This window comes from Amycolatopsis australiensis, assembly GCF_900119165.1.
Classification (GTDB): Bacteria; Actinomycetota; Actinomycetes; order Mycobacteriales; family Pseudonocardiaceae; genus Amycolatopsis; species Amycolatopsis australiensis.
Map to the genome: position 1 here is coordinate 2,921,161 of NZ_FPJG01000006.1, position 54,434 is coordinate 2,975,594.

58 protein-coding genes (1 of these 58 running past the window's edge) are annotated in these 54,434 nt (G+C 73.0%); 21 read left to right on the forward strand and 37 right to left on the reverse strand.

The features are described from left to right. On the forward strand, positions 1-613 hold the 3' portion of the coding sequence (locus BT341_RS15395) for a class I SAM-dependent methyltransferase (protein WP_072476957.1). Its footprint begins 74 nt before the window's first position; the window shows 613 of its 687 coding nt (coding positions 75-687); its start codon lies beyond the left edge, outside the window; it ends in the stop codon at positions 611-613. 39 nt (positions 614-652) lie between these two features. Here the strand turns inward: BT341_RS15395 and BT341_RS15400 are convergent, their stop codons facing one another. Next, the gene (locus BT341_RS15400) at positions 653-1,510 is read right to left on the reverse strand and encodes an LLM class flavin-dependent oxidoreductase (protein WP_072476958.1); all 858 of its coding nucleotides are present in this window, start codon (positions 1,508-1,510) and stop codon (positions 653-655) included. Continuing rightward, positions 1,510-2,529 carry an aldo/keto reductase gene (locus BT341_RS15405; RefSeq protein WP_072476959.1) on the reverse strand — a complete coding sequence of 340 codons (1,020 nt, stop codon included), beginning with the start codon at positions 2,527-2,529 and terminating at the stop codon, positions 1,510-1,512. The genes BT341_RS15400 and BT341_RS15405 overlap by 1 nt, the downstream gene beginning before the upstream one ends. 93 nt (positions 2,530-2,622) lie before the next feature. Between BT341_RS15405 and BT341_RS15410 the strand changes: the two genes are divergently transcribed. Together BT341_RS15410 and BT341_RS15415 are read left to right on the forward strand one after the other, a co-directional pair. After that, positions 2,623-3,180: a TetR/AcrR family transcriptional regulator gene (locus tag BT341_RS15410; protein WP_072476960.1), complete on the forward strand. Its 558-nt coding sequence runs from the start codon at positions 2,623-2,625 to the stop codon at positions 3,178-3,180. Beyond that, a complete protein-coding gene (locus BT341_RS15415; protein ID WP_072476961.1) occupies positions 3,164-3,598 on the forward strand; it encodes a pyridoxamine 5'-phosphate oxidase family protein in 435 nt (144 codons plus the stop codon). The genes BT341_RS15410 and BT341_RS15415 overlap by 17 nt, the downstream gene beginning before the upstream one ends. Before the next feature lie 58 nt (positions 3,599-3,656). Here BT341_RS15415 and glmS read toward each other — a convergent pair whose 3' ends face one another. Further along, positions 3,657-5,480: a glutamine--fructose-6-phosphate transaminase (isomerizing) gene (gene glmS, locus BT341_RS15420; protein WP_072476962.1), complete on the reverse strand. Its 1,824-nt coding sequence runs from the start codon at positions 5,478-5,480 to the stop codon at positions 3,657-3,659. A gap of 23 nt (positions 5,481-5,503) precedes the next feature. Further along, entirely contained in the window at positions 5,504-5,770 is a 267-nt protein-coding gene (locus tag BT341_RS15425; RefSeq protein ID WP_072481971.1) for a hypothetical protein, read from the reverse strand. A 107-nt stretch (positions 5,771-5,877) separates the two neighbouring features. Here BT341_RS15425 and BT341_RS15430 point away from each other — a divergent pair, with 107 nt between their 5' ends. After that, positions 5,878-6,627, forward strand: a complete 750-nt coding sequence (locus tag BT341_RS15430; RefSeq protein ID WP_072476963.1) for a class I SAM-dependent DNA methyltransferase — start codon at positions 5,878-5,880, stop codon at positions 6,625-6,627. 306 nt (positions 6,628-6,933) lie between these two features. Here the strand turns inward: BT341_RS15430 and infA are convergent, their stop codons facing one another. Beyond that, a complete protein-coding gene (gene infA / locus BT341_RS15435; RefSeq protein ID WP_072476964.1) occupies positions 6,934-7,158 on the reverse strand; it encodes a translation initiation factor IF-1 in 225 nt (74 codons plus the stop codon). Continuing rightward, positions 7,148-7,930: a GNAT family N-acetyltransferase gene (locus BT341_RS15440; RefSeq protein WP_072476965.1), complete on the reverse strand. Its 783-nt coding sequence runs from the start codon at positions 7,928-7,930 to the stop codon at positions 7,148-7,150. The genes infA and BT341_RS15440 overlap by 11 nt, the downstream gene beginning before the upstream one ends. Positions 7,931-8,146: 216 nt before the next feature. On the opposite strand from BT341_RS15440, the gene BT341_RS15445 reads away from it, so the two are divergent. Then, the gene (locus BT341_RS15445) at positions 8,147-8,563 is read left to right on the forward strand and encodes a hypothetical protein (RefSeq protein ID WP_072476966.1); all 417 of its coding nucleotides are present in this window, start codon (positions 8,147-8,149) and stop codon (positions 8,561-8,563) included. A gap of 1 nt (position 8,564) precedes the next feature. Here the strand turns inward: BT341_RS15445 and BT341_RS15450 are convergent, their stop codons facing one another. From BT341_RS15450 to BT341_RS15495, 10 genes are all read right to left on the reverse strand, one after another. After that, positions 8,565-10,064: a phosphodiester glycosidase family protein gene (locus BT341_RS15450; protein WP_143168557.1), complete on the reverse strand. Its 1,500-nt coding sequence runs from the start codon at positions 10,062-10,064 to the stop codon at positions 8,565-8,567. Between the two features lie 99 nt (positions 10,065-10,163). Beyond that, the gene (locus BT341_RS15455; protein WP_072476967.1) at positions 10,164-10,805 is read right to left on the reverse strand and encodes a DUF3618 domain-containing protein; all 642 of its coding nucleotides are present in this window, start codon (positions 10,803-10,805) and stop codon (positions 10,164-10,166) included. After that, on the reverse strand, positions 10,802-11,230 hold the full coding sequence (locus tag BT341_RS15460) for a phage holin family protein (RefSeq protein ID WP_072476968.1): 429 nt from the start codon (positions 11,228-11,230) through the stop codon (positions 10,802-10,804). The genes BT341_RS15455 and BT341_RS15460 overlap by 4 nt, the downstream gene beginning before the upstream one ends. Beyond that, the gene (locus BT341_RS15465) at positions 11,230-12,072 is read right to left on the reverse strand and encodes a hypothetical protein (protein ID WP_072481973.1); all 843 of its coding nucleotides are present in this window, start codon (positions 12,070-12,072) and stop codon (positions 11,230-11,232) included. The genes BT341_RS15460 and BT341_RS15465 overlap by 1 nt, the downstream gene beginning before the upstream one ends. A 445-nt stretch (positions 12,073-12,517) precedes the next feature. After that, on the reverse strand, positions 12,518-14,500 hold the full coding sequence (locus BT341_RS15470; RefSeq protein WP_072476969.1) for an APC family permease: 1,983 nt from the start codon (positions 14,498-14,500) through the stop codon (positions 12,518-12,520). Positions 14,501-14,929: 429 nt separating this feature from the next. Beyond that, positions 14,930-15,214: a hypothetical protein gene (locus BT341_RS15475; protein WP_072481974.1), complete on the reverse strand. Its 285-nt coding sequence runs from the start codon at positions 15,212-15,214 to the stop codon at positions 14,930-14,932. Then, positions 15,211-15,774 (reverse strand): hypothetical protein, encoded by a 564-nt coding sequence (locus BT341_RS15480; RefSeq protein WP_072476970.1) that lies wholly within the window; start codon positions 15,772-15,774, stop codon positions 15,211-15,213. The genes BT341_RS15475 and BT341_RS15480 overlap by 4 nt, the downstream gene beginning before the upstream one ends. A 13-nt stretch (positions 15,775-15,787) precedes the next feature. Further along, a complete protein-coding gene (locus BT341_RS15485; protein WP_245805313.1) occupies positions 15,788-16,918 on the reverse strand; it encodes a zinc-dependent alcohol dehydrogenase in 1,131 nt (376 codons plus the stop codon). A 100-nt stretch (positions 16,919-17,018) separates the two neighbouring features. Next, the gene (locus tag BT341_RS15490) at positions 17,019-17,288 is read right to left on the reverse strand and encodes a hypothetical protein (protein ID WP_072476972.1); all 270 of its coding nucleotides are present in this window, start codon (positions 17,286-17,288) and stop codon (positions 17,019-17,021) included. A 62-nt stretch (positions 17,289-17,350) separates the two neighbouring features. Continuing rightward, positions 17,351-17,788: an Hsp20/alpha crystallin family protein gene (locus BT341_RS15495; RefSeq protein WP_072476973.1), complete on the reverse strand. Its 438-nt coding sequence runs from the start codon at positions 17,786-17,788 to the stop codon at positions 17,351-17,353. Between the two features lie 123 nt (positions 17,789-17,911). On the opposite strand from BT341_RS15495, the gene BT341_RS15500 reads away from it, so the two are divergent. The 4 genes from BT341_RS15500 to BT341_RS15515 are packed head-to-tail and all read left to right on the forward strand — an operon-like array spanning position 17,912 to position 20,760. Next, positions 17,912-18,688: a methyltransferase gene (locus BT341_RS15500; protein WP_072476974.1), complete on the forward strand. Its 777-nt coding sequence runs from the start codon at positions 17,912-17,914 to the stop codon at positions 18,686-18,688. 40 nt (positions 18,689-18,728) lie between these two features. Next, entirely contained in the window at positions 18,729-19,583 is an 855-nt protein-coding gene (locus BT341_RS15505) for a glucose 1-dehydrogenase (protein ID WP_072476975.1), read from the forward strand. 14 nt (positions 19,584-19,597) lie between these two features. Further along, entirely contained in the window at positions 19,598-20,050 is a 453-nt protein-coding gene (locus BT341_RS15510; RefSeq protein WP_072476976.1) for an OsmC family protein, read from the forward strand. Positions 20,051-20,055: 5 nt separating this feature from the next. Then, positions 20,056-20,760 carry an alpha/beta fold hydrolase gene (locus tag BT341_RS15515; protein WP_072476977.1) on the forward strand — a complete coding sequence of 235 codons (705 nt, stop codon included), beginning with the start codon at positions 20,056-20,058 and terminating at the stop codon, positions 20,758-20,760. On the opposite strand, the gene BT341_RS15520 is transcribed toward BT341_RS15515, so the two are convergent. The 4 genes from BT341_RS15520 to BT341_RS15535 all read right to left on the reverse strand — a co-directional run bounded on the left by BT341_RS15520 (position 20,757) and on the right by BT341_RS15535 (position 23,857). After that, complete coding sequence (locus tag BT341_RS15520) at positions 20,757-20,999, reverse strand: hypothetical protein (RefSeq protein ID WP_072476978.1); 243 nt, start codon at positions 20,997-20,999, stop codon at positions 20,757-20,759. The two genes, BT341_RS15515 and BT341_RS15520, sit on opposite strands and share 4 nt — an antisense overlap. After that, positions 20,996-21,223, reverse strand: coding sequence for a hypothetical protein (locus BT341_RS15525; protein WP_143168558.1), 228 nt, complete (start codon positions 21,221-21,223; stop codon positions 20,996-20,998). The genes BT341_RS15520 and BT341_RS15525 overlap by 4 nt, the downstream gene beginning before the upstream one ends. A gap of 5 nt (positions 21,224-21,228) precedes the next feature. Continuing rightward, entirely contained in the window at positions 21,229-23,001 is a 1,773-nt protein-coding gene (gene ctaD / locus BT341_RS15530) for an aa3-type cytochrome oxidase subunit I (RefSeq protein ID WP_072476980.1), read from the reverse strand. 271 nt (positions 23,002-23,272) lie between these two features. Then, positions 23,273-23,857: a TetR family transcriptional regulator gene (locus BT341_RS15535; protein ID WP_072476981.1), complete on the reverse strand. Its 585-nt coding sequence runs from the start codon at positions 23,855-23,857 to the stop codon at positions 23,273-23,275. Between the two features lie 93 nt (positions 23,858-23,950). Between BT341_RS15535 and BT341_RS15540 the strand changes: the two genes are divergently transcribed. Continuing rightward, positions 23,951-24,847 carry an SDR family oxidoreductase gene (locus BT341_RS15540; RefSeq protein WP_072476982.1) on the forward strand — a complete coding sequence of 299 codons (897 nt, stop codon included), beginning with the start codon at positions 23,951-23,953 and terminating at the stop codon, positions 24,845-24,847. Positions 24,848-25,037: 190 nt separating this feature from the next. Here the strand turns inward: BT341_RS15540 and BT341_RS15545 are convergent, their stop codons facing one another. Together BT341_RS15545 and BT341_RS45315 are read right to left on the reverse strand one after the other, a co-directional pair. After that, positions 25,038-26,696 (reverse strand): alpha/beta fold hydrolase, encoded by a 1,659-nt coding sequence (locus BT341_RS15545; RefSeq protein WP_245804988.1) that lies wholly within the window; start codon positions 26,694-26,696, stop codon positions 25,038-25,040. A gap of 126 nt (positions 26,697-26,822) precedes the next feature. Continuing rightward, complete coding sequence (locus BT341_RS45315) at positions 26,823-26,981, reverse strand: hypothetical protein (protein WP_177328814.1); 159 nt, start codon at positions 26,979-26,981, stop codon at positions 26,823-26,825. Positions 26,982-27,100: 119 nt separating this feature from the next. Between BT341_RS45315 and BT341_RS15550 the strand changes: the two genes are divergently transcribed. After that, complete coding sequence (locus tag BT341_RS15550; RefSeq protein WP_245804989.1) at positions 27,101-28,078, forward strand: zinc-binding dehydrogenase; 978 nt, start codon at positions 27,101-27,103, stop codon at positions 28,076-28,078. Between the two features lie 6 nt (positions 28,079-28,084). Here BT341_RS15550 and BT341_RS15555 read toward each other — a convergent pair whose 3' ends face one another. The 5 genes from BT341_RS15555 to BT341_RS15570 form a co-directional block, all read right to left on the reverse strand. Further along, positions 28,085-29,005: a PDR/VanB family oxidoreductase gene (locus BT341_RS15555; RefSeq protein ID WP_072476985.1), complete on the reverse strand. Its 921-nt coding sequence runs from the start codon at positions 29,003-29,005 to the stop codon at positions 28,085-28,087. Then, on the reverse strand, positions 29,005-29,163 hold the full coding sequence (locus tag BT341_RS44280) for a hypothetical protein (protein ID WP_143168559.1): 159 nt from the start codon (positions 29,161-29,163) through the stop codon (positions 29,005-29,007). Before BT341_RS44280 ends, BT341_RS15555 begins: the two co-directional genes overlap by 1 nt. Beyond that, positions 29,160-30,191: an aromatic ring-hydroxylating oxygenase subunit alpha gene (locus BT341_RS15560; RefSeq protein ID WP_072476986.1), complete on the reverse strand. Its 1,032-nt coding sequence runs from the start codon at positions 30,189-30,191 to the stop codon at positions 29,160-29,162. Before BT341_RS15560 ends, BT341_RS44280 begins: the two co-directional genes overlap by 4 nt. An 84-nt stretch (positions 30,192-30,275) precedes the next feature. Beyond that, on the reverse strand, positions 30,276-31,034 hold the full coding sequence (locus BT341_RS15565) for an IclR family transcriptional regulator (RefSeq protein WP_072476987.1): 759 nt from the start codon (positions 31,032-31,034) through the stop codon (positions 30,276-30,278). Positions 31,035-31,048: 14 nt separating this feature from the next. Next, positions 31,049-32,386 carry an MFS transporter gene (locus BT341_RS15570; protein WP_072476988.1) on the reverse strand — a complete coding sequence of 446 codons (1,338 nt, stop codon included), beginning with the start codon at positions 32,384-32,386 and terminating at the stop codon, positions 31,049-31,051. A gap of 116 nt (positions 32,387-32,502) precedes the next feature. Between BT341_RS15570 and BT341_RS15575 the strand changes: the two genes are divergently transcribed. Beyond that, on the forward strand, positions 32,503-32,823 hold the full coding sequence (locus tag BT341_RS15575; protein ID WP_072476989.1) for an ArsR/SmtB family transcription factor: 321 nt from the start codon (positions 32,503-32,505) through the stop codon (positions 32,821-32,823). Between the two features lie 343 nt (positions 32,824-33,166). On the opposite strand, the gene fabG is transcribed toward BT341_RS15575, so the two are convergent. From fabG to BT341_RS15595, 4 genes are read right to left on the reverse strand one after another with little or no spacing between them, the layout of a single operon-like run. Further along, positions 33,167-33,871: a 3-oxoacyl-ACP reductase FabG gene (gene fabG, locus BT341_RS15580; RefSeq protein ID WP_072476990.1), complete on the reverse strand. Its 705-nt coding sequence runs from the start codon at positions 33,869-33,871 to the stop codon at positions 33,167-33,169. 13 nt (positions 33,872-33,884) lie between these two features. Next, entirely contained in the window at positions 33,885-35,108 is a 1,224-nt protein-coding gene (locus tag BT341_RS15585; protein ID WP_177328815.1) for a beta-ketoacyl-[acyl-carrier-protein] synthase family protein, read from the reverse strand. Next, complete coding sequence (locus BT341_RS15590) at positions 35,105-35,347, reverse strand: phosphopantetheine-binding protein (RefSeq protein ID WP_072476991.1); 243 nt, start codon at positions 35,345-35,347, stop codon at positions 35,105-35,107. The genes BT341_RS15585 and BT341_RS15590 overlap by 4 nt, the downstream gene beginning before the upstream one ends. 32 nt (positions 35,348-35,379) lie before the next feature. Next, on the reverse strand, positions 35,380-36,381 hold the full coding sequence (locus BT341_RS15595) for a beta-ketoacyl-ACP synthase III (protein ID WP_245804990.1): 1,002 nt from the start codon (positions 36,379-36,381) through the stop codon (positions 35,380-35,382). 221 nt (positions 36,382-36,602) lie between these two features. On the opposite strand from BT341_RS15595, the gene BT341_RS15600 reads away from it, so the two are divergent. The 5 genes from BT341_RS15600 to BT341_RS15620 are packed head-to-tail and all read left to right on the forward strand — an operon-like array spanning position 36,603 to position 40,462. Beyond that, positions 36,603-37,619, forward strand: a complete 1,017-nt coding sequence (locus BT341_RS15600; RefSeq protein WP_218177734.1) for a ScbA/BarX family gamma-butyrolactone biosynthesis protein — start codon at positions 36,603-36,605, stop codon at positions 37,617-37,619. Then, a complete protein-coding gene (locus BT341_RS15605) occupies positions 37,616-38,323 on the forward strand; it encodes an HAD family hydrolase (protein ID WP_072476992.1) in 708 nt (235 codons plus the stop codon). The genes BT341_RS15600 and BT341_RS15605 overlap by 4 nt, the downstream gene beginning before the upstream one ends. A 16-nt stretch (positions 38,324-38,339) precedes the next feature. Continuing rightward, complete coding sequence (locus BT341_RS15610; protein ID WP_072476993.1) at positions 38,340-39,065, forward strand: thiamine pyrophosphate-dependent enzyme; 726 nt, start codon at positions 38,340-38,342, stop codon at positions 39,063-39,065. A 9-nt stretch (positions 39,066-39,074) separates the two neighbouring features. After that, positions 39,075-39,989 carry a transketolase family protein gene (locus tag BT341_RS15615; protein WP_245804991.1) on the forward strand — a complete coding sequence of 305 codons (915 nt, stop codon included), beginning with the start codon at positions 39,075-39,077 and terminating at the stop codon, positions 39,987-39,989. Between the two features lie 20 nt (positions 39,990-40,009). Continuing rightward, positions 40,010-40,462: a nuclear transport factor 2 family protein gene (locus BT341_RS15620; protein WP_072476994.1), complete on the forward strand. Its 453-nt coding sequence runs from the start codon at positions 40,010-40,012 to the stop codon at positions 40,460-40,462. Between the two features lie 402 nt (positions 40,463-40,864). Here BT341_RS15620 and BT341_RS15625 read toward each other — a convergent pair whose 3' ends face one another. Next, the gene (locus tag BT341_RS15625; protein WP_072476995.1) at positions 40,865-42,091 is read right to left on the reverse strand and encodes an MFS transporter; all 1,227 of its coding nucleotides are present in this window, start codon (positions 42,089-42,091) and stop codon (positions 40,865-40,867) included. Between the two features lie 38 nt (positions 42,092-42,129). Next, the gene (locus tag BT341_RS15630) at positions 42,130-43,020 is read right to left on the reverse strand and encodes an AfsR/SARP family transcriptional regulator (RefSeq protein WP_084742868.1); all 891 of its coding nucleotides are present in this window, start codon (positions 43,018-43,020) and stop codon (positions 42,130-42,132) included. A 428-nt stretch (positions 43,021-43,448) separates the two neighbouring features. On the opposite strand from BT341_RS15630, the gene BT341_RS15635 reads away from it, so the two are divergent. Both BT341_RS15635 and BT341_RS15640 read left to right on the forward strand, forming a co-directional pair. Continuing rightward, a complete protein-coding gene (locus BT341_RS15635) occupies positions 43,449-47,036 on the forward strand; it encodes a type I polyketide synthase (RefSeq protein ID WP_084742869.1) in 3,588 nt (1,195 codons plus the stop codon). A 294-nt stretch (positions 47,037-47,330) separates the two neighbouring features. Further along, entirely contained in the window at positions 47,331-47,969 is a 639-nt protein-coding gene (locus BT341_RS15640; RefSeq protein WP_072476998.1) for a TetR/AcrR family transcriptional regulator, read from the forward strand. Here the strand turns inward: BT341_RS15640 and BT341_RS15645 are convergent. Further along, positions 47,956-48,990: an epoxide hydrolase family protein gene (locus BT341_RS15645; RefSeq protein ID WP_072476999.1), complete on the reverse strand. Its 1,035-nt coding sequence runs from the start codon at positions 48,988-48,990 to the stop codon at positions 47,956-47,958. The genes BT341_RS15640 and BT341_RS15645 overlap by 14 nt on opposite strands. Positions 48,991-49,027: 37 nt before the next feature. Here BT341_RS15645 and BT341_RS15650 point away from each other — a divergent pair, with 37 nt between their 5' ends. Further along, a complete protein-coding gene (locus BT341_RS15650) occupies positions 49,028-49,588 on the forward strand; it encodes a helix-turn-helix domain-containing protein (protein WP_072477000.1) in 561 nt (186 codons plus the stop codon). A 7-nt stretch (positions 49,589-49,595) separates the two neighbouring features. Here BT341_RS15650 and BT341_RS15655 read toward each other — a convergent pair whose 3' ends face one another. Together BT341_RS15655 and BT341_RS15660 are read right to left on the reverse strand one after the other, a co-directional pair. Then, positions 49,596-50,255, reverse strand: coding sequence for a response regulator (locus BT341_RS15655; protein ID WP_072477001.1), 660 nt, complete (start codon positions 50,253-50,255; stop codon positions 49,596-49,598). Next, on the reverse strand, positions 50,252-51,406 hold the full coding sequence (locus BT341_RS15660; protein WP_072477002.1) for a sensor histidine kinase: 1,155 nt from the start codon (positions 51,404-51,406) through the stop codon (positions 50,252-50,254). The genes BT341_RS15655 and BT341_RS15660 overlap by 4 nt, the downstream gene beginning before the upstream one ends. A gap of 493 nt (positions 51,407-51,899) precedes the next feature. On the opposite strand from BT341_RS15660, the gene BT341_RS15665 reads away from it, so the two are divergent. Then, positions 51,900-52,160: a hypothetical protein gene (locus tag BT341_RS15665; protein ID WP_072477003.1), complete on the forward strand. Its 261-nt coding sequence runs from the start codon at positions 51,900-51,902 to the stop codon at positions 52,158-52,160. On the opposite strand, the gene BT341_RS15670 is transcribed toward BT341_RS15665, so the two are convergent. Continuing rightward, positions 52,130-54,433 carry an Orn/Lys/Arg family decarboxylase gene (locus BT341_RS15670; protein ID WP_072477004.1) on the reverse strand — a complete coding sequence of 768 codons (2,304 nt, stop codon included), beginning with the start codon at positions 54,431-54,433 and terminating at the stop codon, positions 52,130-52,132. The genes BT341_RS15665 and BT341_RS15670 overlap by 31 nt on opposite strands. Position 54,434: the final 1 nt, after the last annotated feature.

Consider the following 54,434-nt stretch of genomic DNA (forward strand, 5'->3'; position numbering starts at 1 on the left):
GGACGGGCTCTACGCCGACCGCGACCGGCCTGTCCCGTTCTTCGTGCCGCAGCCCGACGAAAACCTCGACGCCTGGCTCCGCGACGGCCGCCTCCGCGGCGGCCGCGCGCTGGAGCTGGGCTGCGGGCCGGGCCGCAACGCCCGCCGGCTCGCCGAAGCCGGCTACGAGGTGGACGCGGTCGACGTGTCGCCCGCCGCCATCGCCTGGGCGCGCGAACGTGCTCCCGGTGTCCGCTTCCACCTCGCCGACATCTTCGCCGTGGACCTCCCGCACGAGCGGTACGACCTGATCTACGACTCCGGCTGCCTGCACCACCTCGCCCCGCACCGGCGGATCAGCTACCTGGCCCTGCTGGACCGCCACCTCGCGCCCGGCGGTCACTTCGGCCTGGTGTGCTTCGCCGCGGGAACCGGCGACCCGGACGCGGGCACCGAGATCCCGGACGCGCAGCTCTACCGCGACGGCAGCCTGCACGGCGGGCTCGCCTACACCGCGGACGAGCTGCGCCGCCTCTTCGCCGCCTACACCGAAGCCGAACTGCGGCCGATGCGGGAGGACACCGGCCTGTTCGGCAAGCCGTTCCTGCTCGCCGGCCTCTTCCGGCGGGACTAGGAACCGGCGTTGATCACCGGGCCGGAGCCGGCAAGGAGCTCAGCGGATCAGCTCGTCGGCGACCCACCGCGCGACGCCGTCGGGGTACGGGCTCGGCAGGTTCAGGACGACGTGGCCGAATCCGGCGCCGGTCGCCTCTCCGATCTTCTCCCTGGTGGCCGCCGGCTTGCCGTAGTCGACGGGCAGGACGATCGAGCGGGTGATCTCCGTCGGGTCGCGCCCGATCTCTTCACAGTAGCGGTCGAGCAGCCTGCTGCGGCCGGCCAGGTCGTCGATGTCGCCGCCGCCGGGGATGTTCCACTGGTCGGCGTGCTCGGCGACCACCCGCAGGGTCGCGCTCGCCCGGCCGCCGATCATGATCGGCGGGTGCGGCCGCTGGACCGGTTTCGGGTTCCCGAAGGCACCTTTCAGTTGGACGTACTCGCCGTCGAAGTCGAACGGCTCGTCCTCGGTCCACAAGCGACGGATCACGGTGCACGCCTCGGCGAGCGCGGCCACGGCGTCGTCCTGGGTGTGGTACGGCAGGCCGTGGGCGTCGTACTCGCGGCGGGCCGCCGGGTGGCTGGGCCGCGATCCGGCGCCGATGCCGAAGTCGAGCCGTCCGCCGGACACGATGTCCACGGTGGTCGCGATCTTCGCCAGCATCGCCGGTGGCCGGAAGCGGTTGCTGGTCACCATCAGGCCGAGCCGGAGCCGCGCGGTCTCCGCGGCCAGCGCCGAAAGCAGCGTCCAGCCTTCGAGGGCCGGGCCGTCCGGGTCGCCCGCGATCGGCATGAGGTGGTCGAACAGCCAGGCGTGTTCGAGTTCCGGGACGGCGTCGGCCTCCTGCCAGACGCGCCGGATCTCGTCGTAGCCCACCTGCATGGGCGCGGTCATGATGCCGAAGCCGGGTGCCATCAACGCCTCCGGAGCGCGGGGTCGAGCAGGGCGGGGGGAGTGTCGAACTTCTCGTGCGCGGCCAGGTCGGTGCCGGGCGCGACGACGGCGTCGATCTCGTCGAGCACGTCGGCGGGCAGCACGGTGTCGGCGGCTTCGAGCTGCGACCGCAGGTGCCCGAGCGTGCGCGGGCCGATGAGCGCGCTCGTCACGCCGGGGTGCGCGGTGACGAACCCGATGGCGAGCTGGATGAGCGTCAGCCCGGCCTGCTCGGCGATCTTGACCAGCTTCTCGACGGCGTCGAGCCGCGCCCGGTTGGCCGGGTCGGTGAGGTCGAAGCGCTGGGGCAAGGTCTGTGCGCGGTGGGTCGTGATCTCCCGGCCCGCGCGGACCGCGCCCGACAACCAGCCCGAGGCCAGCGGGCTCCAGGCCAGCACGCCGAGGCCGTACTCCTGCGTCACCGGCAGCACGCCGGCCTCGACGCCGCGTTGCAGGATCGAGTAGCTGGGCTGCTCGGTGACGTACCGGCCCAGGTGGTGCTCGCGGGCGGCCCACTGCGCCTGGACGATCCGGTAGGCGGGGAACGTCGAGGAGCCGAAGTACCGGATCTTGCCCGCGCGCTGCAGGTCGGTCAGCGCGGAAAGCGTTTCCTCGTCGCTGGTGCGCGGGTCCCAGCGGTGCATCTGGTAGAGGTCGACGTGGTCGACGCCGAGGCGGCGCAGGCTGTCGTCGAGCGCGGTGACCAGCCAGCGGCGCGAAGTGCCCTGGTGGTTGCGCTCGTCGCCCATCGGGATGGCCGCCTTGGTGGCCAGCACGAGGTCGTCGCGCCGTCCGGCGATCGCCTTGCCGACCATGACCTCCGATTCGCCCTGGCCGTACATGTCGGCGGTGTCGATCAGGTTGACGCCGGCTTCGAGCGCGGCGTCGACGATGGCGGTGGCCTCGTCCTGGGTGGTGCGCCCGATGGCGCCGAAGTTCATCGCGCCGAGCGCGAGGGTGCTGACCTGGACGCCGGTGCGCCCCAGGGTGCGGTACTGCATTTCAGGGTCCTCCGTGACATGATGAGCAAACGGAACGTTGCTCCGCTCACGATACGGAGCAATGTTCCGTTTAGCAACCCCCGGGAGGAAGTGGTGGGCAAACCCAAGCGCGCCGACGCGCGGCGCAACGAGAAGACGCTGCTGGACGCGGCGGCCGCGGTCTTCGTCGCGTCGGGGGTCGACGCGCCGGTGCGCGACATCGCGGCGAAGGCCGGCGTCGGCATGGGCACGATCTACCGCCACTTCCCGACGCGGGCGGACCTGATCGTCGCCGTCTACCGGCACCAGGTGGAGGCGTGCGCGGAGGCCGGGCCGCAGCTGCTGGCGTCGGCGGAGTCCCCGCGCGCGGCGCTGGCGCGGTGGATCGACCTGTTCGTCGACTTCCTGGTGACCAAGCACGGGCTCGCCGGGGTCCTGCAGGGCGACGGCTTCGACTCGCTGCACGCGTACTTCCTGGACCGGCTGGTCCCGGTGTGCGCGCAGCTGCTCGAAGCCGCCGGGCTGACCGCGCGGGTCCGTCCCCTGGAGCTGATGCGGGGAGTGGGGAACCTGTGCGTCGGCGCGGAGGACAACCCGGACTACGACGCGCGCCGCCTGGTCGGCCTGCTCATCGCGGGGCTGACATCATGGCGGGATGACGGCGTGGCGTGATTTCGCAGCGGCGGAGCCGGAGTTCGCCGGGCGCGTACGGGCGTTGTTCGACGCGCACCGGCACAAGACGATCGCGACCCTGCGTGCCGACGGTTCGCCGCGGATCTCCGGCATCGAGACGACGTTCGCGGACGGCGAGCTGACGTTCGGCTCGATGCCGGGGGCCCGCAAAGGCGCGGACCTGCTGCGCGACCCGCGGTTCGCGCTGCACGGCGCGACGGTCGACCCGGTCGAAGGCGCCGAAGCGGACTGGCCGGGCGAGGCGAAGATCGCGGGCCGCGCGGTGCCGGTGGACGGCGAGAGCTTCCGCGCGGACATCACCGAGGTGGTCCACACGCACCTGAACCCGGCGGCGACGCTGCTGGTCGTGGAGTGGTGGACGCCGGGGGCGGGCCTCCGGAGGGTGGAGCGGGAGTGACGCGCCCCAAGGCTTGGCGGCCCGCGACCCCCCGAGCTCGGCGGCCCGTGAACCTTCCTCACTCCACGGTGACCGACTTGGCGAGGTTGCGCGGCTTGTCGATGTCGTAGCCGAGCGTCAGCGCCGCGTGGTAGGCGAGCAGCTGCAGCGGGATCGTCAGCAGGATCGGGTCCAGCTCCGGCTCGGTCCGCGGCACCACGATCCGCGGGACGTCCAGCTCGCCGAAGTCGACGTCTTCGTGGGTGATCGCCAGCACCGCGCCGCCGCGGGCCCTGATCTGCTGGACCGCCGCCAGGTTGCGGTCGGCGAGCTCGTCGGCGGGCACGACCGCCACCGTCGGCAGCGACTCGTCGATCAGGGCCAGCGGGCCGTGCTTGAGCTCCGACGTCTGGTACGCCTCGGCGTGGCGGTAGGAGATCTCCTTGAACTTCTGCGCGCCCTCGCGGGCCACCGGGTAGCCGCGGACCCGGCCGATGAAGAACAGGCTGTTCGCGGCGGCCGCGGCCTTCGCGTGCTCGGCGATCAGCGGCTCGGTGTCCAGGACGGCCTTGATCTGCCCCGGCAGGGCGCGGATCGCGGCGATGATCCGCTGACCGTCCGCATTGGACAGATCGCGGACCCGCCCGAGCGCCAGGGCGATCATGGCGAAGCCGACGGCCATGTTGGTCAGCGCCTTGGTGGAGGCGACCGCGATCTCCGGACCCGCGTGCAGGTAGACGCCGCCGTCGCAGGCGCGGGCGATGGTCGAGCCGACGACGTTGACCAGCCCGGCGACCCGGCCGCCCTTGCGCTTGATCTCCTCGACGGCGAACGCGGTGTCGATCGTCTCGCCGGACTGGCTGACCGCGATGTAGAGCGTGTCCGCTTCGATGATCGGGTTGCGGTAGCGGAACTCCGACGCGGCTTCGGCGTCGGCCGGGATCCGCGCCAGCTCCTCGATCATCGTCGCGCCGATCTGGCCGACGTAGTACGCCGAGCCGCAGCCGAGGATCTTCACGCGGCTGAACCCGCGCAGCTCCCGCGGCGTCAGGTTGAGCCCGTCGAGGCGGGCGACGCCGAACCGGTCGTCCAGCCGGCCGCGGATCATCCGCTCGACGGACTCCGGCTGCTCCTGGATCTCCTTGGCCATGTAGTGCGGGAAGCCGCCGAGGTCGAGGTCCTCGGCCGCGATGCCGATCTCGGTGGCGGGCTTCGTCGTGTCGCTCTCGTCGACGGTGAAGGTCCGGTAGCCGGTCGCGAAGACCGTCGCGAACTCGCCGTCGTCGAGGTGTGCGACCTGCGAGGTGTGCCGGACGAGCGCGGCGAGGTCGCTGGCGACGAACATTTCCCGCTCACCGACGCCGATGATCAGCGGCGAGCCGTTGCGCGCGATGACCAGGCGATCCGGGTGCGCGCTGTCGGTCACGGCGATCGCGTACGTGCCGGTGATCCGCGACACCGCCTCGACGACGGCGTCTTCGAGGGTGGCGGCGTCCGCGCGGGCGATCAGGTGAGCGAGCACCTCGGTGTCGGTCTCGGAGGTCAGGGTGACCCCGGCGTCGGCGAGCTGGGCGCGCAACGCGTCGGCGTTGTCGATGATCCCGTTGTGGACGACGCAGATGCGGCCGTCCTCGGACGTGTGCGGGTGCGCGTTGTCTTCCGACGCGGGCCCGTGCGTGGCCCACCGCGTGTGCCCGATGCCGGCCTTGCCGGTGAGGCGCTTGGGCAGCGCCGCGGCGAGGTTGCGGACCCGGCCGACGACGCGGTGCACCTGCGGGGTGCCCTTCGCACCGAGGACGGCGATGCCCGCGGAGTCGTAGCCGCGGTACTCCAGCCGGGTCAGGCCCTCGAGGAGGATGGGAGCGGCGTTCTGGCCGCCGATGTAACCGACGATTCCGCACATGGCGAACCTGCTTTCAGGGCGTTTCAGCCGTAGACGATGCGACGCAGCTGGCGCTCGGACAGCACGGGCGCGGCGACGAGCCTGCCCCGCAGCTCCGCGGCGATCAGCGGGAAGATCTCGGGGTTCTTCCGGCCCTCGGCCTGCAGCTCGCGGTGCCGCTGCCGGACGTACTCCTCGGCCGGGGTCCGGTAGAAGGCGAGCACGTCGTCGACCACGCGGGCGGCCACGCCCGGCGGCAGGCCGGTGGACGCGGCCACCCGCTCGACGATGTCTTCCACGCCGGCCATCATGCCCTGCACGGGCCCCGAAACCCAAATTCTTGCCCGGAATCGGGCAAGAATGGGTGGTGACGGATATTCGGTGGACAGTGTCGCCGGTCACACCCGAGGGTGGGGACGTGCGTCAAGAAGACATCTGGGACGTCGAAGCGGCCGAGCGGTACGACACGCCGGGCCGCGGCGTGTTCGCGCCGGAGGTGCTGGAACCGGTGGTGGACCGCCTCGCCGAGCTGGCCGGCGGCGGCCGGGTCCTCGAATTCGCGATCGGCACCGGCCGCGTGGCCGTCCCGCTGGCCGCGCGCGGGGTGTCCGTCACGGGCATCGAGCTGTCCCGGCCGATGATCGGGCAGCTGCGGAAGAAGGCGGCGATCCCGGTGGTGGCCGGCGACATGGCGACGGCGACCGCGCCGGGCCGGTTTTCGCTGGTCTACCTGGTGTACAACACGATCGGGAACCTGCTGACGCAGGAGGAGCAGATCGAGTGCTTCCGCAACGCGGCCCGTCACCTGGATCCGGGCGGCCGGTTCGTGATCGAGCTGGGCGTCCCCGAGCTGCGGCGGCTGCCGCCGGGCCAGGAAGCCCTGGTGTTCACCGCCGAGCCGGGGTACGTCGGGGTGGACACGTACGACCCGGTGCGCCAGCACCTGGTGTCCCACCACTTCACGTTCGGGGAGGGCCGCCAGGCGCGGGTGAGCCGGTGCCCGCAGCGCTACATCTGGCCGGCGGAACTCGACCTGATGGGCCGCCTGGCGGGGTTCGAGCTGGAGTCCCGGCACGCGGACTGGACGGGCGCGGAGTTCACGACGGAGTCACCCTCGCACGTGTCGGTCTACCGGCTGCCGGCGGAATCCGCGGCGCGGATCGGCTAGGCTCCCGGGCAAGCGGGTGCCGCGTCGGAACGATCGCCCGGCTTCGCGACCGAAGTCCGCACCAGCCGGTTCGCACTGCTCCGGCTGGGCACAGGCACGCTGAGCCTGCTGCAACTGGGCGCGGCGGCCGAGCGCGAAACCACTCGCCTGCGCGCGTTCGTCCAGGTGGAACTGCCGGCCGACGACATCGACGAGCTGCACGCCGAGTTCGTCGCCCGAGGTGTGCCGGCCGGTCGCGCTCGCACCTGCCGCGGGTTCGTGCGGCAGTGGCCGGGGCGCGGTCCGGACCGCGCCCCGGCCCCGCGGCTACGTCCGGTACCGGAACAGGATCCGCCCGCGGCCGAGGTCGTACGGGCTCAGCTCCACCAGCACCCGGTCGTACGGGAGGATCTTGATGTAGTTCTTGCGGATCTTCCCGCTGATGTGGGCCAGCACCTGGTGCCCGTTCGGCAGCTCCACCTTGAAGGTGGCGTTGCGCAGGCACTCGACCACCGTGCCCTCGACTTCGATGCCCCCTGTCTTATTCGCCATGGAACACCAGCTCCAGGGCGCTGCTCATCCGGCGGGCGCCGCCGATTCCGCCGAACAACGCCGTTGCCGCCGGGTTGGCTTCGTTCACCTCGGCCGTCGCCGCCGGGATGCCCGACTCGTGCAGCGCGCCCAGCGCGTGGGCCAGCAGCGCGCGGGCGATGCCGCGGCGCCGGTGTCCGGCGCGGACCGCGATCAGCCCGATCCGCGGCAGCCGGGTCGCCTGCACCACCCGGATCAGGCCGACGTACCGGCCCGCTTCGGCCGCCACCGTGTACAGCGCCGGGTCCACGATCGTGTCGCCGGCCGCGCGGGGGCGGACCTCCGCCGGCATCTCCTGCCAGCCGACGCTCGCCTCGACCTCGGCGCGGATCACGCGGTCCAGTGCGCGCAGCGGACCCTCGTCCGCGGGCCCGATGGTCACGTCCGGCGGGACGGCGAGCCCGGCGACCCGCGGGCCGGTGGGCACGACGTAGTCCCATTCCCGGCGCCGGGTCGTGAAGCCGGCCCGCTGCCACCCGGCCGTCAGCTCGCGGTCCACTTCGTCGACGACCGTGTACAGCGGGGACGGGAGGTCCGCCAGCATCGCGTCGGCGAGCCGGTCGAAGACCGGCCGGTGCCAGGCGTCGATGCTGAGGAAGGTCCGCCCGTCGGGCCGCGGCGAGGCTTCGCCGCGGCCGATCACCCGGTCGTCGGCCAGCGCGTGCCAGTGGCGCTGGGCGACCCGCGCGATCACCACCGCGGGATCGCCCGCGATGAAACGTGAAGTGTGCATGGAGTTCTCCTTCGGGAGTGCTCGAAGCGCTCCCGGCGGCCCTCCGTCAGCCGCCCGACCGTGACGACGAGGGGAGCACCCACATCGAAACAGCGTTCATGGTGCTCACCTCCCGGCGTCGAGTCACGGTCACCACGACCCTATCCGGCGGCGGCCGTCCCGCCCACCGGATTTCGCGGTGGCTACCCTGGCAGCCATGACGTCCCCGGAGGCCGCATGACCGTCGCCACCGCGATCACGTTCACCTGGCTGGGCATGGTGCTGGCCATCTCGTTCCTCGAAGCGCCGCTGAAGTTCCGCGCCCCCGGCGTCACGCTGCCGCTCGGGCTGGGCATCGGCCGGGTCGTGTTCGCCGCGCTCAACCGGGTCGAGGCCGGGTTCGCACTCGGGCTCGCCGCGTGCCTGGTCGCCGGGCCACGGGCGACGCTGCCGGTCGTCTTCGCGGCCGTCGCCGTCGTGGCGCTGGTCGTCCAGCTCGTCGCCGTGCGGCCGGCCCTGACCCGCCGTTCGGACCGCGTGCTGGCGGGCGAAGACGGCCCGCGCAGCCACGCCCACTTCGTCTACATCGGACTCGAGGTGCTCAAGGTGGCCGCGCTGCTGGCGTTCGGCATCGCGGTACTCGCCACGGCCTGACTCAGCGGGGCACGACGAGCACCGCGTCGCCGACCGGGCGCTCACCCGTCGCGTCCGAGGGCGAGCTGACCAGCTTGCCGCCGATCGCCATCGCCGTCGAGCCGCCGCCGTCGAGGTTGATCGCGGTCACCGCGCCCAGCCGCGCCATCAGCTGCGCGCCCTCCAGCAGGGAAAGCCCTTCGCTGAACCCCGGCTGACGGCCGTCGGCGGTCACGATCAGCAGGCGTCCCCGGCGGTCGAGGCCCACCATCGTGCGCGGGTTGCGCTTGACACCCCAGCCGTACACGAACGACGGGTCGCCGGGGTGCACGATGCCGTCCGCCGCCGCGTCCACCGCGACGCGGCCGTCGCGGACCAGCCACGGGCCGCCGTTGACCACGCCGGCGGGGTGGACCGGGCGGAATCCGTCGAACAGCCGCGTGCTGACCGCCAGTTTCCGGCCCGGCCGCGCGTGCTCGGTCAGCCACGCGGCGGCCGCGCCGACGCCCTGGACGGTGTGCCCGCCCGCCGGGACTTCGCCGCCGGCCGGACGCACCGCCGTGACGACGTCCCGGGCGTCCAGCACGGCTTCGACCCCGTCGCCGGCCGGGGTGGTGGTGCCCAGCTGCGGTGTGAACAGCACGAGCTCGTCCGGGTGGGTGCAGGTCGTGTCGTGCCGGGGCCGGTCGGTGGGGACGTCACCGGGTTCGCCGCAGTTGCGGATGATCCCCGGCTTGCGGTTGACGCCGTTCACCTCGCGGCCGCCGACGGTGACGACGGTCCGCGGCACGCCGATCGACGCCCGCTCGCCGAGCAGCAGGGCGGGCCGCGACGAAGTGGCTTCGCTCTGCAGCAGGCCCTGGTAGACGCCGGCGCCGGCCGGCTCGCCCGGGATGCCGTCCTTCGGGTCGATGACGAAGAAGCCACCGTTGGTGCCGACGAGCGCCCCGGCGGCGGCCGCGAGCGCCGACGTCGTGCGCCGCCCCGCCACCGAATCGCCGTGGGAGGCGACGACGCGTCCGGTGAACCGCCGCGGGTCGACGACGGCGACGCGGACGCGTTGCGGCCCTTGGGCTTCCGGTCCGTCCTGGCCGGTCCACTCGACGGTGCCGGTGAAGCCGTGCGCGGTCATGGCGCTCGCGGTGGCGGCGGCCTGCGCGCGGTCGGCGAAGGACCCGACGCGCACCCGCCAGCCGAGAGGTCCGCGCGGTGTGTCGGCGAAGGCGGGCCAGTCGACCTCTTCGGCGCGTGCGGCGAACCCCTTGGCCCGCAGGGAAGTCACCAGCGCGTCGGCGTGCTCGCGGGTCCCCAGCGCGGACGGCGGCGCGTCCGGGTCGGGGCTCGACCCGCCGGGTACCTGCGTGGTGACGGTCCAGGAGTTGTGGCCGGTGCCTTCGCCGGTGACGGTGGTGGAGACGGTCAGCCCCGGCGCGAGCACGTCCCCCGCGGCGGAGGCCGGGCAGCTCAGCGCGAGGGTGAGCGCGGCGGACAGGGCCAGGGCGAGCGGCATCCTCGTCTTCACGCCCAGCAAGCTACCCCGCCGGGATGGCCCGCGCGTGGGTTCCGGCTGAACTTCCGGGGCACGGCGCGGCCGGCACCGGCCGCGCCGCGCCCCGGGGGTTCACGACGAGCGCACGTTGTGCTGGGCTTCCTGCGCGCGGTCGGTGACCTCGCCGGTGGCCGACTGCGCCTCCTCCTTGACGGTGGACACGCTGTCCGCCGCCTCCGAGCGGACCGACTCGACGGCCTGCTGGACCGGCTCGCGCAGGTTCTCCTTGAGGTCGTCGGCCGCGTGCTTGGCCACCGGGGCCAGCTGCTCGCGCGCGAGGTCCGTCGCCTGGCCGGCCAGCCGGCGCTCCGGCTCGCTCGCCGGCAGCAGCGACGACACGAGCCAGCCCGCGCCGAAGGCGATCAGGCCGGCCGCCAGCGGGTTGCCCTGCGTGCCGCGGCGGATCTGCTGCGGGGCGTCGCTCACGGCGTCGGCCGCCGAGCTCACCTTGTCCTGCGCGGTCGAAGCCACCGAACCCACCTTGTCCTGTGCCGTGGACGCCACCGATCCCACCTTGTCGCCCGCCGTGGACGCGTGGTCCGCCGCCGTGCCCATCACCCGGTCCCGCGCGTTGCCGATCGCCGAGCGCAGCCTGCCGACACGGCGTTCCACGATGCGGCCCGGGCTCACCTTCTCGGTCAGCGCGTTGACGTCGGTGCTCAGGTTCCGTTGCGTGCCTTCGATTTCGCGGCGGAGCCGCTCGGGTTCGGTCATGGTCGTTCGCCTTTCAGTGCGTCCGGGACCTGCTGCAGGGTCTCGACGGTGCGTTCGGGTTTGGGGTTGACCCGGCGGAACTCCCGCCGCCCGGTGGCGTAGAGCACCGCGCCGGCGATCGCCCACACGACGGCGACGATGAGCGCGGCCCAGCCGCCGTCCATCACGTTTTCCAGGCCCTGCCACAGCGCGACCGAGAGGAACAGCAGGACCATGTAGCCGGCGAACCCGGCTCCGCCGAACATCCCGGCGCCCTTGGCCGCCTTGGTGGCTTCGGCCTTCGTCTCGGCCTTGGCCAGCTCCACCTCCTGCCGCACCAGGGTGGAGAGGTCCTTCATGACGTTGGACATCAGCTCGCCGACCGAGGAGCCGGCGACGTCGACGGGCTGCTCCGCCGGCGAGGCGGACCCGGGTACCTGCGTCATCACGGCACCTGCCCGGGCGCGGAGAAGCGGGGGCTCGGCTGCGGCAGCGCGTCCGGCGGCTGTGGGGCGGTGTACCCGCCCGGCGCCGGTGCGGGCGGGGCGCCGGGGACTCCGCCTGGCTGGGGTGCGGTGTATCCGCCCGGCGCCGGTGCGGGCGGGGTGCCCGGGACTCCGCCGGGCTGCGGGGCGGCGGGCGGGATCGAGCCCGGAGCCGGGATTCCACCCTGCTGCGGTGCGGTGGTGGAGGGCGGGATCGCGCCGGGCTGGGTGGTGGCCGGGGGCACGGGCGGCCTCCCCGCCGGGCCCGCGTGCGGTTGCGGTGCCGCCTGACCGTCCGGCGAGTTCTTTTCCTGCTGCTGGGCGACGACGCCGCGGGTGAGCCGTCCGACGAGCGCGCCCGCCACCGCCGCGCCCACCAGGAACGTGCCCGGGCGGCGGCGGGCGAAGCGCCGGACCTCGTCCAGGAGGTCGCCCGGTTCGCGGTGCTCCAGCCAGTCCGCCACCGAGCGGGTCCGGTCGGACACCTGCCGGGCGATGTCGGCCGCGAGGCCCGGCGAGTCCGTCTGCTCCGCCATCCGCTCCAGCTGGCCCGCCAGCTCGTTGAGGCTCTGTGCCGCCTTCTGCTGGCCTTCCCTCGCCTGGGACTGCAGCTGCTCCCGGCCTTCGCGGAGCAGGTCGCGCGCTTCCCGCTGGGCGTGCGTCGCGACGTGCTTCGCCTCTTCGGCCGCCGTCTGGGCGACCTCGCTTCCGCGGTCGGCGGCCGTCGAAGCGACTTCGCGGGCTTCGGTCTTGGCGGTTTCCGTCGTCGACGGCGGTGACTGGCCGCCGGGTCCCTGTGTCATCTCGACCTCCTTGCCGGAGAGGCACATCCGGTGCCCTTCGTAGGGCGGCTGGCTACCCGGGCGCTTTGGCGATAAACCGGCACGCGTGTCCGGTGCCCGGTCGGGTAACCGGGGGAGGTTTCGAGCTTCGGTACGGTTCGCGACCGGAAAAGCGCCCCAAGGCGGCCTTGGTTGCGTCTGACGCACCGAAGGCCGCCTTGGGTGCGTCTGACGCACCGAGGGCCACATTGGGGCGCTTGGGTCAGCGAGGGAGAGAGGCGGCCGCGGTCCCGGTGGCCGGGTTGCCGCCTCCGGGTTTGCGCTCGCCGGTGCGGTTTCTGCGTCGCCACCCCGATGTCTGATTGTGACTACGGCCGTGTTCTGGCTTTGGATCGGGGTTGCGGGGGTGTGGGTTGCGGTTCGGGTGGTCTTTCGGCTGCGCGTTTGCTGCTCGGCCTTTGCGCCGTCAGCCTCCTACGTGGATGCCTGGGCGGCGGGTCGGGTCCTTCTCCGCGCTGCGGATGATCTCGCGGACCACTGGGGCCGTGTCGCCTCGGCCGAGGATCAGGTAGCGGAACAAGTGCCCCAGCGGGTTGCCCTCCGACCACTCGAAATGGCACTGGGGGCGGACGCCCGTCACGTCCCGTAGCGCCAGCAGGATCGCCGCGATCGCGTTCGGGGCCGCCGGGCTGTTCGCGCGCAGGATCCGGTAGCCGTCGATGTCGACTCCGTGGACCTTCAGCACGTTGCTGAACTCCGACGGGTCCACCACGTCGATCTCCAGGAACAGGATGTCGGCCGCGCCCGGGACCGGGTTCATTCCGCGCTGCTCCGCTTCCTTTGCCGAGTACTCCGCGCGGTCGCCGCCCTGGCGCTTGTTGGCGATGATGTGCAGGGCTCCGTCGTTCGCCAGGGAATCGGCGATGAACCTGCGCGCTTCCTCGTCGAACTCGATGCGCTCGGCCCGCAGCTCCGTCGTGCGCGAAACCCGGGAAACCAGCGAGACGATGATGATTCCCAGGATGAACAGCGCCGAGATGGCGATGCCGTCCGGCTTTTCGATGACGTTCTCGACGAGCGCGTACAGCAGCACCAGCGTCAGGACGATGAACCCGATGGCCGCGCCGCGCTGGCGGCGGCGGATCGCCGAGATGCTCACCGCGACCGCTCCCGAGACCATCATCGCCAGGATGCCCGTCGCGTACGCGCCGGCCTGGGCGTTGACGTCCGCGCCGAACGCGATGGTGATCAGGATGCTGATCGCCGTGTACACCAGCACCACCGGCCGCACCGCGCGGCCCCACTCCGGCGCCATGCCGTACGACGGCAGGTAACGCGGGACGATGTTGATCAGCCCCGCCATCGCCGACGCGCCGGCGAACCACAGGATCAGGACGCTGCTGATGTCGTAGGCCGTGCCGAACAGCTCGCCGAGCTCGTGGTGGGCCAGGTAGGCCATGGCGCGGCCGTTGGCCTCGCCGCCGTCCTTGAAGGCGTCGGCCGGGATCAGCACCGTCGTGATGAAGCTGGTCGCGATCAGGAACACCGACATGATCAGCGCGGCGGCGGTCAGCAGCTTGCGCGTGTTGCGGATCCGCGACTCCAGCCGCTCCTCCGCGGTCTTCCCGTCCGCCTTGACCAGCGGCATCATGCTGACGCCGGTTTCGAACCCGGACAGGCCCAGCACCAGCAGCGGGAACGCGACGACGGCGGGCCCGATCAACCCGGTGAACCCGCCGCCGCCCGCGGTCAGCGCGTCGGTCCAGCGGGTCAGGTCGGCGGAGCTGCCGAGCAGGTCGATCACGCTGACCACCGTGACCACGCCGTTGAGCAGCAGGAAGACGGCGACGAGCGGGATGGCGACGCCGACGGCCTCGCTGAAGCCCAGCAGGAAGACGCCGCCGAGGATCAGCAGCAGCACGACGGTGATCAGCACGGCGTGCCCGTGCAGGAAGCCCGGCACGTACGGGTTTTCCAGCATGTGCACGGTGGCGTCCGCCGAGGACAGCGTGATCGTGATGATCCACGACGTGGCGACGAACCCCAGCAGCGTCAGGACGAACAGCTTGCCCCGCCAGAACGGCAGCAGGTCTTCGAGCATCGCGACGGAGCCTTGCCCGTGCGGGCTTTCGCGCGCGACGCGCCGGTACATCGGCAGCATGCCGAGCAAGGTGAGGGCGACGATCAGCAGCGTGGCGAGCGGAGACAGCGCCCCGGCGGCGAGCGCGGCGATGCCGGGCAGGTAGGAGAGGGTGGAGAAGTAGTCGACGCCGGTCAGGCACATGACCTTCCACCAGGCCTGCGGCGTGCCGTGGTCTTCGCCGCCCTGCCTGCCGACGGGGGCGACCCGGTGTTCGAGCAGCCAGCGGGCCACCCCGGAGGCCGGAGCCTTCGGCGGCACCGGGCTTTCGACACTCGCCGGCACGGTCACCTCGGGTGAAGCACCCATCCTCGTCCCCTCGTCCATGGACAACTCAGCCCCAAGAATGCCCGACGCCCCGCTCCGGCGCGCCGCAGGCTCGCGAACGGTGCCGAGCGCGGAGATTTGGGGTGTTTACCGGGTTTTGGGACGGCTCTCACGCCTGCCGGGCCGGCGCGGGGCGGGTGCCGGGCCTGGTTCGGGTGAGTGGTGGGGCGGTGCTGAGTGGGGGCGGTCGTGGGCCCTGGTTCGGGCGGTGCGGGGCGGGTGCGGGCGTGCGGGGCGGGTGCGGGGCGTGCGGGGCGGTCGGCGGGTCTGGCTCGGGTGGGTGGTGGGGGCGGTTGTGGGGCCCTGATTCGGGCGATGCGGGGCGTGCGGGCCGGTCGGCGGGCGTGCTTCGCGTGGGTGGTGGGGCGGTGCTGAGCGGGGGCGGGCCGGGCTCGGCCGTGCCCGAAGGGCTCAGGGGCGCGGCCGGTGGCGGGTCCACCGCCGCCGGTCGCCGCGGTCGCCCGCGGCTGCCGTGCAGCGGTGGCACAGCACCATGCGCTCCTCCGTCGTGTCCGCCAGCCAGCGGGCGTCGATCCACAGCACGTGCGGGAACCGCTCCAGTCCCGCCTTGTGCAACGGAACTCCGCACAACGTCTGGTTCGTCCCGCGCTGCCACGCGTGCACCGAACCACCCGGCTCGCGGACGCCCTCCTCGTCGACCCACCGGCTGGACGCCGCTACCGCCGGCCCCGTCACCGGCGGCGGCGCGCCACGGCCCGGATCGCCGCGGCCGCCAGCGCCACCCACGGGCCCGCCACGATGATCGGGTCCAGCCACTGGTGCTTCACGTCCGCGCGTTTCCGCCCGAACCGCGAAGAAACGCCGTGCCGGCGGAACTCGCTCAGCACGCCCGTTTCCGTGACCGGGTTGTCCGGGCGCGTCGTGGCGAACGACCGCAGGTGGCTCTCCCACGCGTCGACCCGGTCGGCCGCCAGCAGGAGCAGCCAGTGCGCCGCCCGCCCCTCGCTGTACCTGCGGTACGACAACCGCCGCAGCGCTCCGGACAGCCCGCGCGGCGGGCACGCCGTCCCGAAGACCGGCGTCAGGAACTTGTGCTCGATCGAACGTTCCCGCGGCCGCTTCTCCGGCTGGCGCTCCGGGAAGTCCCAGTGCGCCCCCGTCCGGTCCTCCTGCCACCGCAGCTTCGGCACCGACGGCCGGTCCTCCGGGTCCAGGTCCGCGCCCCACCCCGGGATCCGCGCGCGCAGCTCGTCGCTCGACTCCGCGATCGGCGGCCGCTCCGACGTGTACGCCATGGTCGTTGCCTCCTCAGACGACGATGAGCGGCTTGATGCAGCCGTCCACCTTGGCGGAAAACATGTGGTAGCCCTCGGCGATGTGCTCGAGCGGGATGCGGTGGGTGACGACGTCGCTCGGCTTGAGGTAGCCGTTGCGGATGTGCTCGAGCAGCCGCGGCCACTGGCGCTTCACCGGGCACTGGTTCATCCGCAGCGTCAGGCCCTTGTTGAGCGCGTCGCCGAACTTGACGGCGCTGAACATCGGGCCGTAGGCGCCCATCACCGAGATCGTGCCGCCCTTGCGGACGCCGTCGATGCACCAGTTGAGCGCCACCGGCGAGCCGCCCTGCAGCTTCAGCTTGGCCGACGTGACGTGCTGGGTGAAGTTGCCGTCGGCCTCGGCGCCCACCGCGTCGATCGCGACGTCGGCACCGAGGTGGTCGGTGATCTTCTTCAGGTGCACGACGATGTCGTCGTACTCGGTGAAGTTGTACGTCTCGGCGTGGGCGAACGTCCGCGCCTTCGCCAGCCGGTCCTCCAGGTGGTCGATGACGATCACCCGGCCCGCGCCCATCAGCCACGCCGACTTCGCCGCGAACAGCCCGACCGGGCCGGCCCCGAACACGACCACGACGTCACCTTCGGCGATCTCGCCGAGCTGGGCGCCGAAGTAGCCGGTGGCGAGCGCGTCGGTGAGCAGGACGGCGTCTTCGTCGTCCAGCCAGTCCGGGATCACCGACGGCCCGACGTCGGCGAACGGCACCCGGACGAACTCGGCCTGCCCGCCGTCGTAGCCGCCGCAGGTGTGCGAGTAGCCGTAGATGCCGCCGACGGCGGTGGCGTTCGGGTTGACGTTGTGGCAGTTGGAGTACAGGCCGCGGGCGCAGAACCAGCATGTGCCGCAGAAGACGTTGAACGGCACCATCACCCGGTCGCCGCGCTGGAGGTTCCGCACGTCCGGGCCGACGTCCTCGACGACGCCGATGAACTCGTGCCCGAACGTCGTCCCGACCCGGGTGTCGGGCATCATCCCGTGGTAGAGGTGCAGGTCGGAGCCGCAGATGGCGGCCAGCTTCACCCGGACGATCGCGTCGCCGGGGTGCTCGATCGGGGGAACGTCTTTTTCCTCGACGCGCACCTTGTACGGCCCGCGGTAGACCATCGCACGCACAGCGCCTCCTTCGGCCCGTCTGGTCCGGCGCGTGCGGCATACCCGGGTTCCGGCCGGCTAACCGGCGTGTCCGGTGTTGTCCACAGTGGACTTACGCGGCGGCGGCCTGGCGGGTGCCGCCGGTGACCGCGGCGAGCACGTCGTCGGCGTTGAGGTGCGGGTCCCACAGCACGCAGCCGACGACGTGGGCGAGCTTGCGCCGCGGGTGCGGGCCGGAGTCGGTGAGGGCGACGTCGGTGGGGCGGCCGTGCTTGACCGCGTGGACGGCGCGGGTGACCAGGACGGCTTCCTGGCGGGTGGTGCCGAGTGCGTCGGCCGCGGCGAAGATCCGCTCCGCCGCGGCGCGGACGGGGTCGTTCATGCGGAGGTTCCCGGGAGTCGTCCGCGGCGGGCCGGGGCCGCCGGTCCGCCGCGGGGAAGGGGTCAGGCCTGGAGCTGCTTGCGGTCCGGCTCCGCGCCGGTGATCTCGATGCGGCGCGGCTTGGCCTTCTCGGCGATCGGGATGCGCAGGGTCAGCACGCCGGCCTCGTACTCGGCCGCGATGTGGTCGGCGTCGAGGGTGTCGCCGAGGAACAGCTGGCGGGAGAAGACGCCGAGGGGGCGTTCGGAAACCTGCATCTGGACGTCGTCGCCGTCGGCGAGGGGCCGTCGCTCGGCCTTGACGGTCAGGACGTTGCGTTCGATGTCGAGCTCGATGGCGTCCTTGCTCACGCCGGGCAGGTCGAAGCAGACGACGAACTCGTCGCCGGCGCGGTAGGCGTCCATGGGCATCGCGGCCGGCTTGGACCACGTGCCGGGGCTCCCGAAGACCTGCTGGGCGAAACGGTCGAGCTCACGGAACGGGTCGGTGCGCATCAACATCGTGTCCTCCTCCGGGTCGACGATGGGTCATGTCAACACGCACCTTCATTGTGCCATGTCGTCCGAACGACGACAAGTATGAAGTCATCGAAGTGACGACTTTTATGGTCGTAAGGTGGCCGGATGGCCGACGACACGTGGGCCGGCTTGGCCGGCCGCTTCGCCGATGACGCGTACTCCTCGCTGAAGGGGCGGGTCCGGACCGCGGTGCTGCACCGCCAGCTGCTCGCGCACCTGCCCCCGCCGCCGGCGTCCGTGCTCGACGTCGGCGGCGGCGCCGGCCACCAGTCGTTCCCGCTGGCCCAGGCCGGATACGACATCACCCTGCTGGAGCCGTCCGCGGCGATGCTCGGCAAGGCGCGGGACCGGCTGCCCGGCGGGCTGCGCGACGGGGTGACGTTCGTGCGGGCCGCCGGCGAGCACGCCGAGGCGGCGGTGGCCGGACGGCGGTTCGACGCCGTGCTGTGCCACGGCGTCCTCGGCTACCTGGAGCGCCCGGAACCGGTGCTCGACCAGCTGTGCCGGTGCGCCGCGCCCGGGGGCGTGGTCTCGATCATGACGGGCAACGCCGACGCCATGGCGGTGCGCCCGGCCCTGGAGCGCCGCTGGGACGACGCGCTGGCGGCGTTCGACGCCCGGACCGAGACCGGCGTGCTGGGCGTCCCCACGCGAGCCGACACGGTGGCCGAGCTGAGCGCCCGCCTGCGCGAGCGCGGCGTCGAGCCCCTCCGGTGGTACGGCGTCTGGCTGTTCGTCGACTGGCTCGGGTTCGGTGGCGCCGAACTGGACCCCGCCGACGCGGAGAAGGTGGCCGCCGTCGAGTTCGAAGCCGGACGGCGGGATCCCTACCGGCAGCTCAGCCGGGTATTCCACCTCCTGGGGCGCAAGCGCCGCGTGTGAAGGCGCGGCACCGGGGTACCACGGGAGGACTGACCCCGTCATGGAGGAGCCTGTCGTGTCCCAGCCCGCCCAGCAGCAGAGCCCGCCCGGGACGACCGGGGAGATGACGCCGCGGCCCGACCACGGCGAGCACAGCTACCGCGGCTCCGGCAAGCTGACCGGCAAGGCCGCGCTGATCACCGGCGCCGACAGCGGCATCGGCCGCGCGGTCGCCATCGCCTACGCCCGCGAGGGCGCCGACGTGCTGATCTCCTACCTGAACGAGCACGAGGACGCCGAGGAGACCCGCCGCTGGGTCGAGGAGGCGGGCCGCAAGGCCGTCGTCGTGCCCGGCGACGTCGCCGATCCCGCGCACTGCCGGGCCCTCGTCGCCCGCGCGGTCGAGGAGTTCGGCCGGCTCGACGTCCTGGTGAACAACGCCGCCTTCCAGATGACGCACGAGACCCTGGAAGAGATCCCGGACGAGGAGTGGGACCACACGCTGGCCACCAACCTCAGCGCGTTCTTCCACCTCGCCAAGGCGGCCGTCCCGCACCTGGAGCCGGGCGCGGCGATCATCGGCAGCTCGTCGGTCAACTCCGACAACCCCACTCCGCAGCTGATGCCTTACGACGTCACGAAGGCGGGCGTGGCCAACATGTGCGCCGCGCTGGCCCAGCTGCTCGGGCCGAAGGGGATCCGCGTCAACAGCGTGGCGCCGGGTCCGATCTGGACGCCGCTGATCCCCTCGACGATGCCCCCGGAGCAGGTCGAGTCGTTCGGCAAGCAGGTGCCGCTCGGCCGGGCCGGACAGCCCGCGGAGCTGGCCCCGGTGTACGTCCTGCTCGCGTCGGACGACGGCAGCTACGTGTCCGGGGCGCGCATCGCCGTCACCGGCGGCACGCCCATCCTCTGATCGCCAGGTCCGCGATGGGACAGGACATCTACTCGGCGGAGGCGACGTCGAGCCGCGGCAGCGTCCGGGTCGACGGGCGCGGCGACCTCGCCTTCGCCGTCGGCGAGCCCAGCGGCGACGGCACGGCCGACGCGCTGAACCCGGAACGGCTCTACGCCGCCGCGCTCGCCACGTGCCTGCACCAGTCGCTGACGATCGCCGCCACGTCGCTGGACGTCGAGACCGGGGAAAGCGTCGTCACCGCGAAAGTCACCTTGGCCCACCGCCACGACGGCGGCTACGAACTGCGCGCGGCCGTCGACGTCTACCTGCCGGGCGCGAGCACCGACGAGCTCTACGACGCCGTGACCCGCGAGGCGCTGCGGCTGTGCCCGCTCGTCGGCGCCGAGGTCCCCGTGACGTTCGACCGGGAGCGCGGGCGGCAGCTGCAGCACCACACCGGTCCCGCCGATCCGGGGCAGAACTGAGCGCGGTGCGGGTGCTCGCGGCCGGTGGCGGCGGCCGCGCCCCGGTCGTGCTGCTGCCCGGGCTCGGCGCGCCCGGCTACCTGGTGGACACGCTGCACGGGTGTGCGGCGTCGGCGCCGTCGTACCTGCTCGACGTGCCCGGGTTCGGCGAGCGCGGCCCGCTGGTGTGCGAACCGGAGCTGTCCGCGATGACCGACGTCGTCACCGGCTGGCTGAGCGACGCGCTGGACCGGCCCGCGGTCCTGTTCGGACACTCGACGGCCGCGCAGATCGTGCTGGCGGTCGCGGTCCGGCGCCCGGAGCTCGCCGAAGCGCTGGTGCTCGCCGGGCCCACGTTCCCGCCGCGCCTGCGCCGGCTGGGCCCGCTCGCGCTGGCCTTCCTCCGCGACGTGGTGCACGAGTCGCCCGCGGCGCTGCCCGGCACCGTCCCGGCCTACCTGCGGGCCGGGCCGGCGCGGCTGCTGCGGTTCATCCGGTCCGCCCAGCGCGACGAACCCGAGCGGCTGATGCCGCAGGTGCGGTGCCCGGTTCGGGTGGTCCGCGGCCGCCACGACACGATCAGCCCGTCCGGCTGGGCACAGTCGCTGGCCGACGCGGCTCCGCGCGGCAGCCTGGTCACGGTGCCCGGCCCGCACACGTTCCCGGCGACGTCCGGCGGGCTGACCGCGCGGCTGATCACCGCCGCCGGTGACCGGGCGTCCGAGCGCTAGGCGCCGCGCTCGACGACCGCGGTGGTGAGGGTCGCGGCGATCAGCTCCAGCTCGCGGTCGGTGGCTTCGCCGCCCGCCAGGCGCTGCCGCAGGTCGCCGCGCGTGATCACCTCGCTCGCGCCGGCCGTCCGGTCCTCGCCCGGTTCGACCACGATCCGGCCGCCGGTCAGCACCAGCACCGGGTCCGGCAGTGCCGAGCCGAGCAGCGCACGCAGGTCGCCGGTGGTCACCTTCGTCATTCCGTCCTCCGCTTCCGTCGGTCCAGGTGCAGGCACGCCGCGAGGTTGACGGCGACGCAGCCGGCGAACAGCCAGGGCAGGTCCACGAAGATCCCGGCGCCCACGAACCCGAGCGCGGTGGCGTCCAGTGCGAGGCGCAGCGGCAGCCCGCCGGCCGTCTCCCGCAGGCCGCGTTCGATCCCGCGCAGCTGGCGCCGTTCCCACGGCGTGAGCGAAGTGGTCACGTCGTTCACCGCCCCCGCGGATCGTCGGACTCGCCCTGGTCCGCGGGCTGGGTGGCGCCCGCGGCGACCTCGAACGGCGACGGCGCGTCGCCCGGGTGTCCCTTCGTGATGTGCGCCTCGGCCCGCATCCGCTCGACCATGTGCGGGTAGTGCAGCTCGAACGCGGGCCGCTCGGAGCGGATCCGCGGCAGCTCGAGGAAGTTGTGCCGCGGCGGCGGGCTGGTCGTCGCCCATTCGAGGGAGTTGCCGTGGCCCCACGGGTCGTCGACGTCGATCGCCTCGCCGTAGCGGTAGCTCTTCACGACGTTCCAGACGAACGGCAGCACCGACAGCCCGAGCACGAACGCCCCGACCGTGGACACCATGTGCATCCAGGTGAAGCCGTCGCTGGAGAGGTAGTCGGCGTAGCGGCGCGGCATGCCGGCGTCGCCGAGCCAGTGCTGGATGAGGAACGTCGTGTGGAAGCCGACGAACGTGGTCCAGAAGTGCCACTTCGCGAGGCGTTCGTCGAGCATCCGGCCGGTGATCTTGGGGAACCAGAAGTAGATGCCGGCGAAGGTGGCGAACACGATCGTGCCGAACAGGACGTAGTGGAAGTGCGCGACCACGAAGTAGGTGTCGTGGATGTGGAAGTCCAGCGGCGGCGACGCGAGGATGATCCCGGTCAGCCCGCCGAGCAGGAAGGTGACGAGGAACCCGACCGACCACGTCATCGGCGACTCGAAGGAGATCCGGCCCTTCCACATGGTGCCGATCCAGTTGAAGAACTTGATCCCGGTCGGGACGGCGATCAGGAAGGTCATGAACGAGAAGAACGGCAGCAGCACCGCGCCGGTGGCGAACATGTGGTGCGCCCACACCGCCGCCGACAACGCGGTGATGCCGATCGTCGCGAACACCATCGTCTTGTAGCCGAACAGGGGTTTCCGGCTGAACACCGGGATGATCTCGGTGACGATCCCGAAGTAGGGCAGGGCGACCACGTAGACCTCGGGGTGGCCGAAGAACCAGAACAGGTGCTGCCAGAGGATCGCGCCGCCGTTTTCGGGGTCGAAGACGTGCGCGCCGAGGTGCCGGTCGGCCAGCAGTCCGAACAGGGCCGCGGTGAGGATCGGGAAGGCCAGCAGGATCAGGATCGACGTGAAGAGGATGTTCCAGGTGAAGATCGGCATCCGCCACATGAGCATCCCGGGGCAGCGCAGGCACACGACGGTGGTGATCATGTTGACGGCGCCGAGGATGGTGCCGAGGCCGGTGACGATCAGCCCGGCGATCCACAGGTCCCCGCCGACGCCGGGCGAGTGGATGGCGTTCGACAGCGGCGTGTAGGCCGTCCACCCGAAGTCGGGCGGGCCACCCGGGGTGAGGTAGCCCGAGAGCACGATCAGCCCGCCGAAGAGGTAGAGCCAGTAGGAGAAGGCGTTGAGCCGCGGGAAGGCGACGTCCGGCGAGCCGATCTGCAGCGGCAGCACGAAGTTGGCGAACCCGAACAGGTTCGGCGTGGCGTAGAGCAGCAGCATGATCGTGCCGTGCATGGTGAACAGCTGGTTGTACTGCTCGGGCGAGAGGAACTGCAGGCCGGGGTGGGCCAGCTCGCCGCGCATCAGCAGCGCCGTCAGGCCGCCGACGAGGAAGAAGCAGAACGACGTGGTCAGGTAGAGCACGCCGATCGTCTTGTGGTCGGTGGTGCGGACGGTCTTGAGGATCACCGACCCGCGCGGTGCCCGCCACGCGGGCCGGTGCGGGATCGGGGTGGGGCGGGCCACCGTGTCGGTCATCGGGCTTCGCCTCCCGGCTGCCGGCGGTCCCCATGACCGCTCACGTCGGGGTGGCTTCCCGCTGGGAGGGAAAACACACACGGATCCGGTGACCGGATGGAGGGGGTTCACCGGGTCGGGGTGGGCGCTGGTCCAGGGCTCGGGAAGGACTGGTTTCCGCGCCGGTTGACCGCTGGGGCGGGCAGCCTCCTCGGCCTCGGCGCGCCGCTTGGCGCGAGTCGCCTTCCGGCGCTGGTTCACCGTCTGGCGTGCGCCGCCTTCCGGCGCCGGTTCACCGTCTGGCGTGCGCCGCCTGCTCGGCCAGGGTGAGCAGTTCGTCGAGCACGTCCGTGGCCAGGTCGGCGAGTGAGCGTTCCTCGCCGTCGCGCAGCCAGCGGCCGAACGCGATCCCGAACACCGTCGCGCCCGATTCCGCGGCCAGCGTGGCCGCGAGGTCGTCCACGCCGCGGGCGCGCAGAGCCGCCGCGACCGTTGTCGCCAACGTCGTCAGCTTGTGCTGCTCCCGCTCCTGCAGCGCCGGGTTGCGGTCGATCACCGACTGGCGCGCGCGGGAGTGCGGGCGGCGCTCGTCCGGGAAGAAGGCCGCCGCCGAGCGGAGCGCCGACGCGACGACCTCCAGCGGCGTCGCCTCCGCCGGCGCGGCCGCGACGCCGTCCAGGAACGCCTGTTCCAGCTGCTGCTGGCCGTGGAAGAGCACCTCGCGCTTGTCGCTGAAGTGACGGAAAAAAGTGCGTTCGGTCAGGCCGACCGCCTGCGCGATCTCCGCGGCGGTCGTCTGCTCGAACCCGCGCGTGGCGAACAGCTCGAGCGCGGCCTTCTGCAGCCGCTCCGCGGTCCCGGGTTCCCAGCGCACCATGCGTCCCAGGATAGTGTTCCGGCCGAGTGATGACAGCGGCTGACATAGGGGCGTACGGTGGATGTCAGCGACTGACATCGAAGGAGATCGCCAATGCGTGTTTTCGTCACCGGAGCCTCCGGCTGGATCGGCTCCGCCGTCGTCGACGAGCTGCTGGCCACGGGCCACGAGGTCACCGGGCTGGCCAGGTCGGCCGCCTCGGCCGCGAAACTCGAGGCGAAGGGTGCCCGCGTCCGCCGCGGCGACCTGGACGACCTCGACGGCCTCCGCGCCGGTGCGGACGAGGCCGAAGCCGTCATCCACCTCGCGAACAAGCACGACTGGGCGGACCCGGCAGCGTCGAACGCCGCCGAGCGCGCCGCCGTCGAGACGATCGGGACGGCCCTGACCGGCAGCGGCCGCCCGTTCCTGCTGGCGGCGGGGGTCGCCGGCCTGACGCAGGGCCGTCCGGCGACCGAAGCGGACCCGTCGCCGTTCCACGGCCCGGACTCCCCGCGCGGCGGCGCGGAGAACCTCGCGCTGGAGTTCGCCGCCCGCGGCGTGCACCCGGTGAGCCTGCGGTTTTCCCCGACCGTGCACGGCACGGGCGACCACGGGTTCATCGCGATCCTGGCGGCGATCGCGCGCGAGAAGGGCGTCGCGGGCTACCCGGGCGACGGAACGAACCGCTGGGCGGCGGTCCACGTGACGGACGCGGCACGCCTGGTCGCGCTGGGCCTGGAAAAGGCCCCCGCGGGCGCGCGGCTGCACGCGGTGGCCGAGGAAGGAGTGCCGACGCGCGAGATCGCCGAGGCCATCGGCCGCGCGTTCGACCTGCCGGTGGCCTCGATCCCGCCGGAGGAGGTCCAGGCCCACTTCGGCTGGATCGGCACGTTCTTCGCCCTGGAGCTGGCGGCCTCCAGCACGAGCACGCAGGAACTGCTCGGCTGGACCCCGACGGGCCCGACCCTGATCGAGGACCTGAACGGCGGCGCGTACTCGGCCCAGTAGCGGTGCCGGTCGGGTCGGGGGCGGTGGCCGCGGTGGGTGGCGCCGACCGGGTGCTGTCCGTCGGGTCCTGACCGCTGCCGGGCCCGGTGGACAGGGTCGTCGCCGGGCCCGCCGACCCGGCGGCGGGCGCTCCTGACCGGGCTTGGCGGCGCGGGATGGAGCCATTCGGCTCCCGCGGTGGCCGGTCCCGTCAGTAAGCGCGGTTGGTGGCGCTGATCCGGTCCTGGAGCCGCTCCCGCGTGGGCGATTCCGCGTCGCGCGGGGCCGGCTCCGGCTTGCGGGTCGGCTCGCCCGCCGGGCCGTCCACCGGGTACACCGCCTTCTCGCCCGGCAGCGGCACTCCCGGGCAGATCGTCGCCGCCGGGCGGGTTCCCGTCAGGAAGTAGCCCGTCACCAGCTCGTCCACGCAGGAATTGCCGCTCACCGCGTACTGGCCGTGGAACGGCGAATCCGCCACCGAAATCATCGGGATCCCGGCCGCCCGCGCGGCCGCCTCGGCCTGTTCGTAGCCCGTCTGCGGGTCGAACTCGCCCTGCACCACCAGGATGTTCTTCGCGGCCGACGGCGGCACCGTCGGCAGCTGGTGGCGGGGCGGGTCGCTCCAGAAGCCGCACGGCTCGCTCAGCCCGTACGCCCAGCCGAACAGCGGGTAGGCCGGGCCCTGCAGATCGCTCAGCAGCTTGTACCACGCCGCCCCGCGGGTCGGTTGGTCGCCGCACGCCACCGCCAGGCGGGTGCCCGGTACGTCCTCGTAGTCCGGCTCCGGTGCGACGTCGGCGGCCGTCAGCTGGGCCGACGGGCGTCCGTACACCACGCGGGCCACCTGGTCGAGGTCGTCCGCCGTGGCCGGGGGCGTGCCCCGCACCGCTGCCATGCCCTTCGTCAGGATCAACGCGCCGACCAGCCACTGCCGCGTGCTGCCGTTGCCGACGAAGACGTGGTCGAAGTCGTCCGGTGACACGCCCTGGCTGCGGTAGTACGCGCGCACCCGCTCCCAGTTCTGCTTGACCTCCGCGGTGGTGCGGCCGAGCTGCTCCGGGAACCGGCGGGCCAGCCACGGCGCGTAGACGCGGTCGAACTGCCGCTGGTCGATCTTCGGGAACGCCTCGAACGCGGCCTGCAGGCGGCCCTCGAAGTTGACGCTCGAGTCGAGCACCATCCGCCCGGCGTGCCCGGGGAACAGCGACGCGTACTTCGCGCCCAGCCACGTGCCGTAGGAGTAGCCGAGGTAGTTCAGCTTCTCGTCGCCCAGCAGCGTGCGGATCAGGTCCATGTCGTGGGTGGTCTGCCAGGTGGTGATGAACGGCGCGAGCGCGTCGCTCTGGCAGGCCTCGGCCACGGCGCGCGGCACCCGCTGGTGCAGCGCGATGCTGCGGGCCGAGCGGTCGCGCGCGTCCAGGTCGTCCTCCGACGGCAGCCGCCCGGCCGGCACCCGGCAGACGAAACCGTCGTCGTCGGTGCCCTCCTGGCCGGTGCCGCGCGGGTCCATGCCGACGAAGTCGTAGTGCTCGTTCACGGCCGGTTCGAGACGGGCCAAAGCGCCGGCGAGCGACGTGCCCTGCCCGCCCGGCCCGCCCGGGTTCACCAGGACGGCGCCGCGCCGCTCGCCCGTCGCGGGCACGCGGCTGATCGCCACCTCGAGGTTCTTCCCGGCGGACGGCGCCGACCAGTCCCGCGGGACGGTGATCCGCGCGCACTGCGCCTTGCCGCCCTTGAACGGGCAGGCGCCCCAGCTGATCTTCTGGTCCCGGTAGGGCGCGAGCGGATCGGGCGTCGTCGCGGCGGCCGGCGCCGTCGCCGCCACCAGGACCATGACGGCCACCGCCAACCCCGCTCTGGACCCGCGCACCGCAGCTTCCTTCCTCGCCCGCCGGCCGGTGGTTCCGGGCCGGCCCGGGAACACCCAAGCACGCCGGGACGGGCGCAGGCAGCACGAAGTCCACTGTTCGCGGCCAGGATTCGCTCGATCCGGTGATCAACCGGGCGGTTCGGGCTCCCCGGCGTCGCCCTCGACGTCCTGGTTCTCCGGTTCCTCGCGGTCGGTGCCCGGCACGTCCACGTCGAGGTCGACGTCCGGGGTGCCGGGCGGCCGGGGCGCGTCCGGGGTGATGGGTCCGTTTTCGGCTTCGGTCATGGAACCGGGTTACCCGCGGGGCGGCAACTCAAGCCGGTCACCGGGGTGGCATCCGCTCCGGCGCGGCACCGGCCGAAAACGGCTTGCCGCAGTGGTTTTCGCCGTGGAACGGTGTGGCCGTGAGCAGGACGATGCGCGCCGCCGTGTGTACCGGGCCCGGTGGCCCCGACGTACTTCAGCTGCGTGAGCTGCCGATCCCCGCGGTCCGCGGCTCCTGGAGCCTGGTCCGCGTGCGGGGAGCGGGGTTGAACCGCTCGGAGCTGCGGACCCGGCAGGGCCACTCCCCGAACGTGCGGTTCCCGCGCGTGCTCGGGATCGAATGCGTGGGTGTCGTGGCCGCCGCCACCGATCCCGCGCTGCCGGAGGGCACGACCGTCGCCGCGGTGATGGGGGAGATGGGGCGCGAGTTCGACGGCGGCTACGCGGAATACGCGCTGCTGCCGAACTCCCTGCTGATGCCGGTCACCACCACCCTGCCCTGGGACGTCTTCGCCGCGCTGCCCGAGACGTACCTGACCGCCCAGGGCGCGCTGGACGCGCTCGGCGCCGGAACGGGCGAAGGCAAGCGGCTGCTGATCCGCGGCGGGACGTCGTCGGTGGGGCTGGCGGCCGCGTCGATCGCCGGCGGGCACGGCCTCGAGATCGCCGCGACGACCCGGCAGCCGGACAAGGCGGACGCGCTGACCGCGGCCGGCGTCCACCACGTCGTGCTCGACGACGGCGGGCCGCTGAGCCTCGGCGCGCTGTGGCCCGAAGGCCCGGACTACGTGCTGGACCTCGTCGGCGCCCGCACGGCGGTGGAGTCGCTGCGCCTGGTCCGCCGCGGCGGCACGGTCTGCGTGGCCGGTTCGCTCAGCGGCTGGTCGATCGCGGACTTCCAGCCGGTGGCGATGATCCCGTCCGGCACCCGCCTGACCGCCTTCCACAGCGACGACATGAAGGGCGACACGGCGGCGTTGCAGCGCATCGTCGACGAGGTCGAGGCCGGCGTGTACCGGCCGAACGTCGACCGGGTGTTCGCGCTGGCCGACATCGCCGAGGCGCACCGGTACATGGAGGACGACCGGGCCCGCGGGAAGCTGGTCGTCCTGCCCTGACCGCCGTCAGAGGTCGAGCACCAGCTTCGGGGTGCACGAGCGCGACACGCAGATCATCATCACGTCCCCGTCCCGCCGTTCCGCGGCGGTGAGCACGGAGTCGCGGTGGTCCGGGGTGCCGGCGAGCACGCCGGTTTCGCACGTCCCGCACGTGCCTTCGCGACACGACGAGAGCACGGTGACGCCGGCTTCCTCGGCCACCTCGAGGATCGAGCGGTCCGCGGGCACGCGCAGCACGCGGCCCGATCCGGCCAGCTCGACCTCGAACGCCGTGTGCTCGCCGGTGTCGGCCAGCGGGCTGAACCGCTCGACGTGCAGGGCGTCCGCCGGCCAGCCGGCGCAGTGCTGTTCCACCGCGGCCAGCAGCGGTTCCGGGCCGCAGCAGTACACCGCGGTGTCCGGCCGCGGCTCCGCCAGCAGCGCCGGGAGGTCGAGCAGCCCCTCCTGGATCGTCACCCGGTCGCCGTGGCGGCGCAGCTCGGCGGTGAACGCCATCGCCGAGCGCGTCCGGCCGCCGTAGACGAGCTGCCAGTCGCGGCCCGTTTCCGCGGCCCGGTCGAGCATCGGCAGGATCGGCGTGATGCCGATGCCGCCGGCGAGGAACAGGTAGCGCTTGGCGTCGACGAGCGCGAAGTGGTTGCGCGGGCCGTCCACCTGCACTCGTTGCCCGGCAACGAGATCGTCGTGGACGTACGCCGATCCGCCGCGGCCGCCGGGCTCGCGCAGCACGGCGATCCGGTACGCCGGCCGGTCCCCGGGCCGTCCGCACAGCGAGTACTGCCGGACGAAGCCGCCGGGCAGCACGAGGTCGATGTGCGCGCCCGGTTCCCACGCGGGCAGCGCGCGCCCGTCCGGCGCACGGAGCGTCACCCCGACGACGTCGTCGGCGAGCTTTTCCTTGTGGTCCACCAGGAGTTCGAGAGTCATCAGTGTCCTTCGGGGTGCGCGAGCAGCCATTCCCACAACGGCACCGGGTCGTCGAACTCCCGCTCGGCGCCGCAGTGGCAGACCGCGCGCAGCCGGTCGGTGCCGAGCACCCAGTGGATCCGGTAGACGCGGTCGCCGGTCAGCATCGGCCGCGTCACGACGTGACCAGCCGCTGCAGCAGCCGCCGGGCCGCCAGCCCGCCGGTGTCGATGTTGATCGACAGCTCCTGGTAGCCGTCCGGTTCGGCGGCGATCACCCGCTCCAGGACGTCGAGGGCTTCGACGTCCTGCAGGACCACGGTGCGGTTGTTCTCCGCGAGGAAGGCCGACACGCCTTCGTCGTCGAGCGCGAAATCCCGGGCCACGGCCCAGAAGTCGTGGGTCGAGTGCTCGGTCTCCGGCGTGATCGCGTAGACCACCTCGACGTGGAAGGCGTCCGGGTCGGTGCCGTCCGGGTTGGGCACGGACCCGACCGGCGCGATGCGGCTGTGCAGCTTGTACAGGCACGGCGGCGTGTACTCGATGTCCTGCCAGCGGGTGATCCGGCCCTGCAGGCCGGTGGACTTGGCGTAGAACGGCGGGCACGCCGCGTCGGCCATGTGCCGGGACACGTAGACGATCCCGGCCTCGTCGTCGACCTCGGTCGTGATCGGGGTTTCGGCGACTTCCGGCGTGCCGATGTAGCCGCCGTGCAGGTAGGTCTCGTGGGACAGGTCCAGGAGGTTGTCGACCAGCAGCGAAAACCGCGCCCGCAACGGTTCCATGCCGGCGACCGTCGTGTAGCCGGGGGAGTCGAGGTAGGGCGCCCGCGGGATCCTGGCCGCGTCCGCCTTCTCGGGGTCGCCGATGAACACCCAGACGAACGAATCCTGCTCCACCAGCGGGTAGCGCCGCAGCCGCGCGGTCCGCGGCACCCGTGCCTGGCCCGGCACGGACACGCACTTGCCGTCGGCGCCGTAGGTGAAGCCGTGGTAGCCGCAGACGACCTGGTCGTCGACGAGCCGGGAAGGGGCCTGGGACAACGGGAAGCGCCGGTGGACGCAGCGGTCGGCCACCGCGGTGACCTCGCCGCCGCGGGTCCGCCAGAACAGGATCGGCTCGCCGCAGATCGTGCGGCTGAACAGGTCCGGGCCGATTTCGGAGCCGTAGGCGGCGACGTACCACTGGTCGCGGGGAATGGCGCTCATGTGCTCGTCCTCTCGTGGCGGGGACCACAGCGTGCGGGAACGCGGGGCCGCCGGCGAAGGGCGTTTCCATAAGATGGAAGGTGGTCAGCCGAGTGCGCGGGAGATCGCGCGGGCGCTCGTCATGACCAGCGGGGCCAGCATGTGCGGCGACGCGCTGCCGTGGTGCACCACGAGCGACACGGCGGCGACGACCTGGCCGCGGGCGTCGTGGATCGGCGCGCCGACGGAAAGGCTGTCGAGGGTCACCTGGCGCTCGCTGATGGAGAACCCGTGCGTGCGGACGTCGGCCAGCATGCGCCGCAGCCGGCCGGGGTCGGTGACGGTCTCGGACGTGTACCGCTCGATCGGGCCGGCGAGGACGTCCTCCTGCACCTCGGCCGGGGCGTGGGCGAGCAGGACGAGCCCGACCCCGGTCGCGGTCAGCGCGAACCGCCCGCCGACGCGGGTCAGCACCGGGACGGCCCCGGTGCCGGCGATCCGTTCGATGTAGACGACTTCGGTGCCTTCGCGGACGGCGAGCTGCACGTTCTCGCGGGTGGTCTGGGACAGGTCCTCGAGGAACGGCAGGGCCCGTTCCCGCAGGCCGAGCCCGCGCGGCGCGAGCGAACCGAGCTCCCACAGGCGCAGCCCGACGCGGTAGACGCCCGCTTCGTCACGCTCGAGGGCGCCCCACTCGCAGAACTCCCGCAGCACGCGGTGCGCGGTGGCGGACGGCAGCCCGGCGCGGCGGGCGATCTCGCTCAGCCGCAACGCCGGCCGGTCCGGCGAGAAGGCTCCGAGCACGCGCAGGGCGCGCCCGAGCACGGGCCCGGTGGCCCCGGGAGGGCGTCCTCGCTGCGGCACGCCACCGAGCGTAGCTAAGCGCGCGAGCCGGGCTTCGCGAGCCAGAAGCCGGTGAACACCGCGGTGACCAGGGTGACGACGCCGGCCACGACGAACGCGGTGCCGAGCCCGGTTCCGAACGACGCGCCGCCGGACTCCCGCGCGCGGACGACCGCGCCGAGCACCGCGACGCCGAGCACCGCGCCGATCTGCCGGGTGGTGCTGCTGACCCCGGACGCGAGCCCGCCCTCCTGCGGACTGACCGCCTGGATGGCGGCCCCGGTCAGCGGGGACATCGTCAACGCGAACCCGGCACCGGCGACGGCCAGCCGCCACCACACGTTCCCGTAGGCGGTGCCGGCGTCCGCGAAGCCCAGCGCCAGCAACCCCAGCCCGGCCAGCGCCAGCCCGGTGGTGACCACGACCCGGAAGCCGTACCGGGCGGCGAGCCGTCCCGCGAAGGGGCTGACGACGACCATGGCCAGCGACGCGGGCAAGGTCTGCAGCCCGGCGCGCAGGACCGAGCTGCCCTGGACGTCGACGAAGAACTGCGAGAAGAAGAACGACGTCCCCATGAGGGCGAAGCCGACGACGACCATGGCGGTGTTGGACACGGTGAACAGCCGTCGCCGGAACAGCCGCAGCGGCAGCATCGGCGCCGGGCGGCGTCCTTCGACGACCACGAAAGCGGCGAGCACCACGACCGCGACGGCGAAGCTGCCCAGGATCACCGGCGACGTCCAGCCGCGCGAACCGCCTTCGATCAGCCCGTAGGTCAGGGCGCCCACGCCGAGGACGGACAGGACCGTGCCGGGGACGTCGATCGGCGGCGCGGCGTCGTTGCGGGACTCGCTCAAGGCGGTCCGGCCGGCCAGGAGCAGCAGCGCGCCGACGGGCACGTTGACGAGGAAGATGGCCGGCCAGCCGAAGGCGTCCACCAGGATGCCGCCGGCCACCGGCCCAGCGGCCAGGCCGATCCCGCTGAACCCGGCCCACAGGCCGATCGCCTTGACCCGCTCCCGAGCGCCGGGATGGGCGACGGCGAGCAGCGCCAGCGACGCGGGACTCAGCGCCGCGGCCCCGACGCCTTGCAGGACGCGCCCGGCGATCAGCCAGCCGATCGACGGCGCGGCGGCGCAGACCACGGACGCGGCGGTGAACACCGCGACCCCGCCGAGGAACACGCGCTTGCGGCCGAAGCGGTCGGCGAAGACCCCGCCGGAGAGCAGCAGCATGGCGACGAGCAGCACGTAGGCGTCGACGATCCACTGCAGACCGCTCAGTTCGGTGTGCAGCCGCTGCCGCATGTCGGGCAGCGCCGCCCCGACGATGGTGCTGTCGAGCAGCACCATGAACTGCCCGAGGCACGTCATGGCGAGCAACGTCCGGCTCGCCGTGGGTTCTCTCGTGGCCCTGTATTCCGATCGCGTCACACCGGCAAGATAGTTCGATAATCCCGAAATGTCGAATGGTTGGGTAGGATGGGGTCATGCGACCGCTACCGCAGCCCGCCCGCGAAGCGATGACACTGGCCCCGGTGCTGCACGCACTCGGCGACCCGGTCCGCCTGGAGCTGACGCGCCGGGCGAAGGACCACCCGGAGTCGACGTGCGCGGCACTGGCGGAGGGGCTCGAGGTACCGCTGTCGACGCTGACGAACCACTGGCGAATCCTGCGCGAGGCGGGAGTGATCACGATGACGGTCGACGGCCGCCACCGCCGCATCCGGGTGCGCGCCGACGAGCTGGGGGAACGGTTTCCCGGGGTACTGGAGCCGATCCTGCGGGTGGCGGAGGAGGAGCCGCTGTAGTCCAGGAGCAGGCGCGGTTCGGGGCTCGCCTGCTGGGCAGCACGCGCTGGGTTGGCCTCGTCGGGCCGCGCCCGCCGGGCTACCCGCGCCGGTGGGACTCGGGCCACGCCTGCTGCGCTGCTTGCGTCGGTTTGCCCCGCCCGGCCCGGCCGCCCCGCCGAACCCGCGCGGACTCCCGCACCTCCGTCGATCCCCCCCGCACCGCAAGGGCCCGCCCCCGGGACGGGCCCTCCGGCGCTCAGTTGTACCCGCGCACGATCACCTCATCGCCCCACGAGGACGCCTCCTCGCCTCGCTCCTCATCGGAACCCGGGGCAGCTTCCCGCGTTTCCATGCCTCCTCCTCAAAGCCCCATGCCGAGGCCGCCGCCGACGGGGAGTACCGCTCCCGTTATGTAGCTCGCCGCCGGGGAGGCCAGGAAGCGGATGGCCGCCGCCACCTCCTCCGCGGTGCCCGTCCGGCCCAGTGGGGTCATCCGCATCAAATCCGCCATGCGGGGGCCCGGCAGCGGCTTCGTCATGTCCGTGTCGATGATGCCCGGGGCGACCACGTTGACCGTGATGCCGCGGCCGCCCACCTCCCACGCCAGCGAACGGGCCAGGCCCGCCAGGCCGGCCTTGCTCGCCGCGTAGTTCGTCTGGCCCGGCGCACCGAGGAACGCCAGCGCCGACGACAGCAGCACCACCCGGCCCGTGCGGGCAAGCAACATTCCGCGGATCGCCGCGCGGACCGTGCGGTACGCGCCCGTCAGGTTGGTCGCCAGTACCTCCTCGAACCGCTCCGGCGGCATCGCCGGCAGCAGCGTGTCGGCCGTGATGCCCGCGTTGGCCACCAGGACCTCGATCGGGCCGTGCTCGGCTTCGGCCTTCTCCACCGCCCGCTCCAGGTCGCCGTCCACCGTGACGTCGGCGTGGATGCCCAGCACGCCCGGTGGCGCGCTGCCCGAACGGTGCGTGATCGCGACCTTCTCGCCGTCGTCGGCGAAGGCGCGGGCGGTGGCCAGGCCGATGCCGCGGCCGCCGCCGGTGATCAGGACGGACCGGCTCATGCGCTGCTCCTCTCTATGCCCGGGTGAGCACCAGGGCGGCGTTGTGCCCGCCGAACCCCATCGACGTGCTCACCGCGACGTCGATCGGGCCCGTGCGGGCGCGGCCGTGGACGACGTCCAGGTCGATCTCCGGGTCCTGCTGCTCGAGGTTCGCCGTCGGCGGGATCTCGCCGTGCTGGACCGCCAGCGCCGTGTACGCGGCTTCGATCGCGCCGGCGGCCGCGAGCGTGTGCCCGGTGACGCCCTTGGTCGACGTCACCGCCGCGCCGTCGCCCAGCACCCGCCGCAGCATCCGTGCCTCGACGACGTCGTTCATCGGCGTCGCCGTGCCGTGGGCGTTGACGTGACCGACCGCCGACGGTTCGACGTCCGCGTCCGCCAGCGCTTCCCGCAGCGCGCGCTCGATCCCGGCGCCCTCGGGGTCCGGGGCGGTGGCGTGGTGCGCGTCGCACGTCGCGCCGTAGCCGCGGACCAAGGCGCGGGCGCGGTCACCGGCGTCCTCCGCCCGCTCCAGGACGAGGACGCCGGCACCCTCGGCGGCGACGAACCCGTCGCGGCCGGCGTCGAACGGGCGGCTGGCCGTTTCCGGCGTGTCGCACCGCTTCGACAGCGCGCCCATCTTGTGCAGCCCCGCCACGACGGTCGGGGTGAGCGCCGCTTCGCCCGCTCCGGCCAGCACGATGTCGCACCGGCCCGAGCGCAGCAGGTCCCGCGCCGTCCCGACGGCCATCGCGCCGGACGCGCACGCCGCCGCGACGACCAGGTTCACGCCCCGGGCGCCGCAGTCGATCGCCACCTGGCCGGACACCATGTTCGGCAGGTACTTCGGCACCGCGAGCGGCGACACCAGGCCCGGACCGTCGTCGCGCAGGGCCCGGTGCTGCTCCTCGAACGTCTCGGCCCCGCCGAGCGAGTTCCCGAGGACCACGCCGACGCGCGGCGCGTCCCAGTCCCGCGGGTCCCACCCGGCGTCGGCGACCGCCTCGCGGGCGGCCAGGACGGCGAGCTGGACGAACCGGTCGAGCTGCCAGCCGGCGAAGCCGCCGAGCAGCTCGTCCGGGTCGAAGTCCGGGACCCGGCAGGAGAAGTCCGCCGGCATCCCCTTCAGCGCCGGGTCCGGCGCCGCGCACGGGGTGGCCGCCCGGATCCGGTCCCAGTTGGCCTCGACGCCGATCCCGGCCGGGGTGACCAGCCCCAGGCCGGTGATCGCGACGTCGGCGGTCGGCGCGTGCGTCATCGGACCGCGGCCTCCTTGAGCTCGACCAGCTCGGCGGCCCCGGCGATGGTGTGCTCCCCGGTGAGCTCACCCTCGGCGAGCCGGACGCCGAACCGCTTCTCCAGCAACAGGCTCAGCTCGATCAGCACGAGCGAGTCGAACGACAGGTCTTCGAACGTCACGTCGGAGGCCAGCGCCTCCGGCTTCACGCGCAGCTTCTCGACCAGCAGCGTGCGGATCTGTTCTTCGGTGGTGGACATGGGTTTCCTCCTTCGGGTGAGTGGTTTCCGCCTCAGGCGAGGGTGAGGTCGGGCCAGACGAGCCCGGCCGAGCCCCAGGTGAGCCCGCCGCCGAACCCGGCGAGCACGACGCGCTGGCCCGGGCGCAGGTCGCCGTCCGCGACGCCGTCGCCGAGCGCCAGCGGCACCGAGGCGGCGACGGTGTTGCCGACGCGGTCGATGTTCGCGACGAACCGGTCGGCGGGGATGCCGAGCCGGGCCGCGACGGCGGCCAGGATCCGGGCGTTGGCCTGGTGCAGCACGACGCGGTCGACGTCGTCGGTGCGCCACCGCAGGCGCCGGGCCGTGGCCTCGACCGACTCGCTCATCCGGCGCACGGCTTCGGCGAAGACCGGACGGCCGCGCATCGCGAAGTATTCCTCGCCCGGCGCCGCGGGACGGCCGGTCGACCGCTGCCGCGAGCCGCCGGCGGGGACTTCGATCAGTTCGCTGCGGCTGCCGTCGCTGCCGAGCGTCAGCCCGCCGATCGCGCCCGGTTCGCCGGGCTCGCCCGCGCGCAGCAGCACGGCGCCGGCGCCGTCGCCGAAGATCGCGCGCGTGGTGCGGTCGGCCGGGTCGAGGATGGTCGAGAACGCGTCGGCGCCGATGGCCAGCACGGTGTCCGCGGTGCCGGTGGCGATGAGCCCGGCCGCCGTGGCCAGTGCGTAGACGAAACCGGTGCACACGGCCGCGACGTCGAACGCGGCGACCTCCGGCAGGCCCAGCCGGGCGGCGACCTCCGGCGCGGTGGCCGGGCACGGCCGGTCCGGGGTGCTGGTCGCGACGACCACGGCGTCGGCGTGGTCGGTCCCGGCCGACTTGAGCGCCCGGCGGCCCGCTTCGACGGCGAGGTCGCCGGTGGCTTCGCCCGGCTCGACGACGTACCGGACGCGGATCCCGGTGCGGGTGCGGATCCACTCGTCGGTGGTGTCCAGCTGCCCGGCGAGGTCGGCGTTGGTGACCTCGGTGGCGGGCAGCCACGACCCGAGTCCGCACAGCACCGCGGCCGGGGTCACCGGCCCGCCTCGCGGTGTTCGCAGGGTGTCATGGCAGCTCCTTTTCGCGGAAGTTCGTTCGCTGTCACCGGAACCCATGTTCGGCGGCCCGCCTCCGCCGGCCCTAACGCCGCGCTCGCGGACGGCGGAGTAGTGCCCGGCGAGCGTCGCGTGACCGGCACCGGAGCGCGCCGGGTGAGAGTGGAATCCGTTCACGCACAGACATCCGTGAGGAGAGACCGGTGACAGAACTGGCCGAACGGACCGGAGTCCGTCCGGCGGTGGCCGATCCCGCCACCGCCATCTCCCGCCTCGGCTTCGACCGCACGGTCGCCCGGGGGGAGGTGCACCGGGAAGCGCTGTCCGAGGTGTTCCTGACCGACAGCGTCCGGGTCGACGCGTCGCGGTTCGTCGCCGCGGCCCGGCTGCCGGCGTCGCACGCGTACTACGGCGACCACACCGGCGGGACGCCGATCGACCCGCTGCTGCTGCTGGAATGCTGCCGGCAGGCCGAAACGCACGCGGTGCACGCGCACTTCGGCGCCCCGCGCGGCACGAAGTTCGTGCTGCAGTCGTGGTCGCTGAGCCTGCACCCGCTGCCCGCGGGTGTCCACATCGGACCCGCCGAGGTGGTGATGTCGGCGCGCACCGACGAAGCCGTGTGGCGGGACGGCGAGCTGCGGGCGCTGCGCTACCGCATGCAGGTCTACGTGGCCGGCCGGCACGCGGCCGACGTCGTGATGCGCGTGCAGTACGTGCCCGACGAGCTGTACCGGCTGATGCGCGGCCGAAACCGCGACGGACGGCTGCCGTCTTCGGCGGACTTCCGCGCCGACCCGCCCGACGTGGCGCCCGGGCTCGTCGGGCGGACCCGGCCGGAGAACGTGGTCCTGACCGGCCCGCGCGTCGGCGCCGACCGCGTCGCGGCCCGGCTGCGGATCGACGGCGGCCACCCCAGCCTCTTCGACCACGCCCAGGACCACGTGCCGGGGATGGTGCTGATGGAGGCGGGACGGCAGCTCGCCGTCCTCACCGCGCACACCGTCCACGGCATCCCGGCCGACGCGGTGGAGGTGACCGGCCTCGCCGCGTCCTTCGGCGCCTACGCCGAGCTGGACGCCCCGATCACCGTCTCGGCCGACGGCGCGGCGGTGGGCTCGGACCTGCTGGTCAGCTTCGAGCAGGAGGGCCGGGTGCTCGTCGAAGCGGGCTTCACCTGCCTGCCCCGGAACCGGACAACCGACGAAGGAGAGAAATGACCGAGTTCGGCAAGATCAAGCTCATCGCCCTGGACACCGACGGGGTGCTGTTCAACGACACCTACAGCCCGGTGATCGAGCGTTTCGTGCGCCGGCACGGCGGGGAGTACACCGCGGAGCTGGAACGCCACGTGTGGGGGTCGCCGCAGCTGGCGGCCGGGCAGTACATGGCGCTCGCCTGCCGGCTCCCGTACTCGGCGAACGACGTCATGAAGGACTTCTTCGCCGAGCGCGACCGCTACCTCGCCGAGCACCCGGTGCGCGTCGCGCCCGGCGCCGAGGACCTGCTCAAGACGCTGGCCGGCACCGGCGTGCGCGTCACCAGCTACGGCGGGCGCGGCAAGGAGTACTCCTTCGACCGCTTCCTCGGCCACCTCGAGCAGTACTTCGACGCCGAGACGCCCTACGTGGACGTCAACCCGTTCCGCCCGGGGGTCAAGGAGATCGTCACCGACATCTTCGGCTACGACTACGACGAGGTCGTGTTCGTCGACGACATCAACCGGGTCGCGGAGGCGGCGAAGGCGTTCGGCGCGGGCTTCGTCGGCATCCCGGCGAGCATGCCGCACAACTTCCAGCGCGCGCAGATGGCCGAGACCGGCGTGCGCTACCAGCTGGACAAGATCGACGCGGTGGATCTCCCGCTGCTGCGCGAGGTGGACCGCCACCTGGCCGACGGCACGCTGTGGGACCTGTCCGCCTGACCACCACGGAGGCACCATGACGACCGAGACACTCACCCGCCCGGTCGGCAGCGGCTTCGAGCGCCTGGACGCGCTGATGGCGCTGATGACCGGGGACGAGAAGCACGCGCCATCCTCGACGTCCACTTTGGACGTGCTGTGGGTGCTGCACGACCGGATCCTGCGGGTCAGCCCGGACCGCGTCGACGACGAGGAACGGGACCGGTTCTTCCTCTCCAAGGGCCATGGCCCGATGGCCTACTACGCGGTGCTCGCCGCCAAGGGCTTCCTGGAGCCGGAGACGCTCGCGGGCTACGGCGACTGGGACTGCCCGCTCGGCTACCACCCCGACCGGACGCTCGTGCCGGGCGTCGAGATGGCCAGCGGCTCGCTCGGCCACGGCCTGCCCCTGGCCGTCGGCACCGCGCTGGGGCTGCGCGCCCGCGGTCTCGACCGGCCGCAGATCTGGGTGCTCGTCGGCGACGCGGAGCTCGACGAGGGCGCCAACCACGAGGCGATCGCCTTCGCCGGGCGCGCCGGGCTCGACCGGCTCCACGTCGTCGTCATCGACAACGACTCGGCGACCATCGACTGGCCCGGCGGGGTCGAGACCCGGTTCGCCGTCGAGGGCTGGTCGACGCGGCGGGTGGACGGCCGCGACCACGTCGCGCTGGAGGCGGCGTTCACCGAACCGCACTTCGGGCGGCCGCACGTGGTCGTCGCCGAAGTCGAACGCAAGGACGGCCGGCCCCGGCGCCGGTGAGGAGGCGAAATGGTACTGACCTGGGAACAGCGGTTCGCCGACATCAACGCCATGCGGGCGCGCTTCGCCGCCGTGATCGACGACCTGGTCACCGAGGACCCGCGCGTCGCCGCGGTATTCGCCGACATCACGTGGGACAAGCTGCCGGAGTCCGCGCGCAGCCACCCGCGGTTCGTCAACGTCGGCATCCGCGAGCAGCTGATGATCGACGTCGCGGGCGGCCTGGCGATGGCCGGGCTGCGCCCGATCGCGCACACGTTCGCGAGCTTCCTGGTGGAGCGGCCGTTCGAGCAGATCAAGATCGGGCTCAACCACCAGGACGTCGGCGCGGTGCTGGTCAGCGCGGGCGCGTCCTACGACCTGGCGGTGGACGGGCGCACCCACGAGGCACCCGGCGACGTGGCGCTGCTGAGCACGCTGCCGGACTGGACGATCAGCGTGCCCGGCCACGCCGACGAGGCCGAGGCGATGCTGCGCGCCGCGGCCGGCCGGTCGGACCTGGAATACATCCGCCTGTCGACCGACACGAACGCGAAGGCGTACTGGCGCGGCGAAGACGGGTTCACGGTGCTGCGCCGCGGCCGTGAAGGCACGGTCGTGGCGGTGGGGCCGCTGGCCGACCCGGTGCTGGCCGCGACGGCCGGGATGGACGTCACCGTGCTGTACGCGCCGCGCGTGCGGCCGTTCGACCGGGAGACGCTGCGGAAGACGTTGTCCAGCCCGGACGTCGCGCTGGTGGAGCCGTACCTGACGGGCACGTCGGCGGCGGAGGTCGGCGCGGCCCTGGAGGACGTCCCGCACCGGCTGCTGAGCATCGGCGTGCCGGCGAAGGAGCTGCGCCGGTACGGAACGCCGCAGGAGCACGCCGCCGCGTACGGGCTGGACGCCAAGGGCCTGCGCGAGCGGCTGGCCCGGTTCTTCTGATCCTCGGAAAGGATTCTGTCGTGCGACACACCGATGTCGCCCGCGAGGAGATCGCCGAGCTGCTCGGCGATCTTTTCGCGGGTTTCGAAAGCCGTGACTGGAATCGGCTGGCGCAGCTGGTCGGCGAGAAGGTACACCTGGACCACACGTCCCTCGGCGCGCCGGCGGCGGAGGAGCTGACGGGCGCGGAACTCGTCGCCCGCTGGCGCCGGGGGCTGCACGAGCGCAAGAAGAACTTCCACCTGCTGAGCCACCCGCGCATCAAGGTGGACGGCGGCCACGCGGAGGTGGCGGTGAACTGCTACGCGTGCAACATCCTGGACGCCGGACTGGGCGGCGGAGTGTGGGAGTGCTGGGGCCGCCACGACATAGCGTGGCACCACACGGAGAAGGGCTGGAAGGCAACGAGCTTCGTGTTCACGAAGGCCCACACACGCGGCGACGACCGGATCCACACGCACACGCTGGACTGAGCAGGGCAAGGCCCTCCCGGACCACCCGGCCCGGGAGGGCCTTTTGCATGCCCGGCCCCAAGCGCCCCAATGTGGCCTTGGGTGCGTGTGACGCACCGAAGGGCGCCTTGGGTGCGTGTGACGCGCCGAAGGGCGCCTTGGGTGCGTGGGACGCACCGAGGGGCGCCTTGGGTGCGTGGACGCACCGAGGGCCGCTTTGGGTGCGTGGGACGCACCGAAGGGCGCCTTGGGTGCGTGTGACGCACCGAAGGGCGCCTTGGGTGCGTGGGACGCACCCAAGGCCGCCTTGGGGCGCTCGGGGCGGTGGGCCGCGACTCCGTCTGGGCGCAGGAGAAGGCTGGGCGCGCGAAAGGCCGCCTCCGGAGGCAGAACACTCCGGAGGCGGCCTTGCTCAGTCCTGGACTACCGGGCCGCGGCCTGCTCCGACCGCGACCGCACGAGCGTCCGCTGGGCCGCGCGTTCGCCGCTGCTCGCGAACAGCCAGACCAGCAGGCCCAGCACCGCGAACCCCGCGCCCGCCCAGCAGGCGCCGTACCAGCCGGTCGCCTCGAACGCCTGGCCCGACACGTACGAACCCGCCACGCCGCCGATCGCGAACGACGTCATGTAGCCGCTCGCGATGCGGGCGCGGGCCTGCTGGTCGACCTCGTACACCACGCTCTGGTTGGTCACGTGCACCGCCTGGATCGCCGCGTCCATCACCACCGCGCCGGCCACCAGCAGCAGGATGCTGGACCGGCCGAGCGCGAGGATGCCGAACGACACCGCCAGCACGGCGAGCGCGACGCCGCTGGACTGCCAGCGCCAGTGGCGGTACCGGTCGATCAGCCTGCCGCCGCCGGAGGCCACCAGCGCGCCCGCCACGCCGGACAGCGCGAACAGGCCGATGCCGACCTGCGAGTAGTGGTACGGCGGGCCGGCCAGCAGGAACGTCACGCTCGTCCAGAACGCCGTGAACGCGGCCATCACGCAGGCGCCGATCGCGCAGCGGGACCGCATGATCGACGACCGGCGGAACTGGGCCAGCACCGACGCCACCTGGGCCGGGTACCGGGTGCGCAGCGCCGGCTGGTCGCCGTGGACCGCGCCGCGCACCACCACCGTCGCCGCGGCCATGAGGACCGCCGCCACGACGTACACCGCGCGCCAGCCGCCGGCCGCCGCGATCAGGCTCGCCACCGTCCGCGACATCAGGATGCCGAACAGGACCCCGCCCATGATCACGCCGAGCACGCGGCCGCGGGAGGCGTCGTCGGCCAGGGTGGCCGCGTACGCGCTGATGATCGGGATGGCCGTCGCGCCGATGCCGACGAAGACGGCCAGCGCGGCCAGCGTCGGCGCGTTCGGGGCGAGCGCACTGCCCGCGAGAGCGAGCGTGTTCGTCACGAACAGCGCGGTGAGCAGGTTCCGGCGCCGGACGATGTCCGCCGCGGGCACGATGAACAGCAGCCCGATCGCGGTGCCGACCTGGCCGGTGGTGACCAAGAGCGAGACGCCCGCCGTCGAGGCGTGCAGCTCTTCGGCGATCCGGTCGAGCAGCGGCTGGGCGTAGTAGGCGTTGGCGGTGGTGACCCCGCAGATCACGGAGAACAGCAGGGCCAGTCGCGTGGGCACCGCTTTGTCCGACATGGTTCACACCGTCCTTTCCGGACTCCGGAGGTTTCCGCTCACGCCGCACCCGCCTTCGTCAGCGGGGCGTTGGCCTGCCAGGGGATGTCGTCGAGCCGGACGGGGTCGGCGGGGGAGTCGAGCATGACCTTCCGGTGCAGCGACTGCAGCCGGCGCGACGGCTCGATGCCGAGGTTGTCGTGCAGGCTCCGGCGCAGGTTCCGGAACACCGACAGCGCCGCGTCGCGGCGCCCGGTCATGTGCAGCGCGAACATCAGGCTCGCGTGCAGCGACTCGTCGTACTCGTCCAGCGGGATCAGCGCGCGCAGCTCGCCGATGAGGCTCGCGTACCGGCGCAGCTTCAGGTCGAGCATGACGCGGCGCATCAGGATCGACTTGTTCTCCTCCAGCAGGCGCACGATCTGGGCGTAGAGCACCGGCCCCGGGATGAGGTCCCCGAGCGGGGAGCCCTGCCAGAGGTCGAGCGCTTCCTGCAGTTTCGCCGACGCCCCGGCCGCGTCGCCGCGGGCTTCCAGCTCGTCCGCTTCGGCGACGAGCTCCCGCTGGCGCCGCAGATCCGACCGGTCGAGCGTGACGTCGAGCCGGTAGCCCGCCGGCTCGGTGCGCAGCAGCCGCTTGACGGCCGGGCCGCACCCGTCTTCGCCGAGCGCGGCGGCCAGCTTCTTGCGGATCTGCAGGACGCAGTTCTGGATGGCGTTGGCGGCGTTGCGCGGCGGCTCCTCCCACAGCTCGCGTTCGATGGTGCCCGACTGGACCACCCGGCCCTCGTTGAGCACCAGCAACGCCAGCAGCTGCTTGGCCTTCATCGCGGCGGGCACGATCGAGACGCCGCCGATCTCGACGTCGAACGAACCGAGCACGGTAGCCCGTGCCGGGTGCGGGACGAGCCCGCCCCTCGGGCGGCTCGGTACGGCGGTGGCCGTGGTCATGCGTGCGTTCCCTCCCTGACTTGCTCGTCCGGGCGCTGGGCGCGTCCGCTCCGGCCGCTGGTCGGCGAATACCCCGCCACGGCGCCGGGCACGCGAGGTTCACCTGGCCGGAGGTCCGGGGCTCCCGCGGCGGCGGTCCCCCAGGTGCGGTCATCCGGTGACCACGCCTTCGAAGCTACCAGTGATCAAGATTGTACTCAAGTACAACTTTGGGGTGGTGCAGATCACCATCCGTGCCGTCACGGCTGTCGGACGGGTGCTTTGTGCGTCTTCCGCACCATTCGATTCGCCGAAACGGGGGAATAGCGGCGGGAATCGCCACCACGCCGCCGGTCGTCCGTTCGGCGAGCGGGCGGCTGCCGTTGTTAGCGTGTATTCCGGGCCGCCGTGCGGCCCGCGGAAACCGGACACTCGACTTGGGGGAGTAAATGTCCAGTCCCGAACGCGCTGCCGCGCCGATCGGCGTCGTGGGAATGGCCTGCCGCCTGCCGGGCGCGGACTCCGTGGCCGAACTCTGGCGGCTGCTGGAGCGAAACGCCGACACCGTCACCGAGGTCCCCGCCGACCGGTTCGACGTCGCGGCGCATTGCTCCGAAACACCCGTGCCGGGCAAGACCAATTCCCGGTTCGGCGGCTTCCTTCGCGATATCCGTGGTTTCGACGCCGGATTCTTCCGGATATCGCCGCGGGAGGCGAATCTGATGGATCCGCAGCAGCGGCTGCTGCTGCAGGTGGTCTGGGAAGCGCTGGAGGACGCCGGGATTCCGCCGTCGGCACTGGCCGGTTCGGCGACCGGCGTGTTCGTCGGCCAGGCGACGGCCGACTACGCCGCGGTCACCGGGGCGCAGTCCGGGTCGGACGTCCTCGGCATGACCGGCAGCGTGCTGCGCGCCGTCACCGCCGGCCGGGTCTCGCACGCCTTCGACTTCCGCGGCCCGAGCCTGGTCGTCGACACGGCGTGCTCGTCGTCCCTGGTGGCGGTGCACCAGGCCCGGCTGAGCCTGCTCACCGGCGAAAGCGACGTCGCCGTCGTCGCGGGGACGAACGTCGTGCTGAGCCCCGCGGACGCGATCAGCTACGCGCAGGGCGAAATGCTTTCGCCCGACGGCCGCTGCAAGTTCGGCGCCGCGCGCCCGGACGGCTTCGTCCGCAGCGAAGGGGTCGTGGCGATGGTGCTCAAGCGCGCCGGCGACGCCCGCCGCGACGGCGACCGCGTCCGGGCGGTGCTGCTCGGCAGCGCCGTCACCAACGACGGCGACGCCGACGGGCTGATGCTGAAGCCCGCGAAGGCCGGGCAGTGCGCGGTGCTCCGGACGGCCTGCCGCGCCGCCGGGATCGAGCCCGCGGACCTCGACTACGTCGAAGCGCACGGCACCGGCACCGAGGCCGGCGACGCGACCGAGCTGGCGGCGCTCGCCGAGGTGCGGGCCGGGGCGGACGTCCCGCTGCGCGTCGGCTCGGTCAAGTCCAACCTCGGCCACACCGAGGCCGCGGCGGGGCTGGCGGGCCTGGTCAAGGCGGTGCTCGTCGCCGAGCACGGGACGATCCCGGCGTCCCTGCACGGCGACCGGGCCACCGTGCGCGCCCGGCACCCCGAACTGGACCTCGTCACGGAGAACGAGCCACTGCGTCCCCGCGGCGAGCACGCGCGCATCGGCGTCAGCTCCTTCGGGATCTCCGGCACGAACGCCCACGTGGTCCTCGCCGGTGTCGATCCGGCGGAGCCCGCCCACGCGGCGTCCGGCCCGCAGCTGCTGGTGCTGTCCGCGAAGTCGGAGAAGTCCTTGTCCGCCTTGGCCTCCGCCTATGCGGACTTTCTCGCCGGTCCGGGTAAGCGCTATCCACTGGCCGGCATCTGCCACGCGGCCGCGCTGGGCCGCGACGCGCTCGAACACCGGCTCTGGGCCGTCGGCGAGACCCACGAAGAGCTTGCCGCGCAGCTGCGGGCGTGCGCACGCGGCGAGCTCACCGCCGGGGCGGGGCGGCAGCGGGCCGCCCGCGCGCCGCGCACCGGGTTCGTCTTCTCCGGTCAGGGCGGCCAGTGGGCGGGCATGGGACGGCGGCTGCTGGAAACGGCGCCGGAGTTCCGCGCGGCGATGCGCCGCTGCGACGACGCCGTGCGCGCCGAGCTGGGCTGGTCGGTCCTGGACCGGCTGCGCGACCCGCGTCCCGGGGACCTGTCGCGGGTCCAGGTGGCCCAGCCGGTGTTGTGGGCGTTCGAAACCGCGCTGGCCGACCTGCTGCGGGCGCGGGGTGTCGAGCCGGACCTGTGCCTCGGCCACAGCATGGGCGAAGCGGCCGCGGCGTACGCCTCGGGCGCGCTGTCGCGGACCGGCTCCGCCGCGGTGATCTGCCGCCGCAGCAGCCTGATGACGCAGGTCTCGGGCGCCGGGCGGATGCTGGCCGTCGAGCTGCCCGCCGACGCGGCCGCGGAGCTGACGAAGGACGAGCAGGCGGTCTGCGTCGCCGCCGAGAACGCGCCACGGGCGACGGTGCTCTCCGGCGAGGCGGCGGCGATCGAGCGGGTCGCGGCCCGGTGCGACGACCGGGGTGTGTTCGCCCGTCCGGTGCAGGTCGACGTCGCGTCCCACTCGCCGCTGATGGACGAGCTGCTCCCGGAACTGCGCGGCGCGCTCGACGACGTCGAGCCGGCGCCGGAAGCGACCACGACGCTGTTCTCGACCGTGCGCGCCCGCCCGGTCGCGAGCGCCGAGCTGACGGCAGGCTACTGGGCCGACAACCTCCGCGCGCCGGTGCGGCTGGCGTCCGCGGTCACCGAAGTGGCCGCGGCGGGTCCGTGCGTGCTGGTCGAGCTGAGCCCGCATCCGGTGCTGCTGGGCGCGCTGCGCGACTGCCTCGGCGAGCATCCGGAGTCGGCCGCCGTCGCCACGCTCTCCCGCCGGGAGCCGGAGGACGTGGCGCTGCTCAAGGCGGTGGGGGCGGTCTTCGCCGCGGGCGGCGCGGTCGACTGGACACGGTTCCACGGCGGCGGCCCGCGCCCGCACGTGCCGCTCCCGCACTACCGCTGGGACACGACCGAGCACTGGGCGCCGGTGGCGCCGTCGCGCTCGGAGCGCCGCACGGTCACCCTCGGCGAGCTGGGCATCCTCGAAGCCTGCCGGGAGACCGAAGTGGCCGGTGTCAGGCCGGTGCCCGCGGCCGCCTACCTCGAGGCGGCGTTCCACCTCACGGGCGCATCGGCATTGCGAGATCTGCGTTTCTCAGGTGACTCACTGTCCTGTGTGGACGGTGATGTCACGGTCGAGGGACACGTCGCCGCCCCGGGTTTCGCGCTGACGGCGACCGGTCCGGACGGGACGGCCTGCCAGGTCACCGGCTTGCTCGCGGGGCCGACGGCCGTCCCCGCGGACAGCGCGCTGGACGCGGCGCTGGGCGAGTGCCCGGAGTTCCTGCCCGGCGACCGGTTCGAGCGGCTGGCCGCCCGCCGCGGCTACCGGTTCACGATGGGCTCCGGCGTGCGACGGCTGTGGCGCGGCGACGGTGTCGTCGTCGCCCAGCACGGGCCGGCGTCCCGCTTTGGCGCGCTGGAAGGCGCGTTGCGGACGCTGCCGGCGGTGTGGCCGGAGACGTCGTATGCGATCACGGGCGTCGGCGAAGTCGTCGCGGGAGAGCTGCCGGAGGGCGAGTTCTGGACGGTCGCGCGCTTCGGCGAGCGGTCGCAGCTGCGGGTCCTGCACCCGGACGGCCGGGTCGCGGCCACGCTGGACGGCGTCGAGTTCGTCCCGGTGGCGGCGGTCGCGGCACCGGCGGGTGACGTCCGCGAGGTGTTCGTCCGGTCGCTGGCGCAGGTGCTGGGCACGCCGCCGGCGTCGGTGGACCTGCGGCGTCCGCTGCGCGACCTGGGCCTGGACTCGATCATGGCCACGCAGCTGCGACGGGCCGTGAGCGCGGCGACGGGCGTGTCGGTGACGGCGGCGGAGCTGCTGGAGCCGGTGAGCGCGGAGGAGCTGCTGGCCCGCCTGGCGGCCGAGCCCGGGCACCGGAACGCCGCGTGAGGCCGGTGCTGGAGCCGCCGGCCGGTGCTGATCCGGTGCGGGCTGCCGGCGCCGGTGCTGGGCGCGGCCCAGCCGGCTGACGAGCTGTGGCCCGGTGGCCGGTCCAGCCGGGGCGCGGCTCCGCCGGCGGTGGAGCCACTGCCCCGCTCGGCCACCGAGCCCGGCCACCGGAACGCGGCGTCACAACGCTGTCCGGTTCAGGAAGTTTGCGCACCGTTGCGCTACTGAGAGTCAAACTTGTACGCTAGTACAGCGAGAGGAGTTCCAGGCCCACGACGAGGAGATCCCGACGTGATGACGACCGAGGCGGCCGGGCAGGCTCCGCTCGGCCGCCGGGAGCGGCACAAGCGCGCGGCGAAGCTGCGGTTGTACACCAGCGCGCTCGAACTGTTCACCGAACGCGGCTACGAGAAGACGACGGTCGAGGACATCACCGAGCGCGCCGACGTCGGCCGTGGCACGTTCTTCAACCACTTCCGCCGCAAGGAAGACCTCGTGTCGCTCTGGGGCGAGCAGCGGCGGGATCACCTCAACGAGCACCTCGCGCGCAGCCGGGCGGCCCAGCGGCCCGCCGGTGTGGTCGAGGAGCTCGAGTATTGCATGCGCGCGCTCGCCGCGATGAACGAGACCGAGTGGGCGCGCACCCGAACCATGCTGCTCGCGTGGGTCAAGGCGGGCCGCCCGGTCCTCGAGGAGCCGCACGCGGCGGACATCTTCGCGGACATCGTCGCGACCGGCATCGAGCACGGCGAAATCGCCCCGGACGTCGATGCCCGCCGCGTCGGCAACCTGCTCCGGGACGCCTACCTCGGCACGCTCTACCGCTGGGCCCAGTTCGAGGAGCCGCCGGGCCCGCTGGCCGACGAGCTGATCGCGATCCTCTCGGTCATCCTGCGCGGCATCCTGCCCGCCGGGCGCGTCAGCCCAGCTTGACCGCCCGCCGCACGTCGGCGGCGTACGCCTCGGGCTCTTCCCAGGCCGCGAAATGGCCGCCGCGCGGGTGTTCGACGTACTCGGCGACGTTCAGGAACGCCTCGGCGTAGCTGCGCGGCTCGGGTTTCGTGTCGTGCGGGAACACCGAAAGCACGGCCGGTGTCTCGATCCGGTCCGGCAGCGTGGCCGGTTCGGCGTAGGTGGCGAACGACGTGCCGATCGTGCCGGTGACCCAGTACGCGGTGATCCAGGTGAGCAGCTCGTCCGCGGTGAAGGCGCCTTCGCCGGACCAGGACACGAGTTTCTCGGCGAGCCACGCCGCGAGCCCGGCGGGCGAGTCGCCGAGGGCGACGGCGAGCGTGTTCGGCCGCGTCGACTGCTGGGCGATGTACCCGCCCTCCGCCCGGAACCAGCGCGCCGCCCGGTCGAGGTAGGCCACCGCGTCGGGCGCGAGCGTCGCCGGGTCCGCCGTGAAAGCGTGCTGCGGCGCGACGTTCGTGAGATGCAGGGCGGCGACGCGGTCCGGGTGCCCGGCCGCGAGGACTTCCGCGACGGCGCCGCCCACGTCGCCGCCCGAGAGCGTGTAGCGCGCGTAGCCGAGTTCGCCGAGCGCGTCCGCGACGATCCCGGCGATCCGGTCGACCGACATGCCGGGCGTGGTGAGCGGTGCCGCGAACGGGAAGCCCGGCAGCGCGGGCACCACCACGTGCACGTCGGTGAGCAGCGGCAGCACGCGCTCGAACCGCAGCACCGAGTCCGGCCAGCCGTGCAGCAGCACGACGGCCGGCGCGCCGGGATCCGCGGCCCGCTGGTGGATCACCCGCAGCTCGGTGCCGCCGGCCGGCACCGTCGTCCAGGGCAGCGCGCGGATCCTCCGCTCGTGCGTGTCCCAGTCGTACCCGTCCGCCCAGCGCGCGAGGAGCGCGTCGAGGTCGGCGCCGCCGATGCCGCGCGTCGGGTCGTCCGGCCAGGGTGTCGGGACTCGCCGCGTCCGCTGAAGTCTTTCCCTCAGGTCCGTCATGTGTATCAGCGTACACATGATGTGTATGCTCGTACACATGACTTCGCGCAACGCCGCCGCCACCCGCCAGCGGATCCTGGAGCAGGCCCGGCGGCAGTTCGCCCGGCACGGGTTCGCCGCGTGCACCGTCAAGGGCGTGGCCGACGCGGCCGGCGTGTCGCCGAACCTGATCACGCGCTATTTCGGCGGCAAGGACGGCTTGTTCCTGGCGGCGACCCAGGTGGAGATCCCGGTCGCGGACTCCTTCGACGGCGACCGCTCGGCGCTGGGAGCGCGGCTCGCCGCGAGCATCGTCCGGCGCTGGTCCGGCGCACCGGGGGAGGACCCCCTGCTCGTGCTGCAACGCGCGTCCGGTGAACGCCCCGAAGCGGCGGAGGCGCTGGCGGCGTTCCTCGACACGAACTCACTGGAGCCACTGCACCGCTACCTGCGCGACAGCGGATTGGACGACGCGCAGGCCCGTGACCGGGCGGCGGCGATCGACGCGTTCGTGCTCGGCGTCTCCACCCGCCGCCGGGTCCTGCGTTCCGAACCCGGCGATCCCGCCGCGCTCGAGGCCTGGCTGAGCGCCACCATCCAGCGTCTGGCCGACGGCTGAGCCGCGCTCAGGTCACCAGCCCGCGGCGGTAGGCGTAGACGACGGCCTGGACGCGGTCGCGCAGGTCGAGCTTGGTGAGGATGCGGGAGACGTAGGTCTTCACGGTTTCCTGGCTGATCACCAGGTGCGCGGCGATCTCGCTGTTGGAGCGGCCGTCGGCGATCAGGCGCAGGACCTCCAGCTCGCGCGGAGTCAGCGGCGACTCGCCGTCCGTGTCGTCCGCCGGGCGGATCCGCGCGGCGTAGCGGCCGACGAGCTGACGCGTCACTTCGGGCGCCAGCAAGGCGGCCCCGGTGGCGACGGTCCGGATGCCGTGCAGCAGCTGCCCCGGCGGGGCGTCCTTGAGCAGGAACCCGCTGGCGCCGGCGCGCAGCGCTTCGTAGACGTACTCGTCGAGGTTGAACGTGGTCACCACGAGCACTTTCACCGGTTCGGCCACCCCGGCGCCGGCGAGCAGGCGGGTGGCTTCGATGCCGTCGAGGACCGGCATCCGCACGTCCATCACGACGACGTCGGGGCGCAGGCGCCCGGCGAGTTCCACGGCGGCGCGTCCGTCGCCGCACTCGCCGACCACCTCCATGTCCGGCTGGGCGTCGATGATCGTGGTGAACCCGGTGCGGATGAGCGCCTGGTCGTCGCAGACCAGGACCCGCGTCGGCGCGGTCACGACGCGCCGCCCGCGGGAATGCGCGCCCGCACGAGGAACCCGCCGTCGTCCCGCGCGCCGGCGGTGAATTCGCCGCCGAGCACGCCGACGCGGTCGCGCAGCCCGGCCAGGCCCCGCCCGCTCCCGCCGACCCCCGTGGTCCGCGCCCCGGCGCCGTCCGTCCCGACCTCCACCGTGATCTCCCCTCCGCCGTGTCGCACGTGGACAGTCGTGCGGCTGCCGTGCGCGTACTTGAGCGCGTTCGTCAGAGCTTCTTGCACGACGCGGTAAGCCGTCGCTTCGGCGCTGCCGGTTTCCTCCGCCGGGGCGCCTTCTTCGGTGAACTCCACCGGCTGGCCGGCTTGCCGCGTCCGCGCCACGAGGGCGTGCAGATCGCCGGCGGACGGGCTGCGCGGCTCGGCGTGGTGCTCGGGGTTGAGCAGGTCGAGCAGGTGCCGCAGGTCCGCGATGGCGCGCCGGCCGGAGTCGGTGATGGCGGACAGGGCCTGGTCGAGCCGTTCCGGCGAGCTCGTCAGGTAGCGGGCGGCTTCGGTCTGGACGACCATCGCGGTGACGTGGTGGGTCACGACGTCGTGGAGTTCGCGGGCGATGCGGGTGCGTTCGGCGGTCCGGGTGGTCTCGGCGACGTGCCGCCGCCGCTCGGCCTCGGCCGCGCGCGACTGCCGCAGCCAGGCGCCGATGCCCCAGGCGAGCGCCAAGGCGAGGAAGAAGGTGACGAACCCGGTAAGGCCTTCGGAGGCACCCGCCCGCGCGAGGACGACGGCCAGCGCGACATAGGCGGCCGAAGCGACGGCGACGGTGGGCCACCGGAACCGTTCGAGGTGCGCGCCGGTGCTGATCAGCGCGATGGGCAGCACGGTCCCGGCGGCGGTGTGGTAGCCGAGGAGCTGGTCGAGCGCGAAGCCGAGCGCGACGAGCCCGAGACTGACGACAGGCCACCGCCGCCGGAGGATGAGGGGCAGGCATTCGAGGGTGACCACGGCGACGGCGAGCGCGTCCATGGGCCGGGTGGGCACATCGCCGAGCTGCGTGCCGTTGTTGCGCAGCGCGGGCAGCAGCGAAGCGAGGGCGAAGGCGAGCGCGAGCGGGGCGTCCCGGACCGTGACGTCGAACCGCCGCCACCGGTCGGTGAAGCGCCGGAGGTCGATCACGCCGAGGAGGGTAGCGGTCTGGCGGGGGTACCGAGGACAGCGGGGGCGGCGACCGGCCCGAGTGCGCGCGGGCGTGGCCGCGGTGGGTCGGACCGGAGTGCCGGGCGCGGGCGAGCCGGTCGCCCGCGCCCGGCCGCGGGCGTTGCGGTGGCAGCGCAGCAGTCGGGCCCTTCGCCAGGACGAGCCGCTGCCGCAACCAGCGCCGAGTCGGTCCGTCAGGGCCGCGGCCGTCAAGGTCAGGTGCCGGGCCGGGGCGGCGGCCGCCGCGTCGGGGTTGCGGGCCAGTGTCAGCTCCTCCAGCTCCCGGTGTTCGCCGAGGTGGTGCGGCCGGGGGCGCGGGCGTGCCGGCCAGCGGCGGTCGGTTCCGGCTTCTGGCACTGGCCGGTCGCCCCGGCCACGGTGACCGAGCTACCCGAAGGCGCCGACCCGCTTGGCCACGTCGACATCGACGCGTCCGGATCCCCGATGGACGCCGAAGGCGAGCCGCGTCCACATGGACGGCGACGCCCTCGGTGACGTCCCGCTGGGCAAGAACCGCGTCGAGGTGGTGATCACCGCCGTGGCGCCGGACGAGGAGATCCCGTGGCCGGTCGAGGGCCCGGCAGGCCCGCACTGGTCCACTGTGGACGAATCATGGCGGAAGCGCGTGCGGTTCCCGGCGGTCTCGGAAGCCTCGCTCAAGGCCGCCCTCGGCATCCTCGAGCGCACGGTCCGCCGCCGCGGTCAGCCGGTGCGCAGGCAGGTGATCCAGTAGTCGCCGCCGGCATCCCGTGCGACGCCGTGGGTTTCGCTCGGGAAGCCGGGGAAATGGCGGTCGAAGTCCTCCAGGGCACGCAGGTAGCGCAGCGTCGGTTCGTCGTGGCCGCCGGTGTTTTCGCCCGGCATGAGCACCGGGATGCCGGGCGGGGTGGTGACGACCTGGGTGGCGACGGTGCGGCCGGCGAGCTCGGCCAGGCGCACGGGCTCGGTGCCGCCGCGCAGCAGCCGCTGGTAGGTCCGCGCCGGGGTGAGCTCGGGGCGCGGCGGATGGGTGAACGCCGAGTCGAGCAGCGGGATGAGGTCGCTCTTGCGCAGGTGGGCGTGCATCTGGTCGCACAGGTCGCGCAGCGTGAGGCCGGCGTAGCGGCCGGGATGGTCTTCGACCAGCCGCGGCAGGACCTCGGTGAGCCGCGCGCCGGTGTCGTAGAGCGTCTTGAAGTCGAGCAGGCCGTCGATGAGCGTGCCCCACTTGCCCTTGGTGATGCCCATGGAGAACAGGATCAGGCAGGTGTACGCGTCGGTCTTCTCGACGACGATGCGCCGGGTCTCGAGGTAGGCGGTGAGGATCCGCGCCGGGATGCCGAGGTCCGCCGCGGTGCCGCGGGCGTCGGTGCCCGGGCAGGTGACGCTGACCTTGACCGGGTCGAGCAGGCAGTAGCCCGGTTCCAGGCCCGCGAAGCCGTGCCAGTCCGCGCCGGGTTCGAGGGTCCAGCAGGACGGCTCGGTGCGCAGCAGGTCCAGCGGGGCGTCCGCGAACGCGTAGCGCTGCCCGGTGCGCGGATCGCCGACCTCGGGCGGCTGCCACGTGCCGAAGAACCAGCCGGGCCGGTCGCCCGCGGCGGCGATGCGGCGGCCGATGCGAGCCACTGCCTGCCGGAACCGGATGGCTTCGGTGACGGCCTCGTCGACCAGCCACCGCCCGCCCGGGCCGTCCATCATGCCGGCGGCGACGTCGAGCCCGGCGATCATCGGGTAGAGCGGGGACGTGGTCGCGTGCATCATGAACGTCTCGTTGAACTGCCGGTGCTCGACCGGCGACCGCGGCGCGTTCTTCACGTGCAGCATCGCGCTCTGGGACATCGCGGCGAGCAGCTTGTGGGTGGACTGGGTGCTGAGCACGGTGGGCCGGACGTCGTCGGGCACCGCGCCGGAGTCCACGGCCATGCCGTAGCGGCGGGCGTAGAGCGGGTGGAAGCGGGCGTAGGCGAACCACGCCTCGTCCAGGTGCAGCCGCGGCACGCTGGCGCCGAGCAGTTCGGCGACGCGGACGGCGTCGTAGCAGAGACCGTCGTAGGTCGAGTTGGTGATCACCGCGTACACCGGATCCGGCGCGGCGGCGCCGTCCGCGAGCGGGCTGCGCGGCACGAGATCGGCCACGGCCTCGCGGCCCAGCGCGGCGGGCGGGATCGGGCCCATCAGCCCGTAACCGTTGCGCGTGGGCACGAGGTAGACCGGACGGCCGCCGGTCAGCGTCAGCCCGTGGTAGATCGCCTTGTGGCAGTTGCGGTCGACGAGCACGAGCTCGTCGGTGGCGACGCTGGCGTGCAGGGCGATGCGGTCGCCGGTGGAATCGCCGTGCAGCACGAAATACGTCAGGTCGGCGCCGAAGATGCGGGCCGCGTTGCGCTCCGCGTCGCCGATGGGTCCGGTGTGCTCGAACAGCGAGCCCAGCTCGCCGACGGAAATCGAAAGGTCGGTGCGGAACAACCGCTCGCCGTAGTAGTCGAACAGCGCCCGCCCGACCGGCGATTTCAGGAATGCCACGCCACCCGCGTGCGCGGGAGTGTGCCACGAATATTCGTGCGTGTCGTCGAACCGCCGCAGTTCCCGGAAGAACGGCGGCAGGATTTCGTCCCGGTAGCGCCGCGCGGCGACGCCGATCCGCCCGGCGATGAACCCCGGCGTGTCCTCCAGCAGCCACACGTAGCCGCAGATCACTTCGGACACCCACAGGGGCAGGTCGTCGACGGAGGCGGCGCTGGTGACGAGGAAGACGGGAAGCCGGGTGAACCGGTTGACGAGCGCTTTCAGCACGGCTTCGGCGGCGACGTCCCGATCGCCGCCGGAGTCGGGCAGCTCCCAGCTCACCAGCGCGGCCCCGAGGTCGGCCCGGCTCTGCACGAGCGCGAGGGCGTCCTCGTCGGTCCCGGCCCGCACGACGCCGTGCCCGTCGGCGGCGAGGTGCTCGCAGATCCGCGCGAGCTGGGCGTCGAGCACCGACCCGGGTGGAATGTCGTTCAGCGCGAGCAGAACGGTCGAACCGGCCATG

Excerpts from the sequence above, each read along its gene's own strand:
- BT341_RS15400 (WP_072476958.1), bottom strand. The coding sequence starts at position 1,510 with ATGGCACCCGGCTTCGGCATCATGACCGCGCCCATGCAGGTGGGCTAC.
- BT341_RS15405 (WP_072476959.1), bottom strand. The coding sequence starts at position 2,529 with ATGCAGTACCGCACCCTGGGGCGCACCGGCGTCCAGGTCAGCACCCTC.
- BT341_RS15415 (WP_072476961.1), top strand. The coding sequence starts at position 3,164 with ATGACGGCGTGGCGTGATTTCGCAGCGGCGGAGCCGGAGTTCGCCGGG.
- glmS (WP_072476962.1), bottom strand. The coding sequence starts at position 5,480 with ATGTGCGGAATCGTCGGTTACATCGGCGGCCAGAACGCCGCTCCCATC.
- BT341_RS15425 (WP_072481971.1), bottom strand. The coding sequence starts at position 5,770 with ATGATGGCCGGCGTGGAAGACATCGTCGAGCGGGTGGCCGCGTCCACC.
- infA (WP_072476964.1), bottom strand. The coding sequence starts at position 7,158 with ATGGCGAATAAGACAGGGGGCATCGAAGTCGAGGGCACGGTGGTCGAG.
- BT341_RS15440 (WP_072476965.1), bottom strand. The coding sequence starts at position 7,930 with ATGCACACTTCACGTTTCATCGCGGGCGATCCCGCGGTGGTGATCGCG.
- BT341_RS15445 (WP_072476966.1), top strand. The coding sequence starts at position 8,147 with ATGACCGTCGCCACCGCGATCACGTTCACCTGGCTGGGCATGGTGCTG.
- BT341_RS15455 (WP_072476967.1), bottom strand. The coding sequence starts at position 10,805 with ATGACCGAACCCGAGCGGCTCCGCCGCGAAATCGAAGGCACGCAACGG.
- BT341_RS15460 (WP_072476968.1), bottom strand. The coding sequence starts at position 11,230 with ATGACGCAGGTACCCGGGTCCGCCTCGCCGGCGGAGCAGCCCGTCGAC.
- BT341_RS15465 (WP_072481973.1), bottom strand. The coding sequence starts at position 12,072 with ATGACACAGGGACCCGGCGGCCAGTCACCGCCGTCGACGACGGAAACC.
- BT341_RS15470 (WP_072476969.1), bottom strand. The coding sequence starts at position 14,500 with ATGGGTGCTTCACCCGAGGTGACCGTGCCGGCGAGTGTCGAAAGCCCG.
- BT341_RS15480 (WP_072476970.1), bottom strand. The coding sequence starts at position 15,774 with ATGGCGTACACGTCGGAGCGGCCGCCGATCGCGGAGTCGAGCGACGAG.
- BT341_RS15485 (WP_245805313.1), bottom strand. The coding sequence starts at position 16,918 with ATGGTCTACCGCGGGCCGTACAAGGTGCGCGTCGAGGAAAAAGACGTT.
- BT341_RS15490 (WP_072476972.1), bottom strand. The coding sequence starts at position 17,288 with ATGAACGACCCCGTCCGCGCCGCGGCGGAGCGGATCTTCGCCGCGGCC.
- BT341_RS15495 (WP_072476973.1), bottom strand. The coding sequence starts at position 17,788 with ATGTTGATGCGCACCGACCCGTTCCGTGAGCTCGACCGTTTCGCCCAG.
- BT341_RS15500 (WP_072476974.1), top strand. The coding sequence starts at position 17,912 with ATGGCCGACGACACGTGGGCCGGCTTGGCCGGCCGCTTCGCCGATGAC.
- BT341_RS15505 (WP_072476975.1), top strand. The coding sequence starts at position 18,729 with ATGGAGGAGCCTGTCGTGTCCCAGCCCGCCCAGCAGCAGAGCCCGCCC.
- BT341_RS15510 (WP_072476976.1), top strand. The coding sequence starts at position 19,598 with ATGGGACAGGACATCTACTCGGCGGAGGCGACGTCGAGCCGCGGCAGC.
- BT341_RS15520 (WP_072476978.1), bottom strand. The coding sequence starts at position 20,999 with ATGACGAAGGTGACCACCGGCGACCTGCGTGCGCTGCTCGGCTCGGCA.
- ctaD (WP_072476980.1), bottom strand. The coding sequence starts at position 23,001 with ATGACCGACACGGTGGCCCGCCCCACCCCGATCCCGCACCGGCCCGCG.
- BT341_RS15535 (WP_072476981.1), bottom strand. The coding sequence starts at position 23,857 with ATGGTGCGCTGGGAACCCGGGACCGCGGAGCGGCTGCAGAAGGCCGCG.
- BT341_RS15540 (WP_072476982.1), top strand. The coding sequence starts at position 23,951 with ATGCGTGTTTTCGTCACCGGAGCCTCCGGCTGGATCGGCTCCGCCGTC.
- BT341_RS45315 (WP_177328814.1), bottom strand. The coding sequence starts at position 26,981 with ATGACCGAAGCCGAAAACGGACCCATCACCCCGGACGCGCCCCGGCCG.
- BT341_RS15555 (WP_072476985.1), bottom strand. The coding sequence starts at position 29,005 with ATGACTCTCGAACTCCTGGTGGACCACAAGGAAAAGCTCGCCGACGAC.
- BT341_RS15560 (WP_072476986.1), bottom strand. The coding sequence starts at position 30,191 with ATGAGCGCCATTCCCCGCGACCAGTGGTACGTCGCCGCCTACGGCTCC.
- BT341_RS15570 (WP_072476988.1), bottom strand. The coding sequence starts at position 32,386 with ATGACGTGCCTCGGGCAGTTCATGGTGCTGCTCGACAGCACCATCGTC.
- BT341_RS15575 (WP_072476989.1), top strand. The coding sequence starts at position 32,503 with ATGCGACCGCTACCGCAGCCCGCCCGCGAAGCGATGACACTGGCCCCG.
- fabG (WP_072476990.1), bottom strand. The coding sequence starts at position 33,871 with ATGAGCCGGTCCGTCCTGATCACCGGCGGCGGCCGCGGCATCGGCCTG.
- BT341_RS15585 (WP_177328815.1), bottom strand. The coding sequence starts at position 35,108 with ATGACGCACGCGCCGACCGCCGACGTCGCGATCACCGGCCTGGGGCTG.
- BT341_RS15590 (WP_072476991.1), bottom strand. The coding sequence starts at position 35,347 with ATGTCCACCACCGAAGAACAGATCCGCACGCTGCTGGTCGAGAAGCTG.
- BT341_RS15605 (WP_072476992.1), top strand. The coding sequence starts at position 37,616 with ATGACCGAGTTCGGCAAGATCAAGCTCATCGCCCTGGACACCGACGGG.
- BT341_RS15610 (WP_072476993.1), top strand. The coding sequence starts at position 38,340 with ATGACGACCGAGACACTCACCCGCCCGGTCGGCAGCGGCTTCGAGCGC.
- BT341_RS15615 (WP_245804991.1), top strand. The coding sequence starts at position 39,075 with ATGGTACTGACCTGGGAACAGCGGTTCGCCGACATCAACGCCATGCGG.
- BT341_RS15625 (WP_072476995.1), bottom strand. The coding sequence starts at position 42,091 with ATGTCGGACAAAGCGGTGCCCACGCGACTGGCCCTGCTGTTCTCCGTG.
- BT341_RS15630 (WP_084742868.1), bottom strand. The coding sequence starts at position 43,020 with ATGACCACGGCCACCGCCGTACCGAGCCGCCCGAGGGGCGGGCTCGTC.
- BT341_RS15635 (WP_084742869.1), top strand. The coding sequence starts at position 43,449 with ATGTCCAGTCCCGAACGCGCTGCCGCGCCGATCGGCGTCGTGGGAATG.
- BT341_RS15640 (WP_072476998.1), top strand. The coding sequence starts at position 47,331 with ATGACGACCGAGGCGGCCGGGCAGGCTCCGCTCGGCCGCCGGGAGCGG.
- BT341_RS15645 (WP_072476999.1), bottom strand. The coding sequence starts at position 48,990 with ATGACGGACCTGAGGGAAAGACTTCAGCGGACGCGGCGAGTCCCGACA.
- BT341_RS15650 (WP_072477000.1), top strand. The coding sequence starts at position 49,028 with ATGACTTCGCGCAACGCCGCCGCCACCCGCCAGCGGATCCTGGAGCAG.
- BT341_RS15665 (WP_072477003.1), top strand. The coding sequence starts at position 51,900 with ATGGACGGCGACGCCCTCGGTGACGTCCCGCTGGGCAAGAACCGCGTC.
- BT341_RS15670 (WP_072477004.1), bottom strand. The coding sequence starts at position 54,433 with ATGGCCGGTTCGACCGTTCTGCTCGCGCTGAACGACATTCCACCCGGG.